The organism is Winogradskya consettensis (genome assembly GCF_018332715.1).
GTDB lineage: Bacteria > Actinomycetota > Actinomycetes > Mycobacteriales > Micromonosporaceae > Actinoplanes > Actinoplanes consettensis.
Genome location: NZ_BOQP01000025.1, coordinates 55,356 through 110,846, shown reverse-complemented (window position 1 = coordinate 110,846; position 55,491 = coordinate 55,356). Strand labels below are relative to the sequence as shown.

The following is a 55,491-nucleotide window of genomic DNA, read 5'->3' as shown; positions in this document are numbered from 1 at the left end:
GTCATGTTGATGGCCCGGTCCGCGCCGCCCGCGGGCAGCGTGAACGGGTCGGTCACCACGGGCCGCAGCACCACGACCGTCGTCGCGGTGTAGGTCGCCGGGATCACCAGGAGGTACAGGAGGACGGCCAGGGTGAGGCCCACGGTGACACCTGCCACCAGGCGCCAGCGGCGCAGCGGAATCCTGACGATGTCCGCAAAGCCGACGACCCGCTGCCGGCTGCCGGCTACGGAATCGGTCACATCCATGGTCGTCTCCTGGTAGAACGTGGTTCGGGGCCCGGCCTCACGGCCGGACCCCTTCGTGCGTGCTCTTTAGGACGTCGCGAAGAACAGGGTCGGGTTGTTCCACGTCGCCGCGGTGCTGGACGCCGCGAGCTGGGTGGAGTTGGCGCCGACCACGGCGGTGGCCGCTGCCGGATCGAATCCGACTGTACGCAGGGAGCCGCCGGTCGAGCCATAGACGATCTTCCCCGAGACCCACGTCAGGCCGCGCACCGTGTGCCAGTCGATACCCGAGGTGGGCAGCGTGTACGCGGTGTCGCCCACGATGTAGCCGTCCGGTGTCAGGTAGCGGTAGAACAGCGCGTTGTCCGTCGACGTCGTGTAGTACAACCGGCCCGCCAGGTAGAACGCGCCGGTCAGGCTCGCCGCCGGGAACCAGCTGTTGTAGCCGCTGCCGACCCACGGTGCCCCCGCGGCGCCGGCGCTGAACACCGAGATGTTGAGGACGCTACCGCTGGACGTCGAGCTGTCCGCCTTGGCCCAGACGAGCTTGTTGGACAGCGCGAACGCCGCCTTGGCCCCGGTGAGCTGCGGCTGGCTGCTGGTGGCCGGCGTCCCCAGGCCGGTGCCTGTGTACGCGACCTTCTTCACCGTCCCGGTGCTCGTACCGAGGTAGAGGTAACCGGTCGCGGTCTTCGGCGCGTCGAGCACGCCGATCGCGCGCCCGCCCGAGTCGGGGAAGTAGCCGAGCCGGCCGTGGTACTCGTTGCCGAGCCCGTCGGAGTCCTGACCGAGGAAGAGCCCGTTCGGTCCCTTCCAGAGCTCCCACACGATCGCGCCCCAGCTCACGCCGTCGGCCGGCAGTGCGTCGCCGGGCGACCGGGTCGGGTTCCAGGCGATCGGGCGGCCGTTCTGCTGGTCGAGCGCGGCCACGCCGTAGCGGTCGACACCGCCGTCGCCCTTGGCGTCCACGCCGTTCGCGTTGTTCTGCCAGCGGAAATGACCGGCGACGTAGACGACACCATCGGCGACCTCGAGCGAGGTGACCGAGTCACGGCCCGTGTAGGCGACCCAGGTGGCCTTGACGTTGGTGCCGCGGTCGGCCGTCTCCCAGCGGGCGGTGGCGTCGCAGTACGCGTCACCGCTGGCGCCGTCGGCCACGATTACGAAGAAGCTGCCGTCGTCGGAGAAGTCCACGTCACGGGCGTAGAACGGGAACGCGTCGCTGGCGCAGGCCGCCACGTAACGGTCGGTCACCCAGTTCGCCACTGTGGGCGTACCCGTCGAGGTGTCGATCATGACCACCTGGTTGCGGGCATTGCCGTTGACCGTCGTGAAGTTGCCGACCGCGACGACGGTCTTGCCGTCGGGCGCGACCGCGAGGCCCCAGACCAGCTCGCTGGAGTTCGGGTAGGGCCGGGCACCGCTCGCGTCGATCTGGAACGTGGTGTCGATCGCGCCGGTGGTGGCGTTCAGGCGGGCCAGCAGCGAGTGCTGCGTGCCGTTCACCCAGTGGAAGGCGCCCGCGATGTACAGGTTGTTGCCCTGCACGATCGCGCGGCGGACCGTGCCACCGTCACCGCGGCCGGCCCAGGAGGCAACTGTCGCGCCGCTGCCCGGGTCGAGCTCGACGAGGTTCTTGCGGGCGACACCGTTGACCGTGCCGAAGCTGCCACCGACGATGAGCTTGCTGTCGGGGCTGACCGCGAGCGTCTGCACCGCGCCGTCGAGCACCGGGGCGAACCCGGTCTGGATCGCGCCGGTGTTGATGTTGTACGCGATCAGGTTGTTCGCCGCCGACCAGCTGCTCGCACCCGCCGCCTTGACCCCGGTGAACGAGCCACCGGCGTAGACGATGTCGCCGATCTGCGCGAACGCGCGCATGCTCCCGTTCTGGGCGTGCGGCGTGTTGTCCGCCGGGTTCGCCGTGACCAGGGTCGCCGCCGCGGTCGGCGGGACGTACACGGCGCTCGCCGGCACAGCGGTGAGCCCGACCATCAGGCCTGCCACCACTGCGGGCACCAGCGCCCTGCGCTTCAGGGACACAAATCCTCCTCATCGGTACTGCTGTTCCACACGAACGGTGCTGCTCCGGGGGCGGCCCGCACCGTCCAAGCCGCTGCCGAGCGCAGATCCGCGAGGGTGACGTCCTCCGCCTCGCGGGCCACGACCAGCTTCCTGCTCTCCAACTCCTGCGCCATCTCGACCTGGTGGTCGTCGACGTGCTCGCCGTGCGCCTTGCGCCGCGGGACGTACAGCGCCCGCTTGCCGGCCTGCATGGCTGCCAGCGCCGACCCCACACCTGCGTGGGAGATGACGACGTCCGCCTCGGCGAGGGCGGTGCGCATCTCGGCCATCGGCACCTGCCGGCGGGCACCGGTGGGCATTGTGTCGACAACCGTCGCACCAACCTGCCAGAGGACCTCCCACTCCGGGGGTATCAGTCCCATCAGGTGGGTCAGCAGCCGCGGAAACGTGTAGCGCTCATGCGTGCCGAGCGTGACCACTACCTTGCGTACGGGTAATGGATCGGTCAGTGCCTCGGCCTCGAACGCGTCGAAGATGGACCCGCCGTAGCTCCATTCCCCGCCCGCCAGGTCCGGATACTGCGTGTAGAGACGCACTCCCGGCACCCGCGCGGCGAGCTTCCCCGTCAGCGACGGTCCCTGCGTGCGCGTGGCGCTCTCGATGTAGAAGCACTCGATGCCCATCGCCGACGCCGGCACGAAGAACGCCATGGCGACGCTGGCACCGGTGCTGATCACCCGCTCGTAGCGCTCGGCCTTGAGCATCCGGCGGGCGACCACCATGTCCTTGACCAGCCCGACCGCGTCACGGCTGGTGGCGGGCGGCACGAAGACCACGTCCTGACCTGCCAGCAGCGACCGGCTCTGCGGGCTGTCGAACGTCACCCAGCGGATGTCCCCGAGGTTCAGCCGCGGCGCCAGGTTGTGCAGCTCGGCGAGGTGACCGCCGGTCGACGCCACCAGCAGACTTCTAGTACGCACCGGAACCACGCATGACCGCCATCGCCGTTCGCATGAGGATCACCAGGTCGACCGTGAGCGACCAGTTCTCCACATATCGGATGTCCAACCGGATCGAGTCCTCCCATGACAGGTCGGAGCGCCCACTCACCTGCCACAACCCGGTCATCCCGGGCCGGACCACGAGCCGTCGCCGCATGTCGTCCGGATACTGCTCCACCTCGGCGGGCAGCGGCGGCCGCGGCCCGACCAGCGACATCTGCCCCAGCAGCACATTGATCAGCTGCGGCAGCTCGTCGAGCGAATAGCGCCGCAGGATCCGCCCGGCCCTGGTGACCCGGGGATCGTCGCGCATCTTGAAGAGCACGCCATCGCCCTCGGCGGCCTGACGCATCGCCGCCAGCCGGGCCTCAGCGTCCACGTGCATCGTCCGGAACTTGTTCATCCGGAACGTCTCGCCGCCCCGCCCGACCCGAACCTGCCGGAAGAAGACCGGCCCGCCGGTGTCCAGCTTGATCACCAGCGCGACGGCCAGGAAGACCGGCGCGAGCAGCACGAGCAGGCCCAGCGCGACCGCGACGTCGAAGACCGCCTTCACCAACCGCCGGCCGCCGGACAGCGTGGCATGCTCGATGTGCATCATCGGCAGCCCGTCGACCGGCCGCACGGTGATCCGGTCACCCGCCGTGTCCACCAGCGATGACGACACGATCAGGTCGATGTCGTCGCGCTCCAGCTCCCACGCCAGCCGGCGCAGCATCGGGCCGTCCAGCTCCGGGCAGGACAACACCATCACGGTGTCGGCCCCCGCAGCCGCGGCCGAGTTGGCGGCGGCACCGAGCCCGCCGTAGATCGGCACGTCAAGCGTCTTCCCGTCGGCGATCTGGTCGAGCGGCAGGCACGCGCCGATCACCTGGAACCCGTGGTGGTAGCGGCGATGCAGTTGCCCGGTCATCTTGGCCACCGCCGGGACGTGGCCGAGCACGAGCACCCGGTGCATGCAGGCACCACCGCGCCGGGCCCGCTGCAGGATCTTGCGCAGCGCGAACCGGCCGGACAGCGCCAGGAAGGTGGTCAGCACAAGAGCGATGAGCAGGTAGCCCCGGGCGATGTCGGTGTGGGCCACGTAGGACGCCAGCACGATGACCAGCGTCAGATGCACGCCGGCCCGTATGACCCGCTGATACTCCTCGCCACCGACGAACAGGACCCGGCGCTCATAGGCGTGGCTCAGCGCGAGCAACCCCACCCAGGCCGGCGGGATCAGCACGGACAGCACTATGTACCAGTCGGCATAGGCAGCGCCCTGGAAGCGGAGCACGAACGCGGCGAGCGTCGCGATGACCGCCGCTCCGAAGTCGACCAGCAGCAGCAGCTTGACGTAGCGCGCTTCCCACACCCAGCGATCGGCGTGGCCGCGCTCCCCGAGCTCCCTTTCGGTGAACCCCGAATACTGCGGCGTCCGCGGTATCTCCTGTGTCGCGACCTCGTCGGCCGCCGTTTCCGTCGTCGTCACGACGCCTCTGCCTCCGATGAGGCCCCACGCCCGCTCGGCAATTTCAAGCTGTCCACAGTCACGCACCCCACCTACAACCCTGGCGGTGAACGCTAGACGAAGATCGCGTATTTACCGAACCCGCGTTTCGCAATCTTTATCGGCGCCTATCACGAATCTCCGAAGGCCTTTGCCGTTTACCCTGATCCACTTCGGACAAAATAGCAGTCGAAGCAGACCCGAAGGAAGGCTCGCGCGGATGTCCGGTTTTCCACTCATACGCCCCGTCGAATTGTCCGGGTCGAGAACTTAGTGGTACCGAACGGTAGCACACGGACGGGCACTCCCCGGCCGCCGGTGGAGTTGTGATCTTCGATACGAAACGGCGCGGACCGACCACCGTCGCCACTGGACGCCAGGTCGCCTCTGCGTACTTGACAGTGTCCTATGTAGCCGTTCTCAGTTAGCGTCGAGTCAGCTCCCAGTTGGCTCCCAGCGACCATTTGGGAGCGCTTCCATGGCTGACTCCGCGTAACCGGCGGTCCGCTACAGATCATCGGGCCGACCTTTGTTCACCGTAGTGAAAAAAGATCGGCCCGATAGGATATCGACTAAAAGTTTAGCTATTGACCAGCCGCAATGCGAGTGCCGGGCACCGATCCACGGCCCGTTTTGCGTTCTTCTGGAGCGCCCGCGGGACGGCGGGTTCCACGGCCCCGTCCCGCGCCAGCGGATAACCCCACTCGTCCTCCACCAGGATCTCGCTCAGCAACTCGGCACAGAGCCCCCGCCCGTCACACGCCGTCCAGTCGATGTGGAGTCTGTTTTCGCTCATCGCGCCTCCTCCGCCACACAACGTCCGGCCAGGTGAGCCGCAACATCGGCGTCGAATGTGCGCATCGCGCTACGAATCATGCGCACACTGCCATCCGGATGCCGGCACGCACCCCGCCCGCTCACCAGCAGGCTCAACCGCTCAACCTCCCGCACAGCATCAACCTCCCGCCCCAGCCCAGCCCGCCCCCGCCGATGTGCAAGATCGGTAAGCGTCGTCGCCAGCCGCGGCAACCCGTTGACGCAAGGCCCGCACTGCCCGGCAACCTCCCCAGCGAGATACCCGGCGATCCGCGCGGTCTCCACGAGCCCACAGACCCCGACCGGCAGCGCCACCACGATCCCCGCCCCCGGCGAAGCCCCGTACGGCGCAAGCCCGGCCCGGCTCACAGCCAGCTCCGGAAGCGCCGGCACCCATCCACCGTGATACCCGCCGACCAGCACCGCCTGCAGCCGTTCAGCAGGCCCCCCAGCGGCATCCACCAGGTCCCCCAGCCGCACGCCGTACCCCGCCTCGACAACCCCGGGAACCCCCACCGCCCCACCAACAGTCGCAAGGAACGTCCCCGGCTCCTCGGCGGTGCCGGCCTCCCGGAACCAGTGCGGCCCGAACCGCGCGATCAACGCCAGATGAGCCAGCGTCTCCACGTTCTGCACCAGCGTCGGCGCACCCCCCACCCCGGCCTCGGTCACCCGCACCCGCTTGTCCGAAGGCACAGCAGCCCGCCCCGCAACGGCGTTGACAACCGCAGACTCCTCCCCCGCCACAAACCGCTCCGGCGCAACAACCACACTCACCGGCACAGGATCGAGCCCCGCCCCCCGCCGATCCCCCAACGCCGCCCGAACCCCCACCGCAGAAGCCGCCGCAACATACAAATAGGCCTGCCGAGCCCCCACTGCCCCCGCCACAATCTGCAACCCATCAAGAACCAGATGCGGTTGGTACGCCATCAGCGCCCGGTCCTTCCCACTGGCCGGCTCCCCCTCCGAGCCGTTCCCCACGACCACCGGAACACCGCTCGCCCCCAGCACCGCCTCCACCTTGCGCCAGGTCGGAAACCCCGCCCCACCCCGCCCGGTCAGCCCCGCATCCCGCAGCAACCCCACCAGCTGAACACCATCCAACCGCGGCGGCCGCGCATACCGAGCCAGGTGCGTATCAAGCCTCCCGTCAGTGGAACCAGCAAGCAGCCGCCGCCCCACACCCGGCAGAACATCCACAACAGTCATCAGAAGTCCTCCCTCTTGCCGGTCCCGTATTCGACCCGCCCGGACCCGACCAGACCGGATCCAAGGCCCTCGGCTTGAACCTCCCCGACGCGCCCTTGCCCAGCGCGCCCCTGCCCGACATGCGCCCGCCCCAGATGGACCTGCCCGGCCTGGACCGGCCCTGCCTGGACCGGCCCGGGGTGGGCCTGTCCTGCGTGAACCCGCCCCGCATGGACCTGACCCGCATGGACCTGACCCGCATGGACCTGCCCGTGGTTCTGGCCCGCATGGACCTGCCCGTGGTTCTGGCCCGCATGGACCTGCCCATGGTTCTCGCCCGCATGGACCTGCCCATGGTTCTCGCCCGCATGGACCTGCCCATGGTTCTCGCCCGCATGGACCTGCCCATGGTTCTCGCCCGCGTGAACCTGCCCATGGTTCTCGCCCGCGTGAAACTCCGCGGCCTGGACCTGCCCCGCCTGGGCCTGCCCGGGGTTTTGACCCGCGTGGACCTCCGTGGCCCGGACTTGCCTGGAGCGAGGCGGCCCGGAGCGAGGCGGCCCGAAGCGAGGTGGCCCGGCCTGGACGGCTCGGGTTGGGTCTGGGGTGGGTGATGGACCGGTGGTGGCGGCCGGGGTTGGGCGGCGGCGGGGGGCTCGGGTGGGGTGGGGGTTGAAGGCTGGGGTCAGGCGCCAGGTCAGGGCGGCGAGGACCAGGGCGACCGAGGTGGCGGTGACTGTGCGCAGCCACCAGGTGCTGCCGTCCGTGCCGGTTTGGAGGCCGTGGAGCACCGCGATGGGCCAGCAGAGGTAGGCGAGCCAGTGCACGGCACGCCAGGCGCGGGCGCCCAGTCGTTGGCGCAGGAGGCTGGTCACGATCAGCGCGATGATCAGGTCGAAGGCGAGGGTGCCCAGGCCCAGCCAGAACGGGCGGTAGGCGCCGGTGAAGGGCACGAAGAGGTCGAAGAAGCGCAGTTGGGCGTACGGGTCGAAGTAGAGGCTGACCACATGTCCGGCGAGGAAGACCACCGCGAGCAGCGCGGCGTTGCGGTGCAGGAGGTTGACGGCGAAGCGGGGCAGGCCGAACGCGGGCTGCCCGGAGCGCGCGCCGATGCCCAGGGCGACCACGATGGAGAGCAGGACGAGCGAGACCAGCCCGGTGCCGCGCCCGAAATACCAGAGGGCGTCGGTCATTCCGGCCACCCGCCCAGCCGCGTCTCGTCCAGGCCCGGGGTGACGAGCCTCGACGGGACATTCCCGAGCAGGTCGACCGCCCCGTGCCCGCGGACGATCGCGGCGGTGCTCAGTGTGTTGGCTCGCAGGCACGAGAATGCGGCGACGGAGACCGTACGCCAGACCGGGCTCACCGGAAGCCCGGTCCGCGGGTCGAGGATGTGGTGCAGCTGCTCGCCGGGACGGCCCCAGACGCGGCCGGCCGTGCTGGACGTGGCGAGGGCGGCGCCGGCTGGGAGCCGGATCACGCAGCTCGGGTCGCCGGGCCGGTCCTGCACGAGCACCCGCCATCCGCCGTCGGGCGCGGGCCCGGCGGTGGCGATGTCCCCGCCGAGAGCAACCATGACGCCGACCCCTAGCTGCACAGCCACCCGGGCAGCGGCCCTGTCCGCGGCGGCGGCTTTGGCAGTGGCGCCGAGGTCCAGCAGGACGCCGTCCGGCACGGTCAGCAACTCTCCGTCGAGCCGGACGCTGCGCCAGTCGGGCGTGGCGAAGACGCGGACGGCGGGGGCCACCTGCTGCCCGGTGATCGCAGCGAAGTCCCGGTCGTAGCCGAGCCCGCACAACGCCCCGCCGACGGTCGGGTCGACGTCCCCGCCGGTCTGCCGTGCGGCGGCCAGGGCGGCGCCAACGAGGTCGGCCAGCAGCGGGCTGACGGTCACGGGCAGCCCCCGGGACCGGCAGGCGTCGCGCAGCTCGGAGTCGGGCCGGAACCGGCTGCAGGCGGCGTCGACGGCGGCCAGCTCGGCGCGGACCAGGGCTGCGGCGTCCTCGACAGCGGCCGGGTCGGTGACCACGATGCGCGCGGTGGTGCCCCAGACGGACCACTGCGCGGTGTCGGCGCCGACCGGAAGCATCTCGATCAACGGCATCTCAGGAACCTCCCGACGTCGATTGCCCGGAGTCGCTGCCCCCGCTGGAAAGCTGCGGCGAGTTGCTGCTGGAGCTGTCACTGCTCGAACCGCTGGAGCTGCTGTCACTGCTCGAACTGTCACTGCTCGAACTGCTGCTGCCCGCAGAGTCGCTGCCCGAAGTGTCGGTGCTGCTAGAGCCGGTGCTGCTGGAGTCGGTGCTGTCGGTGGTCGTGGAGGAGTCCGTGCTGGTGGAAGTGCTGCTACTGGAGGTGGTCGCGGCATGGGCCGCCACCCCCGCTGCCAGCGTGCCGGCGATGCCGGCTGCCACGAGCGCTCCTGTGATCGCGGTAGTGCGGCGTAGTGCCTTGTCCCGGTCCATCGGATCGCCTCCCTCTTTGTTGACGACTCAACCAATGTGCGGGGGCAACCTCTCTCAGCCCTGTGGCCCTGCTGAGCGCTTCCTGTGGATGCTCGTCAGAGCATTCCGAGCTCCATGGCCCTGGTGACGGCGGCGGTGCGGTCGTCGACGCCCAATTTGTTGAAGGCCCGCAGCAGGTGCGTTTTGACCGTCGCCTCGGAGATGCCCAGCCCGCGGCCGATGTCGGAGTTGGTCGCCCCGCGGGCCACCAGCCGCAGCACCTCCGCTTCCCGGGCCGAGAGGCTCGGCACGGCAGGACTGCGAACCTGCCGCACCAGCGTGGAGGCAACGCTCGGCGCAAGCACCATCTCGCCCCGGGCGGCGGCCCGGACCGCCGTCGCCAGGTCGGCCGGGGTCGTGTCCTTCAGCAGGTAACCCCCGGCACCGGCCTCGATCGCGCGCAGGATGTCACGGTCCGACTCGTAGGTCGTGAGCACCAGCACCCGCACGCCCGGCACCCGCCCCAGAATCGCACCGGTCGCCTCGACCCCGTCTCCACCCGGCATCCGCAGATCCATCAGCACGATGTCGGGCCGCAGCTGCACGGCGAGGGCGACACCCTCGGCACCCGAAGAAGCTTCCCCGACCACGTTGAGGTCGGCCTCGATCTCCAACATCCCCCGCAGCCCGTGCCGGACCACGGGATGATCGTCCACCAGCAGGATCCGAATCATGCCGGGACCTCCAATTCGACGGTGGTGCCCTGGCCCGGGGCGCTCCGCACGGACAGCGTGCCCCCGGCCTGCTCGGCTCTGGACCGCATTCCGTTGAGACCGAACCCGGGAGACTCCCCGCCGGTGAACCCGCAACCGTTGTCGCGAACAGTCAGCCGGACCCGACCCACGGCATAGGCGAGCACCACCGTCACCTCGGTCGCCCCGGCATGCCGGCGGATGTTGGTGAGCGCTTCCTGCGTCGTCCGCAGCAGCACGACCTCGAGCGCGGTCGGCAGGTGGCGCGGCTCCCCGGTCGTGCGGAACGTCGCGGTGGCGGGGGTGCCGTTCGTCGCTGCCCGGGTGACCTGGCGGCGCAGCGCATCGGGCAGCGAGTCCGTGCCCAGGGCGGAAGGCGTCAGGGCCGCGACCAGGGCACGGGACTCGGCCAGGTTCTCCTTCGCCGTCTCGACGGCCAGTCGCAGCCGCTCGTCGGCAAGCTTCGGGTCGGCGGCCTGAAGCAACGTGATGATGCTGGTGAAGCCCTGGGCGAGCGTGTCGTGGATCTCGCCGGCCAGCCGGGTGCGCTCCGCGGCGACCCCGGCCTCGTGCGAGAGCCGGCCGACTTCGGCTCGGCTGCTCTCAAGCTCGGTGATGAGCTGGGCCCGTTCCTGGCTCTCTCCCATGACCCTGGTGATGAACAGTCCGAAGCCGGCGGAGACCACGGTGGTCATGACGAAGATCGGGCCGTACACCGTGACGAACTCGTAGTCCTGGCCGCCACGGACGTAGCCGGCAAGGATCGGTACGAGGTTGGCGGCGACCACGGCGATAATCGCCTTACGCAGCGTCAGGATCAGGAACAACATCGGGCAGACCGCGAACAGCACGTAGTTGACGGTCCCGACCACATACGAGCCGGCCGCGAAGGCGAGCACGATCGTCGCCGCATACCAGGCTGCTGCGCGCCCATCACGCACCACGCGACGCCCCCAGAGCCCGTAGAGACCGGCGATGGCCACGATCGCCAGCTCCGCGTAAGCAGTGTCGGGGCCTCGCTCGAAGGCCACCGTCACGCCCACGCCGACCAGCACCACCGCGAAGAAGAGGTCCCAGAATCCTTGAGGCATCAGTCGCGTCGGCTCGTCCAGCGGAACGTGGTCAGGCACAGCACCAATCCGACCACACACCAGGCACCGAGAACCAAGGCGATACGCCCGTGCTCCCAGGCACCCCCCGCTTCGAAAGTGGTGGCGGCGTCCGGCAGGAAGACCGAACGGAAGCCCTGAGCCATCCACTTGACCGGGAAGACCGACGCGAAGGTGATCATCCAGTCGGGCAGCTGGGTGATCGGGTGGATGAAGACACCGGAGAGGAACTGCAGGGCGACGACCGGAACGTTGAGCACCGCGCCGGCCGTGCGGGAATTGCGGACCAGGGCGCTGGCGGCGATGCCGAGCAGACCGCAGGACGTCACGCTCAGCACGAACAGCCACGCGAAGGTCACCCAGCGGCCCGCCTCGGACGGCAACGGCATGTCGAAGACGAGCACCCCGACCGCGAGCAGCACCACGACCTCCCCCGCGGTCAACGCGGCCACCAGGATCAGCTTGCCCAGGAAATAGGCGGTGGCGGTGACCGGTGTGCCACGCAGCCGCTTGAGCGTGCCGTCCTCCCGATCGGTCGCGATGCCGACGCCCATCGTGATGAACGAGGTCGAGATCACCCCGTAGGCGATCATGCTGGAGGTGAACACCTGGGCTGCGCTGAGCCCGGGCAGGTCGTAGCTGTCGGTGAAGATCGCCCCGAAGAGCAGCAGCAACATCGCGGGGAAGAAGAACGTGAAGATGAGCGAGGTCTTGTCCCGCATGAATTGCAGGAGCTCGATCCCGCCGCGCCGGACACCGATCGTCAGGGTGCTCACCGCGGGTGCGAGAGACGTCGTGGTCATCGAGCTTCTCCGATCAGGGCGAGATAGGTGTCCTCCAGCGTGGGACGGGTGACGGTCAGGCCGGTGAGATCGGCACCCTCCGCGACCAGCCGCATGATCAGGGCGACCGGGTCGGCCGCGTGCTCGCGGTGACCGCCGGACCAGCTCACCACGGCCTCCGCGGTGGCCCGGCCGCCGAGCGTCGCGGGCGTCCCCTCGGCCACGATGGCACCGTCGGCGATGACGGCGAGCCGATCGGCGAGCGCCTCGGCCTCGTCCAGATAGTGCGTGGTCAGCAGGATCGTGCTGCCCTCGGCGGAGAGCCTGCGGATGAGATGCCAGAACTGCCGCCGCGCCTCGGGGTCGAAGCCGGTGGTGGGCTCGTCGAGAAATACGATCTCGGGGCGCCCGACGATCCCGAGCGCGACGTCGAGCCGGCGGCGCTGGCCGCCGGAGAGAGTGCGGACCTTGGCCTTGGACTTGTCGGTGAGGCCGACGAGATCGATGACCTCGGCGGCCCCGCGGGGGTTGGGGTAGCAGCCGCCGATATGCCGCACGATCTCGTGCACGGTGAGGTCGGCGGCGTCGGATGTGGATTGCAGCACGATGCCGATGCGCGCCCGCCAGTGCCGGTCGGCGTGCCCTGGGTCGAGGCCGAGCACGGTGACCTCGCCGGAGGTGCGACGACGGTGCCCCTCGAGAATCTCGACGGTGGTGGTCTTGCCTGCGCCGTTGGGACCGAGCAGGGCGAACACTTCGCCGACCTCGACATCGAGGTCAAGGCCATCGACGGCGTGGTGGGATCCGTAGGTCTTCCGGAGGCCCCTGACATTTATCGCGGTCATGCCGTTGAGCCTGCCGGGCCGGGCCGTTTCGCGGGACGACCGAGTGACGGTCAACCACTGTCCACCGTTCGGTGGACAGCCGCGTGACTACTCCCAGCGGAACTTGCGCGCGGCCAGCGTCAGCGCGACGGCGGCCCAGAGCGTGAGGCTGAGCCAGATCGAGCCCGGCACCGCGGTACCGTCCGTGAGCGTGTCACGCAACGCCTGGGCGTGCGCGGCCAGCGGGAGCACGAAATATCCCGCCGTGCCCAGATCGGGAGCGGCGAACATGATGCCACCGGCGGCCAGCATCAGCACGTAGATCAACGTTGCCCCCGCGGTCACCGTCTCCGGGCGCAGCAAACTGGCGATGAGCAGGGCGAACCCGCAGTAGGCGGCGGTCGCCAGCACCGTGACCCCGACGGCGGGCAGCACGTGTGAGAAATCGGGACGCCAGCCGACGACCACGCCGACCAGCGCCAGCGCGAGGATCTGGATGCCGACCAGGCAGAGGATCGCCGCGGTCTTCGAGAAGAGCAGGCCGGGGCGGGTGAGCGGGGAGGCGCCGAGCCTTTTCAACACGCCGTAGCTGCGCTCATAGCCGGTCGTGATCGCCTGCCCCGTGAACGCGGTGGACATCACCGTCAGGGCGAGCACGCCGGGCACCACGTAGCCGAGCCTGTCGTCGGTGGGCACGTTGGTGGCCTCGGTGAGACCGGCGCCCAGCAGCACGAGCAGCGGCACGCCCATGGCCAGCACGACGGCTTCACCGCGGCGGGCGGTGAGCACGAGCTCCATGCGTACCTGACTCTTGAGGATGTCGCGCATCGGAGCGCGACCCGGCGACGGGGTGAAGGTTCCGGTTGTCATCGGGTCGCTCCCGCGGTCAGGGCCAGGTAGACGTCTTCGAGCGTGCGGCGGCGGGTGTTGACCGCGGTGACCTGAGCCCCGGCCCGCGCGAACCAGGCCAGCACCTCGGCGAGCGACTCCGTGTCGAGCGTGCCCGCGATCGCATACTCGCCGGGGCCGTCCTCCGTCACCTTGGCGTCGAGTTGCTCGGCGAGCGTCGCTATGGCGAGGCCGGGCTCAGCCCGCACCTGCAGGAGGTCGATGCCGGCAGCGGCCGTGAGCTCGGCGGGCGTGCCGGTTGCCGCGACGGTGCCGTTGTCCATGATGACCACGTGGTCGGCCAGACTTTCGGCCTCGTCGAGCAGGTGGGTGGTGAGCAGCACCGAGACGCCGTCGGCGCGCAGGCTGTCGACGAGCTCCCACGTGGTCTGCCGGGCGCCGACGTCCATGCCGGCCGTCGGCTCGTCGAGGAAGACCAGCTCGGGGCGGCCGACGAGCGCGACGGCAAGGGAGAGTCGCTGCTGCTCGCCGCCGGAGAGCCGGCGGAACCGGGTCTTGGCGAACTTCCGCAGGCCGAGGCGATCGAGCAGCATGTCCACGTCGAGCGGATCGGCTGCGTACGATGCGAAAAGCCGGAGGATCTCCCCTGCGGTGGCCCATGGATAGACGCCGCCCGACTGCAGCATGATGCCGAGCCGCGGCATGAGGTCGTCGTGATCGGCTATCGGATCGAGGCCGAGCACCCGCGCAGAACCGCCGTCCGGGCCGCGGAAACCTTCGCAGACCTGGAGCAGGCTTGTCTTTCCGGCGCCGTTGTTGCCGAGCAGGGCAAGGATCGAACCGCGCGGGACGGAAAGTGACACTCCGTCAACGGCTGTGACCTCGCCGTACTTGACGACGACGTCCCGCACCTCGACGGCGTTCTCAAGCATGCCCGAACTGTACTTGGCACTTCGCGGGGAACCCCCGGGGTGTGGCCCAGACCGCCGTTTGCCGGTATGCTCGGCCTTGGGAGCGCTCCCAAGCACCTGGCGACGCTCTTGGAAATGAGTCTGCGGGGGCAGGCCGCCGATCCGGCAACGGTTCCCCCCGGGACCTGCAACGTCACGCAGGTCACCGGGTCGGCGGCCTGACACTGCCCGCCTTGTAGGGTTTCCCGCCATGAGTCCGGTCAGTGCGGTGGAGATCTACACGGATGGCGCGTGCGTGCCCAACCCGGGACCCGGGGGCTGGGGTGCGGTGCTGCGTTGGGGCACCAGTGAGAAGGATCTCTGCGGCGGCGAAGCCGGCCAGACGACCAACAACCGCATGGAACTGATGGCCCCCATTCGCGCGCTGGAAAGCCTCAACCGCGCGCCTCTGACCGTGCTGCTCTACACGGACAGCATCTACGTGCGGGACGGCATCACGAAATGGCTGCCACGCTGGAAGGCCAACGGCTGGCAGACCTCGGCGAAGCAGCCGGTGAAGAACGTCGACCTCTGGCAGCTCCTCGACACGGCCGTGCGCCGTCATGACGTGCAGTGGCACTGGGTGAAGGGCCACGCCGGGCATCCCGAGAACGAGCGGGCCGACCGGCTGGCAGCTCGCGGCCTGCAGGAAGCCGTGGCCGCGGCCCGCGTCTGAAAATGTCGTACCCCCGGCCTAGCGTTCCCGGGCATGAGACACGGGGTGATTCTGCCCGGCGGGACCGGGCCCGAGCAGCTTGATCAAGCAATCCTGGCCGAACAGGCCGGGTGGGACGGCGTCTTCGTCTGGGAGGCGGCGTCCGGAGTGGACGCATGGAGCCTGCTCGCGGCCATGGCAGTGCGCACGAGCCGCATCCGGCTCGGCACGATCCTGACGCCACTGCCGTGGCGGCGCCCCTGGAAGGTCGCGAGTCAGGTCGTCACGGTCGACCAGCTCTCCGGCGGCCGCGCGATCCTGGGTGTCGGCGTGGGCGCGGTGACGACCGATCTGCCCCTGACCAGCGAGGTCACCGATCTGCGCGAGCGCGCCGCGATGCTCGATGACGGCATCGACCTGATCCGCACGTTATGGGCGGGAGGCACCAGCCACCACGGGCCGCACTACGACTACGAGGTCGAGCGTGACGACCTGGCCGAGGTGGGCAGACCGGTGCAGGAGCGGGTGCCGATCTGGGTCGTCGCGGCCTGGCCGCGACCAAAATCCCTGCGGCGCGCGCTGAGGTGCGACGGCGTCATCCCGCAGGGCCTCGAAACCCCCGATGATGTACGAGCTATGCGCGCCTGGTTCGCCGACCGCGGCGCGCCGCCGGGGCTGGAGATTCTCACCGAGGGCGAGACCCCGGCCGACGACCCGATCGCCGCGCGGGAGCAGGTCACGCCGTGGGCCGAGGCCGGCTGCACGTGGTGGATGGAGACACGCTGGGAGATGCCGCACCACGGCCCCGAGCGGATGAGGCAGATCCGGGAGCGGATCGCCGCGGGGCCACCGTCATGATCACGCCGTTCACGATCCGGGCGGGCGATGACGAGCTGGCCGATCTTCGCGAGCGGCTCCGGCGCACGAGATGGCCGGAGCCCGCCACCGTCGAGGGCCGGGCGCAAGGTGTCCCGTTGGAGCGAATGCGCAGCCTGTGCGCATATTGGGCCGATGGATACGACTGGCGGGCGACCGAGGCCCGGCTCAACGAGCTGCCGCAGTTCCGGACGGAGATCGACGGGCTCGGCATCCATTTCGTGCACGCGCCTTCGCCCGACCCGGACGCCACCCCGCTGATCCTGACGCACGGATGGCCCGGATCGATCGTCGAGTTCGCCCGGGTTGTCGCGCCGCTCACCAGGGACTTCCACGTGGTGTGCCCCTCCCTGCCGGGGTATGGCTTCAGCGACAAGCCGGCGACCACGGGCTGGACGGTCGAGCGCATCGCCCGCGCGTGGATCACCTTGATGACGCGGCTCGGCTACGACCGTTTCGGCGCTGCCGGGCACGACTGGGGGACGAGCATCAGCACCAGCATCGCCCAGCAGGCACCCGGGAGAGTCATCGGCCTGCACCTCGTCCCACCGCTGGTCGCACCGGATCCGGCGACGTCCGGCGAGCTCACCGCAGCCGAGCAAGCGGCGCTCGACGATCTGGAAACCGCCGGCCAGGACGGCGACGCCTACTCACTGCAACAGACAACCAGACCCCAGACCATCGGGTACGCCCTGACGGACTCCCCTGCCGCCCTGTGCGCGTGGATCGTGGAGAAGTTCGAGGCGTGGACCGACGGCGACCGGCTCACCGACGACGATCTGCTCGACAACCTCATGCTCTACTGGCTGCCGGGCACGGGTGCGTCCGCTGCCCGGCTCTACGCGGAGAGCTTCCGCGATGTCCAGGCACGGTTCCGGGTGGGCACCTCCGACGAGATAGCCGTGCCGACCGGCTGCACGATCTTCCCGAAGGAGAATCCCCGGCCGTCCCGGCGCTGGGCGCAGCGGCGTTTCACCGACATCCGCTACTGGAGCGAGCCCGAACGCGGCGGGCACTTCGCCGCGTTCGAGCAGCCGCAGCTTTTCGTCGAGGAGATCCGGGCATGCTTCCGCGCGCTCCGGTGATCTTCCGAGGACCCGTCTGGGCAGCGATCGTGGAGATCGTGGCGCGGCTGGCCGGGACGCTAAGTGCCCGGCCGGCCACGGAACGGGGGTCAGGAAGTCGCGGCGGGAGCGCCCGAAGGCGGGGTGCCACCGGGAGCGCCCCCACCTCCAGGAGCGCCGGACGGTGGGGTGCCTCCGGGGGCTCCGGACGGTGGGGTGCCACCGCCTCCGGGAGCTCCGGACGGCGGGGTGCCACCGCCTCCGCTGGGGGCGGCTCCGCCACCGGTCTCCTTGCCGGACGGGTCGACCGCGATCGAGAGGGTCGCCTTGTAGCCGGCGTCCACGCTTCCGGTGATGGCGGCGAGTTCGGTCGCTGCGGAGTCGTCGCCGAAGACGTTGTCCGTCGCCAGCGTCACCTGGCTCATGTTGGTGACGCTCCTGCTGTAACCGTCCGTCTTGTAGACGACGTCGGCGACGTCCTCGGGGATGGCGATCTGCGACGTCTTCACGATGGGGCCGTCGCCGCTCGTGGCATTCGCCACCGAGGAGTAGACCTCGAAGTGGATGTGCGGCCAGCGGCCCGAGTAGCACGCCGGGAAGATACTGGTGAACGTCACTGTGCCGGTGTCGTCCGTCTCTTGGATGCCGCGCAGGTAGTTCTGGTCGGTGATGCCCTGCGAGTAGAGCGAATAGTTGCCGTCCCGGTCGCAGTGCCAGGCGTAGACCGCCGCCCCGGTGACCGCGGCGCCGTTGAGATCCTTCACCACCAGGGAGAATTCGAGGGGCACTCCCTCCGCGGTCCCGCTCGCGTCGCCGAAGGAGGTGCGGATGTCCTTGCGCACGATGCCGTCGAGGGTGCGCACGTCCGGGCCGTTCGAGCCGTCCGCGGGGTAAGGGCCGGCCGTCTCGGACTCCACCTCGGTGACCGACCCGCTCGCAGCCGAGGAAGCAGACGAGGAAGCACCGGCGGTCGAGGTCGAGTCGTCGCCGCAGGCCGCGACCAGAGCCAGCGTTCCCATGCCGCCGAGCCCGGCGAGCAGCCGGCGCCGCGACATGGTCCGCAGGTCGAAGTACAGTCCCTTGTCGTGGACCCTTCGCACGTACGCGGCGTTGTCTTCTGGTTCCTGCATCGGTGTGGCCTCTCCTCAAACCTCGGGAACGGATGCGACAAGCAAAGCGACGACGACTGTGGGTGACCTGTGACGGTGTTGTGTAGCCCGGATGAGCGGGTAATCGTCCGGGTGAAACACCTTCCTCCGGCGCACGAGGGGTCCTAGGCTCGCCGCGTGCCGACCGATCTCTACATCTCCACCGACATCGAGGCGGACGGGCCGATCCCCGGTCCGTACTCGATGCTGTCCTTCGGCATGGCCGTCGCCGCGACGTTCGACGGGACAACGTTCAACCGGCTGGAGGGTGACACCTTCTATCGGGAGTTGCAGCCCATATCGCCCGATTTCATACCCGAGGCTCTCGCGGTGAGCGGGCTCGATCGGGCGGCACTCGCACGGACCGGCGCCGCCCCGGCCCTGGCGATGGCCGAAAACGTGGCGTGGCTGGCCGAGATGGCCGACAAGCACCAGGCCCGGCCGGTGTTCGTGGGCTACCCGCTTGGCTTCGACTGGATGTTCACGTACTGGTACCAGGTGCGTTTCACCGGCGGCTCCCCGTTCGGGCACTCGGCTCATCTCGACCTGAAGACCCTGTTCGCGCAGAAGGCCCATCGGCCGATCCGCGGCGTGGGCAAGCGTTCGATGCCGCGGCACCTCCTCGGCGACAGCCCGCACACCCATCACGCCCTCGACGACGCGGTCGAGCAGGCACAGCTGTTCTGCAACGTCTTCGAATGGGACGGCATTTAGTAAAGAGCTCTTGCGCAACATCTGTTAACCGTGCCATGGTGGGGTCATGGCACAGATCAAGGACGCCGCAGTGCTCAAGGCGGTCGCTCACCCCGTCCGTCGCAGACTGCTCGACGTGCTGCGCGTCGACGGGCCGTCGATGCCGAGCGTGCTGGCCCGCGTCACCGGCCAGGCCGTCGCCAATGTCAGCCACCACCTGCGGGTTCTCGCCGAGGCCGGGCTCATCGAAGAGGCCCCTGAGCTCGCTCGCAACCGCAAGGAGCACTGGTGGCGGATGCCGGACCGCAGCATCAGCTGGCAGCTCGCCGACTTCGCCGGTGACGCCGCCGACCTGGCCACCGCGGACGCCGCCATGGCGATGGGTCTGCAACGGCAGGTGGACCTGATCAAGACCTGGCTCGGTAGCCCCGCTTCGAGACAGGAACCGTGGACGTCGAGTGCCTTCTCCACCGATGGCTTCCTGAATCTCAGCCCGGCCGAGCTGGCCGAGCTGGGCGACGAGATCCAGCAGGTGATCAACCGCTTCGCCGGCCGCCCGCCGGCCGAGGATCGCGAACCGGTCTTCGTCATCGGCCGCGGCTTCCCGGGCCGGCCATGATCACGACGAGCGAGGACAAAGTAGAGAACAAGACAGCCGGCCAGGGCATACTCAAGGACTCGGCGTTCCGTCATCTTTGGGCGGGCATGACGGCCAGCAAGTTCGGCAGCTCGATCGCGAGCATCGCGACTCCACTGATCGCCGTGCAGGTGCTGGACGCGAGCGCCTTCCTGGTCAGCCTGCTGACCGCTGCGGTCTGGCTGCCGTGGCTGCTGATCGGGCTGCCGGCCGGCGCGTGGATCGACCGCATCGCGCGACGCCCGGTGATGCTGGTCAGCGACCTGCTCGCGGCGGTCGTGGTGATCAGCGTGCCGGTCGCCGCCTGGCTGGGCGTGCTGACCGTTGGACAACTCATCGCCGTGGAGATGCTGCTCGGTTGTGCGTCGGTGTTCTTCACCGTGGCGTGGACCGCGTATCTGCCGGCGATGTTCAACAAGGATCGGCTGGTCGGCGCGAACTCGATCCTGCAGGGGACGGAGTCGACGGCGCAGGTCGCGGGTCCGGCGCTGGGTGGCGTACTCATAGCAGCAGTGACAGCGGCCACCGCCCTGGTCGCCGATGCCGTCAGTTTTCTGGTCTCCGCCTTCTTCATCTGGCGGATCCGCAGGCCGGAGACCCGGCCGGAACGGCCTGAGCAGCGGGAGAGCATCCGCGAGGACATCGCGGCCGGGATCCGCTGGCTGGCCCGCGACCGCTTCCTGCGCAACCTCACGATCCACGGCGCGACGGCCAACCTGGTCCTGACCGGCATGAACGCGCTGCTCATCGTCTTTCTCGTCCGGGAGATCGGGCTCGGCACCACCGGGGTCGGCCTGCTGATGGCGATCACCGCGGTCGGTGGGGTCGGTGCCGCGGCCGCCGCTCCGGTTCTCGCTCGCAGGTTCGGCGCGGCGCGCACGATGGTCGGCTGCAAGACGCTTGCGGGGGTCGCCGCGACGCTGGTTCCCCTCACCCGGCCCGGCGCCGGACTGGCCATCTATGTCGTCGGCATGATCGCCATGGTGTTCGGGGTGGTCGCGGGGAACGTTCTCGCGGGCAGCTTCCGGCAGGCCTACTGCCCGCCCCACCTGCTCGCCCGGGTCGTGACCGGCATGCAGTTCGTCAACCTCGGCGCGATCCCGGTGGGGGCCGTTCTGGGCGGGGCGGTCGCGACCGCCTTCGGCGTCAGGACAGCAATCACGATCATGACCTTGGGGTACGCCGTGAGCGGACTGATCCTTCTCCTCGGCCCGTTCCGCGGCCGACGGGACCTGCCGGCGTCACCCGCTGACGTCACCCTCGCCGGCTGACCGTTTCGCCCGGGCGCGACGCTTGCCCTCGTGCATCGCCGCGACCCGGGCCACGGGGATCGTGTGCCCCTCCGCCACGAGCCCGGGGTCCAGAGGCTGTGGGCTGGGCATATCCTCGGCCCACGGGTCACTGTCGGCAAGAATGGCGGGCGCTGAGCGTACGGTGAAATCGGCGGGAGTGATCTCCGGAAGCCGGTCCCATCCGACCGGGAACGAGACCGGAAGTCCTGGCCGGACCCGCGGGCTGTAGGCAGCGACGACGCTCGCGCCACCGGAACGCGTCGCGTCGAGGAACACCTTGCCGTGCCGATCGTCGCGAATGAAAGCGGTCGTCGCCAGCTCGGGATCGAGACGTTCGGCGCGGACGGCCACCGCCCGCGTCGCCGCCGCGACATCAACGGTCTCCGCGGTGCCGTCGAGGGGGACGAAAATGTGCACGCCCTTGGAACCGCTCGTCTTCACCGCGCCGTCCAGGCCCACGTCGTTGAGCGCCCTGCGCACCAGCAGGGCAGCCGCGACCACCACGCCGAAGCCGCTGCCCTCGGGCGGGTCGAGATCCATGATCAGATGGGTCGGATGGTCACGGTCCGTCGCCGTCATCAACGTGGGGTGATATTCGATCGCTCGCTGATTACCGAACCACAGCAGCGTGCGCCGGTCGTTGCAGAGCGCGTAGAGGACCTCGCGGTGCGACGCCTCCGCCCAGACCTTGGTCCGCGGCACCCACTCCGGCGTGTATTTCGGCAGATTCTTCTGCATGAACTGGTCCTGGCCGCGCAGCAGCCGGATCACGGACAGCGGCCTGTCCCGCAGAACCGGGATGATCCGGTCGCGGACCGCGTCGAGGTAGTCGATCAGCTCGCGCTTGCTGACCCCGGCCTCAGGAAATAGCTCCTGGTCCAGGTTGGTCAGCGGTACGCCGTCGCGCTCTTCCTTCTCGGCAGCCATAGCCTCATCCTGCCTGCACCACGCTGATCGCGGGAACCACCATCGCCAGTGTCAGCACCGCGAAACACCCACCGGTGAAGTACAGACCGTTACGGGTGGCGATGGCCGCCCCGGTGAACGGCAGCACGACGGCGAGCAACGCGGCGAAGAGAAGAACGCCGTCCTCGCGTTGGGTGCCGAGCACACCCCAGCCGACCAGGAACGGCACGCTGACCAGCCACGCCAGGGTGACGACCGCGATGTGCAGGGCCGCCTGGGTGCGGCGGGCAGCCGCCTGACGGTCGGCGTGCACCTCCTCGGCGGTCCGGCGCGTCGTGGCCGGTCTCACCGGATCGGCAGGTCGTTCAACGGGCCGCTCTATCTCAAGCGTCACAAAAGCACCTTAAAGGAGTTCGCCGCGGTGCGCGGCGAAGTACGGTCAGCCACCTGGAAGCACGGTCAGCCACCTGGACAGGTGTTGGTGCCGCCGCTCATGGTCACGCAGCCCCGGGAATTGCCCCTGTCCGGCGTATTTCCCTGGTCGGGCCTGTTTCCCTGATCGGCCATGGCGGAAACCAGGCCCAGCACAACAATGGCGGCGGTGATCACGCCGTAGAACGCGGCGAGGACCGGCTTATTACCCCAGAGTGCGACGCCGGTAGCCAATGCGGGCAGCGCCACCAGCAGGACGACGGCCGTGTTCAACATCCACTGACCGTCGGCGCGGGGCTCCGTCCCACCGAAATTCAGACTTCGGAAGAAACCCATGATCCCGAGCACTGGCACCACCGTGATCCAGAGCAGGGTGATGAGGCCCACCCAGCGGCCGGCATTGTCCTTCGGCACCGCAAGCGCCGGGGCGTGCAGCCTCTCGTCCATCGGTCGAAAACTAGCCGCTGCAGGGGTCATGATCTGCAACGGTGCGGGCACAGTTCGGCTTTATTTAGGCTCTATCGAGGTGGACGTTCTCCGCTGCCGCGTGGGATCACCGTCGTCGAGATGGTCACTGTGCGTGCCGGGCCACGGAACCCACTGATGCGCTCGTGAGCGAGCCGCGCCGCTTCCCGGCCCATGGCAACCGAATCGTGCGCCACCACGGTCGTCCCGATCACATCGGCCAGGTCGAAGTCGTCAAAACCCACCAGCGCCGGCGGATCCGTGTGCCCCCGCAGCGCCCGCAGCGCCCCGGTCGTCAGCCGGTTGTTGGTGGTGAACACCGCAGTCGGGCGCGGCTCAAGCTCCAGCAGCTCCCGGACGGTCTCCTCGGCACGCCGCACATCATGCACATCGGTACGCAGGTACGGCTCCCACTCCTCGTTACCCGCCGCCTTCATCGCCGCCACGAAGCTGTCGATCCGCGCGCGCTGCGGCGCCATCCGCGCGAGATCGGCCACCAGCGCGATCCGCCGATGCCCACCCGCCAGCAGATGTTCCGCCGCCGCCCGCGCACCGCCGACGTTGTCGATCAGCACGGCGTCGGCCGTCGCCTCATCCGGCGGGCGGTCCAGGAACACGAAGGGCACTCCGCGATTACCCTCGATCGCCAGGTAATCGTGGTGCTCCCCGCTGGGCACCACGAGCAGGGCCCGCACCCGGCGCTGCAGGAACGCGTCGACCAGCGACTGCTCGAGCTCCGCGTCCTCGTCGTTGTTCGCCGTCACCAGCTGCAGGCCGTGCTGACGCAACTCGCGCTCGATCCCGCTGGCCACCGCGGAGTAGAACGGGTTCGTCAGATCCCCGCTGATCAGCCCGACCAGCGCGGAAGTAGCCCCGCGACGCAGCTCACGGGCGATGCCGTTGAGCCGGTAACCCAACCGGTCCGCGGCCTCACGAACCCGCCGCCCGGTCGCCTCGGCAACGTTCGGCTCGTCGTTCAACGCCCGGGAGGCGGTCTTCAGGCTGACGCCCGCCAGCGCGGCGACCTGCGTCAGCGTGGGCCGGCGCCCGGCCGCCGCGTCGAAGGACCCCTCGGCGGGCCGGGATGCGGACATGGTGCTCCGGATTCTGCAGCGATGGTTATTGGCACAGGGACAGCAGTATGACATCGATGTCTGCCGTCCCCTATGGCACTGCGAACGAATCCAGCCGATCGGCGTATCTGAAACCTCCCCCGGGTGCGTGACCCTCCTCTCGGGTTCAAACCTTGACCCTCCCCTAAGGGGAGACGGGAGGCTGTCCCCATCGGTTCTTCACGAGGGGCGGTTGCACATGGAGCTGGTGACCATCGGGGCCTTCGCGCGGGCAGCGCGGTTGTCACCGAAAGCGCTGCGTCTCTACGACGAGCTCGGCCTGCTCCCACCGGCAGCCGTCGACGCGGACACCGGCTACCGCTACTACGACCCGGCCCAGCTCGACCGCGCCCGCCTGGTGGCCTGGCTCCGCCGCCTCGACATGCCCCTCGCCCGGATCCGCTCCGTCTGCTCCCTGCCCGCAGCCGAGGCCGCCGCGGCAATCGCCACGTTCATGGCCGAAGCCGAAGCCGAGCTGGCCGCCCGATCCCGCCTCGCGACGTTCCTCACCGACTACCTCACCGGCAAAGGAGCCCCCATGCCCGACACCAACCCCACCCTCGGCCTGCGCTTCGCCACCGGCTGCGAGATCGGCAAGGTCCGCGAAACCAACCAGGACTTCGCGTACGCAGCAAGCACGCTCCTCGCCGTAGCCGACGGAGCCGGTCCCCACGGTGCCGAAGCATCCGTCCTCGCCGTCAACGCCCTCCGCACCGTGCCCACGGCAGAGCTCTCCCTCGAAGCCCTCACCGCCGCGCTCCACGAAGCCGACGCGACGATCCGGGACCTTCCCGGCGACGAGACCCGCCCGATCACCACCCTGACCGCCCTGATCTGGTCGGGCACCAGAATCGCGGTGGCCCACATCGGCGACACCCGCGCCTACCTGCTCCGATCCGGACACCTCTCCCGATTCACCGACGACCACAGCTACGCCCAGCACCTGGTCGACACCGGCAACCTCCCACCCGGCGACCTGCTCAACCACCCCCGACGAGCGCTCCTGATGCGCGCGCTCGGCTCGAGCGGCGAAGCAGACCTCTCCCTGCGAACAGCCCTACCCGGTGACCGCTACCTCCTCTGCACCGACGGCCTCTGGACCACAGTCCCCCGCCCCGACCTGCAGACATACCTGGAAACCGACTCCCCCCAGCAAGCAGTCGACAACCTCCTGTCCGCAGCCCACGAAGCAGGCGCCCCCGACAACATCGCCTGCGTAGTAGCCGACGTGGTCCCCGCATGACCCACCCGATCCCGCCACGAATGGCTGACCCACCCGTTCCGCCCCGGATGGCTGACCCCGGCGTTCGGCGTCGTGGAATGTCGGCTTTGGGCCTTGGAGGAACGGCGGTGTGGCTGGCGGCTCCTGTGCGGCAGAGTGAACGGCATGGTTCTCCGGTGGAGTCTTATCGGTGCGCCGTCGAGCGCGGGAGCCCGGACGCCTGGTGTGGACCGGGCACCGGGGGCGTTGCGGGCAGGCGGGTTGCTGGCCGCGTTCGACGACCGGGGCATCTCCGTGCACGATCTCGGCGACCTGCCCGACTTTCGGTGGCGCCCCGATCCGAGCCGACCGAACGCACAGAATGCCGGCGCCGTGCTCCGAATGGCGTCCGACCTGGCCGGAGTGGTGGCAACCGCGCCAGGAATGCCATTGGTGCTGGGCGGCGACAGCACGGCGACGTGGGGGCTGGTCGCGGGAACGGGCAGCCCGGCGTTGGTCTACATCGACGGCACACCGGGCTTGCACACTCCGGAGACGCGGCCGGTCGGCAACCTCAGCTCGATGGTCCTGGCACACCTGCTGGGCCTGCCGGGCTGCGATCTCACGCTGGCCGCGTTCGCGTCGGTGCCGCCTCGCCGGGTGGTTCTCTACGGCGAGGACCTGCCGGTGGACGACCCCCAGCTCAGGGTCGCCGACCGGCTCCGGCTGTCCCGGATATCCGCCAACGAGGTCCACGCAGGGCCGGCCAAATCGGCGGCCCGGGCCCGCTTCGCCGTCGAGGACGCCGCCGAACATTTCGTGGTCCACGTCGCCGCGGACGTCCTGGCATTTGCCCGGGCACCCTACGCGGACGAGCCACAACCGGGTGGTCTGAGCCTGCAGGAACTGACCGGAACCCTCGCCGTCCTGACCGCCAGCCCCCAGTTCACCGGCCTCGCCCTGACCAACGTCAACCCGGACCACGTCCCGGACGAACCGGGCCTCGCTCCCCTCATCGAAGCCCTCACCGCCGGCCTCGCCTGACCAGACAATGGCCCGCCATCACTCCCCTCCTCGGCCGACGTCCGGCGCTTCCAGAGGTCCGGCGCTCCGGACTGCCGGGGCTCCCAGAGGTCCGGCGCTCTCAGACGGCCGGGCTCGCAGACGGCCGGGGCGCGGGCCGACCGCCCAGGCTGGATGGCTGGTCTGCGCGGCGGCTCACGAGGGCGGGGCGGGGTGGTTAGACCAGGTCTTTCCAGAAGGCGACCGTGGGGCGGGCTCCGGTCGGCGGGTCCTGCAGGCCTTCGAATTCGCGGCGGAGGTAGGCCTTCAGGTCGGCGCCGTAGACGATGACGTCCGTCTGCATCACGGACAGGACCGGGTGGCCGGCGGTTCCCCTGCCCGCGGGGAGGTAGCGGTGGGAGTAGAGCGGGATCAGGCGTGGGGCGGTTACCAGGAAGCTTTTGGCTACGGGGACGGCGTTGACCGGTTGGGGACCCCAGCCTTCGTACCAGAAGCCGTTGGAGGCTACGTCGAAGAGGACTCCTTCGACGGGGGCAGCCAGGCGGTCGCGGAGTTGGGTGCGGTCGCCGTGGCGCCAGTCGGGCCAGCCTCGGCCGGTGGGGAGGCCTGCGGCGAGGAAGGCTCGGTGGTCGTCGGCGAAGGAGAAGGCGAATTCCTTCTCGACGGCGGCGAGTTCGTTTTCGGTCAGGCCCGGCTCGATGGTGAAGCGGGCGTAGGAGGCGAGCAGCGCGGCGGGAGTTTCCACGTCGGTCACCCGCTCACCTTAGGGCGGCTGCACCTTTTGGAGTAGGGCGTACTCCTGGGGAGTCGGGGCGAGTGACAACTGCTGGTGGATGTGCCGGCCGCTCCTCACGGCCATTGTCGAGAGATGAGAAAGGACCAGGAAGGGAGCAGGGGGATGCGGCAGCGGGGACAGGTGTGGGTGGCGGCCGGGGTGACGTTGGTGGGGGTGCCGGCGGGGCTTGCGCTGACCGGAGGAAATGTGGATTCGGCGATCACGGGGGCGCTGGCCGTCTTCCTTGCGGGGGTGGTGCTGGCGGTTCGGCGGTGGCCGGTGAGCGCTTTGCTCGTGTCGGTCTGGGCGGTGCTGGCTTTCCGGGCTGCGGATCTGGTGGGGGCCGGGTGGGTGTGGCCGGCGACTGCCGCCTTTGTCGGAGCCATGGTGGATGGGCGGCAGCGGTGGGCGATCGCTGTCGGAGCGTTGGCGCTCTGGTGGGGGTTTGTGTGGGACTACTTCGTGCAGATGAACACGTTCGAATTCGCTGTGGGGCGGGTTGGCGCGGAGGCGTTATGGCTGGCGGCGGTGCTGGCGGTGACGCACGCGTATCTGAGCACCCGGCGGTGGCAGGAGGAGGTGGCCGCGCGGTTGCGGCAGTCGTTGACGGAGCAGGAGCTTGACGCCCGGCGGCGGCGGGCTGAGGAGCGGGTTGATGTTGCCCGGGATCTGCATGACGCTGTGTCGCACACGCTGGCTGTGGTCGGGGTGCATCTGAATGTGGCGCTGGACGCCTTCGACGATGAGCCGGAGGAGGCTCGGGACGCGGTCCGGCTGGCTCAGGATGTGCGGGGGCGCGCGATGACCGACCTGAAAGCGCTGGTGGACGTGCTGCGACGAGATCCGGGGACCAGCGAGCCGGCGTACGGGCTGGAGAGTCTGGAGGGGTTGACCGGGCAGGTCAGTGCGGCGGGGGTTCGGGTGCGGCTGGTGGAGGTCGGTGAGCGCGCCGATGTGCCTGCCCCGGTGGCGACCGCGGTGCACCGCGTTGTGCAGGAGTCGCTGACGAACACCGTGCGGCATGCGGGCGCGGAAGAGGCCACCGTGACCCTGCACTACGCGCCGGAGTCGGTCACTGTGGAGATCGTGGATGACGGCGGTGGAGGCCTGACCGGGAGTGAGGGGCACGGGATCATGGGGATGCGGGAGCGGGTGGCCGCGCTCGGCGGCACCCTTGTTGCGGGTGATGGGCCGGACGGTGGCTTTCGGGTGCGCGCTTCGATACCGGTCACCGTCTGATGACGATCAGCGTGCTCCTCGCCGACGACCAGCATCTGGTGCGGGCCGGTTTCCGCAGCCTGCTGAAGCGGGACAAGGAGATCACGGTCGTCGGCGAGGCCGCCAGCGGAGACGAGGCGGTGCGTACGGCCCGGGAGTTGAAGCCTGACGTCGTGCTGATGGATATCCGGATGCCGGGGCTGGACGGCATCGAGGCCACCCGGCGCATCGTGGCCGACCCGGGACTTGTCCAGACCCGGGTGGTCATCCTCACGACCTTCGAGACCGACGAGTACGTGTTTGCCGCGCTGGCCGCGGGGGCCAGCGGGTTCCTGACCAAGGAGGTCGACCCGGAGGGGCTGCGACATGCGGTGCGAGTGGTGGCGGCCGGGGAGGCGTTGCTCTCCCCCAGCGTGACCCGCCGGGTAGTGGCCCGGTTCGCCCACCGCCCAGCCGGCCTGCAGAAGAACCAGCCGGGCACCCCGCAGGGCCGGCCCGGCACGCAAGGCCAGCCCGGCACGCAAGGCCAGCCCGGCACGCAAGGCCAGCCCGGCACGCAAGGCCAGCCCGGCACGCAAGGCCAGCCCGGCACGCAAGGCCAGCCGGCGAGAATGAACTGCCTGACCGTGCGGGAGCTGGAGGTGGTGCGGCTGGTCGCGTCGGGGTTGTCGAACGACGAGGTGGCCCGGGAGCTGGTGATCAGTCCGTTGACGGCCAAGACGCACATCACGCGGGCGATCGCCAAGGTGGGCGTCCGGGACCGGGTGCAGCTGGTGATCCTGGCTTACGAGGAAGGGTTGGTCTGACATCGATGTCATAGAAGTCTTGCGGATAGATGTACTTACGGATGACGATGTGTCGCGGATGTTTCGGCAGTTCTCGTTCTGCGACAAGGAGACGGCATGCATCGGCCACGATGGAGTGTCGCAATGTTATCGGTGAGTCTCGTGGCGGCAGCGGCCGCCGCAACACCCGGCGCCGCTGCCCAGGCCGCGGCGGCTACGGCGTTCGCGTCCTCGTTCGAGACCGCGGATCCCCAGCCCACCTGGATCGACACGGTGGACGGTGAGCGTGCCGGCGGCGTCGACGGCACCATCGACGCCGGGATGCCGGGTAGCCTGCGCGACCACGTCACCGCTATCACCGCGAATGCCCAGCCGAACAGCAACGAGGGCGTCGGCAACCTCAACGACGGCAACGCCGAGTCGAAATGGCTGGTGGACACGCCGGCCAGCTGGGCGCAGTACGTGCTCGACGCCCCGGCGACGGTGACGAAGTACGCCCTCACCTCCGCCAACGACGCCCCCGAGCGCGACCCGCGCGACTGGACCCTGGAGGGTTCGGCGGACGGCAGCACCTGGACCACCGTCGACACCCGCAGCGGGGAGTCGTTCGACGACCGTTTCCAGACGAAGACCTACACGGTGGCGACGCCGGGATCGTTCGCGATCTACCGGCTCAGCATCACCGGGCACCCGTCGGGCAACCTGACCCAGCTCGCGGATCTCGAGCTCGCCGACGACAACACCAGCGCTCCCCCGGCCGGGCCGATGCAGAGCCGGATCGGTGGCGGGCCCTCCAGCTCCCCGACCGCGAAGGCGAACGCGGGCTACACCGGGCTCAAGGCGTTGCAGATCGCCGGGCGGCAGATCGCGGAGGGTCGCGGCTACTCGTACAACAAGGTCTTCGACGTGAATGTGCCGGTCACCGCCGACACCGAGCTGTCGTACCTCGTGCTGCCCGAGTTCAACCGGCAGGATGCGAGCAACCCGGCGACGTACACCGCGGTCGACCTGGCGTTCACCGACGGCACGTACCTGTCGCAGCTGGGTGCGCTCGACCAGAACGGCTTCGAGCTGAGCCCGTCGGGGCAGGGTGCGTCGAAGTCGCTCTACACGTCTCAGTGGAACAAGCGGGCCAGCCGGATCGGCTCGGTCGCGAAGGGCAAGACGATCGACCGGATCCTGGTCGGTTATGACAAGCCCAGCGGTCCGACCACCTTCAAGGCGTGGTTCGACGACATCGCGCTGCGCGACGTGCCGGCCGCCAAGCCCAAGGACCACCTCTCCGAGTACGTCGAGACGCGCCGGGGCACACAGTCCTCGGGTGACTACTCGCGGGGCAACAACTTCCCGGCCACGGCGGTGCCGCACGGTTTCAACTTCTGGACCCCGGTGACCAACGCCGGATCCACCAGCTGGCTGTACGAGTACCACCGGCAGAACAACGCCGCGAACCGCCCGACCCTGCAGGCGTTCGCCGCGAGCCACGAGCCCAGCCCGTGGATGGGTGACCGGCAGACGTTCCAGGTCATGCCGTCGGCCGCCACGGGTACGCCCGACGCGAACCGCACGAACCGGGCCCTTGCGTACGGGCACGAGAACGAAATCGCCAAGCCCTACTACTACGGCGTGACGTTCGACAACGGCATCAAGACGGAGATCGCGCCGACGGATCACGCGGCGTTGTTCCAGTTCACGTTCACCGGTGACAGCGGAAACCTGATCTTCGACAACGTGAACGAGAAGACCGGGCTGACCATCGACGCCGCGAACAATGCGGTGAGTGGCTACTCGGACGTCGCCAGCGGGCTCTCCAACGGCGCGACCCGGATGTTCATGTACGCGACGATCGACTCCCCGATCACCGCGAGCGGCATGCTGCCCACCGGCAACCGGCCGAGCACCGGCTACGTCAAGGTCGACACCGCGCAGTCCAAGACGGTGACGATGCGGATCGCGACGTCGCTGCTCAGCGTCGCGCAGGCCAAGCACAACCTGGAGCTCGAGGTCGGTGCGGGCACCACGCTCGCCTCGGTCCGGGACCAGGCGCAGGCTGCCTGGGACGCGAAGATGCACACGATCGAGGTCGAGGGTGCCAGCGAGGACCAGCTGACGACGCTCTACTCGAACCTCTACCGGCTGTTCCTCTACCCGAACTCGGCGTACGAGAACACCGGCACCGCGGCGGCCCCGGTCATCAAGCACGCCGTGCAGTCCACGGTGACGGCCCCGGCGAGCACCCCGACCGAGACCGGTGCGGCGATCAAGGACGGCAAGGTCTACGTCAACAACGGGTTCTGGGACACCTACCGGACGACCTGGCCGGCGTACTCGCTGTTCACGCCGGACGAGGCCACCGATCTGGTGAACGGGTTCGTCCAGCAGTACAAGGACGGCGGCTGGATCTCGCGGTGGTCGTCGCCGGGCTACGCGAACCTCATGGTGGGTACGAGCTCTGACGTCGCGTTTGCGGATGCGTACCTGAAGGGCGTACCCGGCATCGATGTCGAATCGGCCTACCAGGCCGCCATCAAGAACGCGACCGTGGCCCCGCCCAACCAGAATGTCGGCCGTAAGGCCCTGGATTCCTCGATCTTCAAGGGATACACACCGAGCGACGCGACCGGTGAGGCCCTGTCGTGGGCGATGGACGGCTACATCAACGACTACGGCATCGCCAACATGGCCGACTCGCTGGCCAAGAAGGGCGGCCCGAAGGCGGCGGAGTACAAGGAGCAGGCGGAGTACTTCCGCAACCGCGCCCTGAACTACGTGAACATGTTCGACCCGTCGGTCGACTTCTTCCAGGGCAAGTCGACTGCCGGAACCTGGCGCAACCCGCCGGCGACGTACGACCCGCGGGTCTGGGGTTACGACTACACCGAGACCAACGGCTGGAACATGGCGTTCCACGCGCCGCAGGACGGCCAGGGCCTCGCGAACCTCTACGGCGGCAAGGACGAGCTGGCGAAGAAGCTGGACACGTTCTTCTCGACGCCGGAGACGGCGAAGTTCGTCGGCTCGTACGGCGGCACGATCCACGAGATGCTCGAGGCGCGTGACGTGCGGATGGGTCAGTGGGGCTTCAGCAATCAGCCCTCACACCACATCCCCTACATGTACGACTACGCGGGCCAGCCGTCGAAGGCGCAGAAGATCGTGCGTGAGGCGCTGTCCCGGCTCTACCTCGGCAGCGAGATCGGCCAGGGCTACCCGGGCGACGAGGACAACGGCGAGATGAGCGCGTGGGGCATCTTCAGCTCACTCGGCTTCTACCCGCTGCAGATGGGCAGCCCGGCGTACGCGATCGGGTCGCCGCTGTTCTCCAAGGCCACGGTCAACCTGCCGAACGGCAAGAAGATCGTGATCAACGCACCGCAGAACAGCAGCAAGAACGTCTACGTGCAGTCGTTGAAGGTCAACGGGAAGTCGTACAACTCGACGTCCCTGCCGCACAGCCTGCTGGCGAACGGCGCGACGCTGGACTTCAAGATGGGCGCCTCGCCGTCGACGTGGGGCACCGGTAAGGATGCGGCACCGCCGTCGATCACGACCGGTGACGCCGTGCCGAACCCGCTGCGCGACCTGACCGGCCCGGGCAAGGGCACCGCATCGGAGCCGACCCTGGTGGACGACACCTCCACCACCCGGGTTGTCTTCCCGACCGCGACGCCGACGTTCACCTACCAGTTCGCCAGCGGCGCGGAGCAGGCCGACTACTACACCCTCACCTCGGGTGCGGTGGCCGGCGACCCGAAGTCGTGGAAGCTGTCCGGCACGTACGACGGGACGACCTGGACGACGATCGACGAGCGCAAGGACCAGACGTTCGACTGGCGCCTGCAGACCAAGCCGTTCAAGATCGCCAAGCCCGGCCGGTACGCGCAGTACAAGCTCGAGGTCACCGCGAACACCGGTGAGGCAGCCACCACGCTCGCCGAGGTCGAACTGCTCGGCAAGCCGGCCCCGGCCTGCACCACCACGATCGCCGACAAGACGGTCGGCGCGATCTCGGTCAAGTCCGGCGTCACCTGCGTCACCGCCGGCGCGACGGTGACCTGGGCGATCTCGGTGACCAACGGTGCTTCGCTCTACGTCACCGGCTCGACGCTGCGCGCGGCGATCACGGCGACCGGCGCGGGCACGGTCTCGATCCTGCACTCGACGGTCACCGGTCCGGTCACCGCGACCGCGTCCGGCCCGGTCCAGCTCGAGGCCTCCAGCGTCAAGGGCCCGGTCACCCTGCTGGGCAACAAGAGCCAGACCGTTGTCGCCGCTGACACCATCAACGGCGCCCTGACCTGCTCGGCGAACCAGCCGGCGCCGGTCAACAACGGCCTGCCCACTACGGGCAGCGGCCTGCGCCTGGGCCAGTGCTCGAAGCTGTAAAAAGGTAATCGAACGCCGCGGTCCCGCACGTCGGGGCCGCGGCGTTCTACTGTTCGGACATGTCCGATGAGAATCTGTGGAATGCCGTCGTGGCGGCCGACCTCTGCACGCTGGCGACGATCAAGAAGGACGGACGCCCGCAACTCTCCGACGTCAACTACACGGCCGACCCGGCGACCAGGATCCTGCGCATCTCCACCCGCGGCACCCTGGCCAAGGTCCACAACCTGCGCCGCGACCCCCGCGGCTCGATCCGCGTAGGCCCGGCCGCCGGCGGCTACGTGGCAGCCGACGTCACGGCATCGTTCTCCGCCCCCGCCGCCGACGAGAACGACGCGACGGTCGAGGAACTGATCGAGATCTACCGCCTGATCGCCAAGAAGGACCACCCCGACTGGGCCGACTACCGCCGCGCCATGGTCGAGGACGGCCGCCTGGTCCTCAGCCTCACGATCGAGAAGCTCTACGGCTGGGTCATGGGCTGAGAAGACGCTGTGCGCGGCACAGCGCGGCCACAGGAGGCCGGCACCGCCTCGCCGGACGGCCAGTCCCTGATCGGCACCCGGCTCGGCTTCAGCGTCGCCGACAACGGCCGGCACGACACGGTCGGCTTCACCGGCGTCCAGGGCACCGCGGAGCTGCCGAAATGCATGGCCCCCGCGGCGTTCTTCGAGGTCCGCGACGGCGATTACCGGGTCACCGACGCGAACCACTGGGGATGACCGACTCAGTGGGGGTTGAGCAGAGCTGACAGGGCGTCCGGGCGGTCGAGCGGGACGATGTGCCCGCAGTTGTCGAGCAGTTCGCCGAGCAGGTTGTCGGTGACGGGTTTGAGCTGCCGGTGCAGCCGCTCCCCCACCACGTTCCCGCCGATGGCGAGCGTCGGCACGCGGAGCCGCCCGGCCGCCCGGATCAGCTCCGCGTTGTGCGCCATCTCCCGATAGAACCCGAACCCGGCGTCCAGCCGCTCCTGCCCGCTGTAGGCACGCACAAAAGCCTCCTTCAGCAAAGGATCGGTGACGCTGCGCAGGAACCAGCCCAGATATTCCTCCTCCCGGCCGGCCAGCACGGTCGAGGGCAACGAGGGCACCGCGTGGAAGCCGAACCACCACGGCGGGGTCTCGAACCCGCCCGGCAGCCCGGGCAGCGTGCCCTCCATCAGCACCAGCCGCGTCACCCGCTCGGGATGCCGTGCCGCCAGCAGGAACGCGGTCGGCACCGAGGCGTCGATCGCCGCGATCTCCGCCCGGTCCAGCCCCAGCGCATCCAGCAGCCCGAGCACGTCCTCCGCCAGGGTCGCCACGTCGAAGCCGTCGTCGGCCGGTGCGCTGTCCCCGAGCCCGCGCAGGTCCGGCGCGATTACCGTACGGCCCGGCAGGTCGAGCGTCTCCCAGACCCGCCGGGTGTGCGGCCACCCGTGGAGCAGGACGATCGGCGGCCCCGAGCCGCGTACGGTCGTCTCCAGTTCTGTCCCGTTCGTCGCGACGCGCACAGCAGGACCCTCTCCCCGGTTACCATTGGTTACCTGGTCAATCTTGGAGATCAGCCCACTGCGGATCAAGAACGCACCTCACGGGTACGAGGTAACCGCGCGGTAACCGGCAGTCTCGTCAGACAAGGCCCTGCACCCACATCGAGTACCAGGTGTGAAAGGTGCTTTCGGGCCACATGCCCTGGTCGGAGCCGCGGGAGTCGAACCAGATCCGACCGCGCGCCGGGCCGGTGACGACAAGACGGTAGAAGGCACCGGAGCCGTACTCCCCGACGACCATCGAACCGGCGACCCAGCGATCGTCGAAGTAGTCGTCCTCGCTGAGCGTGCGGTCGTTCCACTCCTCGGTGTGCGGGAACGGCGCCGACAGGTCATCCCCCTCACCGCGGACGCTGGGGACGTGGCCGAGCGGAAACTGCCCGAGTGGGAAGAGCCCGTGATGGGGACCCGCCCCGCCGTTGCCCACCTCGAGGAGGAAGGTGCGGTAGTCCTCGGGCAGCGTGATGCCGTGCCGGCCCTCGAAGACCGCGACCTGCGAATCGGTGAGCGGCGGCCCGAGCAGATAGCCGTTGCGCATGCCATGGAAGCGTTCGAGGGCGGGGTCGGCCGCGTGGGCGGCGGCGAGGCGGGCGCGGATCTCCGCGGGGTTCCAGGTCATCGCGGCGGCAGTGCGGCGCGCAGGAGCTCGTGCAGGCTGTCCGTGCAGCGCAGCAGCATGTGGGCGACCTCGTCGAACATCTCGGGGTTGCGGCGGCCGTTCTCCTGCCACAGTCCACGCAGCACCGATTGGCTGATGGCGAGCTGGGTGGCCGCGCCCTCCACGATGCCGATGAGGTCTTCGCGGTAGGCGGGCGGCGCGAAGACGACAGCTCCGCGCGCCGCCCGCAGGGGCTCACCGGGGGTGGCGAAGACCGCCGCCGCGTCGCCGCCCGCGCGGTCCGCGCCGATCCAGGCGAGCAGGTGCTCGAGCTCGGTCGCGGCCACCGTCATGCGGCCGATCGCGGCGAGGGTCTCCACCGGCAGGGTCTGCATGGCCAAGACCTTATCGCCGCAAACCCGGTGAATCGAACCGGCCGACGCCCGTGTGACGACCGGGCCCGCCGGGGCCCGGCCTCAGTCGTCGGACAGGCCTTGAGCCTGCGTCCACGAGTGCCGGCCGATGACGCGGACGGACTCCAGGGCGTGCAGCTGACCGTCGGCGGCGAGCAGCCGGTCGTGGGCGTCCTCCGGAAGGTGGACGGTCGAGCCGGTCGCCAGCGGCAGGATGTGGATCGTCAGCTCCGCGCCGGGGTGGTAGCCCGCGTCGCGCAGGTTGACGAGCCAGCGGGCGCCGTCCCAGAAGCGGTCGGTGGCCGTGCGGCCGTCGACGCGCAGTTCGGCGATGTCGCCCGCCCAGGTGATCTCGATCAGGGCGTCGAGGGCGGCGTCCGCGGCCCAGTCCGGCAGGTCGACGCGGTGGACGGCGGCGAGCTCGTCGAAGACGTCCTGCGTGGGTGCCGACTGACGGCCGTCATGCTTTCCGTACGCGACCGGCACGGCATTGCCCGCGGGACGGATCTCCGTGATGCCGGCGTCCCCGATCCCGGTGATGAACGGGCCGTCCGGGGGTGCCAGGGGCAGGTCGGTGAACGTGCGAGCGGCCGGGTCGTAGACGTGCACGGTCGGGGTGGCCGCCGAGCGGGCGCTCACCACGCCGTCCGGGCCCCAGGTCAGCTCGTCGGCGCTGAGCAGCAACCTGCGCCCGCCGTCCTCGCAGACCCACGCGATCCGCGCGGTCGACGCGTCGAGGACGAGCACGTCCAGCGACGGGGTGACGCTGACCGGGCTGAGACCGGGGGTCAGCGTGCGGACCTCGCCGCCGATCGAGATTTCCACCTCGATGCCCTCGGCCGCGGTCAGCACCAGGGTCGGGACGTCACCCGGGAGCACGGTGAGCGCCGAGGCGGTCGCGTAGTCGAGGCCGTATTGGCGCAACGGCCACCTGGCGAGCGTACCCACCGAAATGTCCGTAGGCCGGGACGGCAGCAGCAGGGTGGTGTCGTCGCCGAGGGTGACCTCGAACTGAGCGTTCCTGTAGGTCGGCAGGGGCACGTGTGGCTGGTGCCAGGAGACGAACAGGAAGCCGCTGTCGCCGTCGGAGCGCAACGCCCAGCGCAGGGTGCCGGTGTCCTCGACGCCGTTCGGGCGCACGTCGGGCAGGCTCGACGGCATCTCGGCCAGCGCGGATCCGAACGCGGCGAGGAACGCGTGCTGGCGGCGCAGTTCGGCGTAGCTGTCCGACGCGACACCGGACTCGCCGAGCGGGGCGTGGAAGTCGTAGCCCAGCCGCTGCATGTCGTTCGGGTAGCCGGTTGCGTGGGACTCCTGGACGCCTTTGTCGCTCGGCGGGTTCGTGCCGCCCGCGTACATGTAATAGCCCTGCCAGGCCGAGCCGTTGCCGATCTTGCAGTGGGCGACGGTCGCGACGTCGAGCCCGGACGGGCGCGGGCGGCGGTGGTAGGCCGTGCCCATGCCGCCGGCGAGTTCGCAGGTGGCGGGTGGGAAGAGTGCCGACGGGGTGCGCGGGCCACCCGCCGCGGCGTCGATGTTCTGGGCGCGGCGCACGTCGGCGCCGATGCCCGGGTCGTCCCAGACGTGCGAGAAGAAGTAGTGGTCGCGAAACGTCGGGTCCCAGGGGGCGTCCGAGTCGACCCAGAAGCCGTCGCCGTACCCGCCGTAGAGCGGCAGGACCTCCTCGGCGGGCAGGTCGGCGCCGCCCCACGCGGTGGCGGTCCAGAGCGGTGCGCTCATCCCGGCCTCGCGGGCCAGGCGCTTGAGCGTGACGAGGTGTTCCGGCTGGTCGTAGAGCTCGTTCTCGAGCTGGATGCCGAGCACCGGGCCGTCGGGCGAGCAGCGGCCGCCGAGGTTGCCGGCCAGCTGACCGAACCACTCACGGACCAGGTCCAGGTACGCGGGATCGTCGGTCCGGTGGCGTACCGGCGCCTCCTGGACCCAGTCGGGGAATCCGCCGTTGCGGCTCTCCGCGTGCACCCACGGGCCGATCCGCAGAATGACGTCCAGGCCGGCCTCGACGCAGGCGTCGACGAACGCCCCCACGTCGAGATTGCCGTCGAAGCGGGGCTCGCCGCGGTGCTCGACGTGGTGCAGCCAGAACACGTAGCTCGCCACCACGGTCACGCCGCCGGCGCGCATCTGCCGCAGCCGCTCGGCCCAGCGCTCGCGCGGAACCCGGCTGTAGTGCAGCTCGCCGGAGATCGGCACGACCGGCACACCGTCACGGATGAGGTAGCGGTTGGTCAGTTCGACACCGGGGCGTACGTCCTGCTCGTTGCTCATCGCCGGCCGCGTCAGCGGGTCGGACCAGTCCTGATGCCGGACGGACAAAAGCTGGGGCCGCGATGGGTGATCGGTCGCCAACGAAGGGTCCCTCCGCTTGGGGCCTGTAACCGGTCACAGGCGCGTGGTCGGAAGATACACCCCGTTAACCGGGTTGACGCAAGGTCTTGACATGGCCGTAAACGAGCATCACTGTAACCGGTCACAGGCACTTCGCCGGACGTCCTTCTCCGGTGGGGGTTGCTTTCCGATCGAGGAGGATCGATGAAAAAGGCACTCGTCGGCGTATTCGCCGCATCCCTTCTGCTCCTGGCGTCCGGCTGCAGCGGCAGCGACGACTCCGACACCGGCTCCGATGCCGGTGGCAAGGTCGACCTGACGTACTGGACCTGGACCCCGAACATGGACAAGGTCGTCGAGACCTGGAACGCCGCCAACCCGAACATCCACGTGACCGTGAACAAGCAGGACGGCGGCGACCCCGCCGTCACCAAGCTGCTCACGGCGATCAAGGCCGGCAGCGGCGCACCGGACGTCATGCAGGCCGAGTACCAGAAGGTTCCGACCCTGGTCTCGGCGGACGCGCTCGCCGACATCAAGGACGAGGCCGGCTCGCTCAAGGACAAGTTCCCCGAGTCGAACTGGAACTCGGTCACCCTCGGCGGCGACTCCGTCTACGCGGTGCCGCAGGACAACGCCCCGCTGATGTTCTTCTACCGCAAGGACGTCTTCGACAAGCTGAAGATCGCGGCCCCGAAGACCTGGGACGACTACGCGGCGGCGGCCAAGAAGATCCACGCCGCGAACGCGAAGCAGTACCTCGGCACGTTCTCCGCGACCGACGCCGGGCTGTTCACCGGTCTCGCCCAGCAGGCCGGCGCCTCCTGGTGGGGCATCAACGGCGACACCTGGTCGGTCAACATCAACGACGCCGCGACGCAGAAGGTCGCCGGCTACTGGGGTGGCCTCGTGCAGGAGGGCTCGATCCTCAACACCCCGATGTACACCCCGGAGTGGAACGCGGCGCTCAACGACGGCACGCAGGTCGGCTGGGTCAGCGCGGTCTGGGCGCCGGGCGTGCTCGAGGGCAACGCCGCCAGCACCAAGGGCAAGTGGGCCGCCGCGCCGATGCCGCAGTGGGACACCGCCGCGCCCAAGACCGGCAACTGGGGTGGTTCCGCGACCGCGGTGACGACCCAGAGCAAGCACCCGAAGCAGGCCGCCCAGTTCATCCAGTGGCTGAACACCGACCCGGCCGCGATCAAGCTGCTGGCGAGCACGGCGAACGTCTACCCCGCGACGATCGACTCGTCCGCGGCGCTGACCAGCCCGCCGGCGTTCTTCGCGGACCAGGCGGACTTCTACACGCTCGCCTCCGACGCCGCGAAGATCGGTAACCCGTTCACCTACGGCCCGAACGTCAACGTCGCGTACAGCGCCTTCAACGACGCGTTCGGCAAGGCCGCCGAGTCCAAGCAGAGCGCGCAGTTCACCGCCGCCCTGGCCACGATGCAGACGCAGACCGTCGACGACATGAAGAACTCCGGCTTCAAGGTCGCCGGATGACCACGGTGCCTGCGATCGAGCAGCCCGCCACGGAGAGGTCCGCCGCCGTTCCCACGGCGGCGGGCCGCCCCCGGCGCCGCAGCCACAGTCGGCGCGCGGGCACCCCGTACGCGTTCCTCGCCCCCGCCATCGTGCTGTTCGTGGCGTTCCTGGGCGCACCCATCGTCTACGCCGCGTACCTGAGCCTGCGCAAGGTCAAGGTCTCCGGCCTGGGCCTCGGCTCCGGCTCGCGCACCGAGATCTGGGCCGGCCTGAGCAACTACGCCCGTTCGCTGACCGACCCGGAGTTCCTGCCCAGCGTCGGCCGGATCGGGGCGTACGGGCTGATCGTCGTCCCCGTCATGCTCGGGCTCGCGCTGCTCTTCGCGCTGCTGCTCGATGCGGGCCGGACGAAGGTCGGCGGCTTCACGCGTACCGCCATCTTCCTGCCCTATGCCGTGCCCGCCGTCGTGGCGTCCCTGCTCTGGGGGTTTCTCTACCTGCCCCGGGTCAGCCCGATCAACGACGTCCTCGAGGGCATCGGCGTCGGCTCCCCGAACCTGCTCGGCTCGTCGTGGATCCTCTACGCGGTCGCCAACATCGCGGTCTGGGGCGGCACCGGATTCAACATGATCGTGCTCTACACCGCGCTCAAGGCGATCCCCCAGGACATGTACGAGGCGGCCCGGCTCGACGGCGCCACGGAGGTCCAGATCGCCTGGCGCATCAAGATCCCGATCATCGCTCCCTCGATGGTGATGACGTTCGTCTTCTCGCTGATCGCGACGCTGCAGGTCTTCGCCGAGCCGATGACGCTGCGCCCGCTCAGCAACACCATCTCGTCCACGTGGACCCCGCTGATGAAGGTCTACCGGGACGCCTTCACGCGGGACGACATCTACTCGGCGGCGGCCACCTCGGTGATCATCGCCCTCGCGACGTTCGCGCTCTCCTTCGGCTTCCTGAAGCTCGTCGGGTCGCGCGCCTTCCGGCAGGAGGACTGATGGCGGTTCTGGTAAAAAAGCGCAGCTCCACCGCCACCATCCTGCTGCTCCTCGGCGCGCTGTACTGCCTCGCGCCCGTGCTGTGGGTGCTGGTCGCCGCGAGCAAGAGCTCCACCGAGCTGTTCTCGACGTTCACGTTCGCCCCGAGCACGCACCTGTTCGACAACATCGCGGACCTGTCGAACTACCGCGACGGCCTCTACTGGCGCTGGATGGCGAACACCGCGCTCTACGCCGGTGTCGGCGCGCTCGCGTCCACGTTCGTGTCGGCCATGGCGGGCTTCGCGCTCGCGAAGTTCCAGTTCCCCGGCAAGAGCGTCGTGTTCAACATGGTCCTCGCCGGTGTGCTCGTGCCGGGTGTCATCCTGGCGATCCCGCAGTACCTGCTGCTGGCCAAGGTCGGGATGACGAATTCCTACTGGTCCGTGCTGCTGCCGAGCATCATCAGCCCGTACGGCATCTATCTCGCCCGCATCTTCGCCGCCGCGGCCATCCCCAACGAGGTCCTCGAGGCCTCCCGGGTGGACGGCGCCGGCGACTGGCGCACGTTCGTCACGGTGGTGCTGCCCATGATGCGCTCCGGGCTGGTGACGGTGTTCCTGTTCCAGTTCGTCGCCGTGTGGAACAACTTCATGCTGCCGTACATCATGCTCGGGAACGACAAGTTGTTCCCGATCACGGTCGGGCTCAGCGGCCTGCTCAACCAGGGCGCGCAGCAGCCGTCGATGTACACCTCGGTGGTGACCGGGGCGCTGCTGTCGATCGTGCCGCTCATCGCGCTCTTCCTCGCCCTGCAGCGTTACTGGCAGGTCGACCTGGCGTCCGGCGCGGTCAAGGGCTGAGGGGCAGGAGGTGACCTCTATGATTCCTGGCGTGCGCAAGCGACCCACCATTCGCGACGTCGCTCGCGAGGCCGGGGTCTCCTATGCCACCGTCTCCCGGGTCCTCAACGGCCGCGAGTGGGTCAGTCCCGAAGCCGTCAAGGCGGTCACCGACGCCATCGCCCGCACCGGCTACACCGCCAACCAGCATGCCCGCTCGCTGGCCACCGGCCGCTCCGGCTCGATCGCGTTCCTGCTGACCGAGCCGCAGCACCTGCTCTTCCGGGACCCGAACTTCGCGGTCCTGCTGCGCGGGGTGGCCCAGGCGATGTCCGCGCACGAGCTGACCCTGATCCTGATGATCGCGGCGACCCCGGAGGAACGCACCCGCGCGGTGACGTACCTCAACGGCGGCCACGTCGACGGGGTCCTGCTGGTCTCGCCGCACTCCGGTGACCCGCTGCTCGGTCAGCTCGTGCAGGCCAACGTGCCGATCGTGGCGTGCGGCAAGGTGCTCGGGCACGAGACGACGATCAGCTCGGTCGCCGCCGACGAATGGGCCGGCGCCCGGTCCGCGGTGGAGCACCTGCTCGCTGCGGGCTGCCGGCGCATCGCCCACATCGCCGGGCCGGAGGACACCTCCGGCGGCGTCGACCGGCTCCGCGGCTACGCCGACGCGCTGACCTCGCACGGGATCACGGTCGACACGGCGTACATCGCGCACGGTGACTGGAGCCACGAGAGCGGCGCCGCGGCCATGCGGGAGCTGCTCGACCGGGTGCCCGACCTGGACGGCATCTTCGCCGCCTCCGACGCCATGGCCGCCGGGACGCTGCCCGTGCTGCGCGAGGCCGGCCGCGACGTCCCCGGTGACGTCCGCATCGTCGGCTTCGACGACTCCGGGCTCGCCGCCACGCTGCACCCGCCGCTGAGCACGGTCCGCAACCCGCTGGACCGGATCAGCGAGGAGATGGTCCGGCTCCTCACCGACCTCATCGCCGGGCGTACGCCGCTGTCGATCACGGTCCCCACCTCGCTCATGCTCCGCGAGTCCTCCCCCTCCTGATCTTTCTCTCCTTCTCCACGGCTACACCCGGCGTCTCCACCGACGCCGTCTGTATATTCCCCTGCCGGAAGGATCCACGATGCACGGAAGCATCCGGGCAGCGATCGCCGCCATCGGCGCCGCAGCCCTCGTCCTCACCGCCGCTCCCACACCCCCGGCCTCCGCGGCCACGACGCTCACCATGCTCGGCGCCGACGTGTCGTCGCTGCAGCGCAGCCTCGACCTCGGTGCCAAGTACTACAACGCCGCCGGCACAGCGGCGGACCCGCTCGACATCCTCAAGTCGGCCGGCGCGAACTACGGCCGCCTGCGGATCTGGAACAACCCCGCCAGCGGCTACAACAACAAGGCCAAGGTGCTCCAGCAGGCCAAGACGCTGAAGGCGAAAGGCCTGAAGCTGCTCATCGACTTCCACTACTCCGACACGTGGGCCGACCCGGGCAAGCAGTACAAGCCGGCGGCGTGGAACTCCCACACCCTCGCCCAGCTGCAGACCGACGTCTACAACTACACGTACGACATCTGCACCAGCCTCAAGGCCCAGGGCACCACGCCGGACTCCGTGCAGATCGGCAACGAGATCAACGTCGGCATGCTCTGGCCCCAGGGGCAGGTCACCAACAACAACTTCGCCCCGCTGGCGAGCCTGCTCAAACAGGGCTACAACGCGACGAAGGCCTGCAACAGCGCCACCCAGGTCATGATCCACGTCGCGGACGCCGACAGCATGGCCAACGCCCGCTGGTTCTTCGACGGCATCAAGGCGCAGGGTGTCAGCTGGGACATCAGCGCTCTCTCGTACTACTGCATGTGGCACGGCACGCTCGCCAACCTCTACAACGTCATCGCCGACGTCAAGTCCCGCTACGGCAAGCCCGTGGTGATCGCCGAAACGGCGTACCAGTTCACCACCGCCGACGCGGACAGTGAGAAGAACTCCATCCCCGGCACCGTCCTCTGCGACAACATCCCGGCCACTTTCGCCGGCCAGGCCCAGCAGTTCACCTACGTCCAGAACACCGCCCGCAACGCGGGAGCCATCGGCGTCTTCTACTGGGAACCCACCTGGTACGCCGTCAAGGGCAACGGCTGGGACCCCGCCAACATCAACGGTACGGGTGACGGCTGGGACAACATGGCCACGTTCGACTGGACCGGCCACGTGAACCCGAACATCCGCTGGACCCCGTAACGCGATTTCCTGGGAGGGCGGGCGCGCGCCGCCCGTCCTCCTAGGATGTTTGCGATGGAACGCACCTGGACGACCGGAACCGCCACCGGGCACCCGCCCGTCGTCCTGGTGCACGGCGGCCCGGGATTGTGGGACTACCTGCAGCCGGTCGCCGCGCTGCTCGAACCGGTCACGCTCGTTCACCGCTACGACCAGCCGTGGGACGGCCCGCACACCATCGCGCGGTACGTCGCCGATCTGGAGGAGCTGCGCCGCCGCTGGGGACACGAACGCTGGATCGTCGCGGGCCATTCATTCGGAGCAACCCTGGCTTTCGCGTACGCCGTTCAGCATCCCGAACGCGCCGCCGCGCTGGGGTACCTCAGCGGGCTGGGGGTCGGCGACTGGCGTACCGGATATCGGCGGGCGTGGCGTGCCCGGATCTCCGCAGCGCAGGCCGAACGGCTCGCCCGGCTGGAGGAGATGACCCGTACCCGGGACGAAGAAGTCGAGTTCCGGACACTCTGCTGGTTCACCGACCACGCCGACCCCGTGCAAGGCTGGAAATGGGCTGCTCAAGACGCCCAGCACGACGCGGCCATCAACTTCGAGGCGAACGCGCAGCTCACCGCCGAGACGTCAGCGTGGTCAGAGGCGCAGGTGCTGGGCTGGGCGGGCGAGCTGACGATGCCCGCCTGGTTCGTGCACGGCGATCGGGATCCGCGTCCGCTCCGGCCGGTCGAGCGGCTCGCCGCAGGCGTGCCCCATGGCCGTCTGATCGTGATCGAGGGAGCCGGCCACCAACCTTGGCGCGAGCGGCCCGTCGCGTTCGGAGAGACGCTGCGCCGCCTGGTTGTGGGGGGAATCCCCCAGGAAAAGACGGGTGTCAACCGGATCCCACCCGGACCGCCGTTTGCCTAGCGTCATCTTCCGTGAGCACCACTGACGGAAGGAGCCCAGGATGATCGAGGCCGAGAACCTCACCAGACGATATGGCCGGACGGTCGCGGTCGATGCGCTCAGCTTCGACGTGCGGCCAGGCGGCGTCACCGGTTTCCTCGGCCCCAACGGGTCGGGCAAGTCCACCACGATGCGGCTGATCCTCGGGCTGGATCAGCCGGACGGCGGCCGGGTGCGGATCGGCGGGCGCCGTTACCGCGAGCTGCGCTGGCCGCTGCGCGAGGTCGGCGCCATGCTCGAGGCGAAGGCGTTCCACCCGGGTCGCAGCGCCCGCAGTCATCTGGCCGCGCTGGCGGCCGGCAACGCGATTCCGCGTACCAGGGTCGACGAGGTCCTCGACCTGGTCGGACTGACCAGCGCGGCCGGTCGGCGGGCCGGGAAGTTCTCCCTCGGGATGGGGCAGCGTCTGGGCGTCGCCGCGGCGCTGCTGGGTGATCCGGCGGTGCTGCTGCTTGACGAGCCGGTCAACGGGCTTGATCCCGAGGGGGTCCGGTGGATCCGCAACCTGCTCACGTCGCTCGCGGCGGAGGGCCGCACGGTGTTCGTCTCCAGCCACCTGATCAGCGAGATGGCCGTGACCGCCGAGCGGCTGGTGGTGATCGGCCGGGGCCGGTTGCTCGCGAACACCACCGTCGCCGAGTTGTCGGCCGGGGCGGCATCGCTGGAAGCAGCCTTCTTCCGGCTGACGGGCGATTCGGTCGAGTACGCAGCGAAGGAGACAACGTCATGACCAGCATCGCGGCGGCCCGGATGGAATGGATCAAGCTACGCAGCCTGCGCTCCACGTGGTGGACCCTGGCCGTCACGGTCGCCGGGACCGTCGGCATAGGTCTCGCCGTGGGCCTGAACAGCAAGAACGCCACCGCCGACCTGACCAACAACGCCCTGGCCGGCGTGGTTCCCGGTCTGCTGCTGACGGGTGTGCTCGGCGTCCTGACCATGACCGGCGAATACAGCTCGGGCACGATCCGGGCCACGCTGGCCGTCGTCCCACGCCGGGGCGTGGTCCTGGCAGCGAAGGCTGCGGTGTTCGGGGCCGTGACCCTGATCGTCGGGGAGGCCGCGGCGTTCACCGCGTTCTTCGCGGCGTCGACCACGGTGCGCCACGGCATCACGGCACCCACTCCGGGCGATCCCGGGGTGCTGCGGGCGATCGTGCTGTCCGGGGCCGCGTTCTGCCTGATCGGGCTGCTCGGGCTGGGATTGGGTGCGATCGTCCGGCACAGCGCGGCCGCGGTCGGAGTGCTGGTCGCCGGGGTGTACGTGGTCGTGCAGGTCATCGGGTTCTTCGCGCACAGCGCCGCGGCGTACATGCCGATCCTGATCCTGGAGAATTCCCTCAGCACGACCAGGCCGGTGACCTGTGGGGAGTCCTGTCCGGACTTTCTGTCGGCCTGGGCGGGGCTCGGCATGCTCTCGCTGTACGCCGTGATCGCGCTGGTCGCCGGCGGATGGCTGCTGGCCCGGCGGAACGCGTAGGCGGAGGATGATGGGCATGGGCATCGGGATGCACGCGTTCACCCGGCGGGCAGGCGCCGAGTTGGTGTTCTGCCTCGCCGGGCTGCCGTTCATCGTGCTCAATCCGCTGGTGCTGCTCGTTCTCGCGGTGGACCTGAGCTGGCTGGTGACCAGCGGTGCGCGAGGCAACCCGTCCCCGGTCGACATGGCAATCGGTGTTGTCTGCCTGGGACTGCTGCTGGTGCTGCTGGTGTCTACGCCGGCCGCCCGGCGGCTCGGTTCGCTGCAGCGGAGGCTCGCGACCCGGCTGCTCGGGACGCGGGTGGGGGAACCACTTTTCGATCCGGGCCCGCGCGACAAGGCAGGCTGGCGGGTCATGGCCTACCAGCTGGCCAAGCTGCCGGCCGGCCTGCTGGAGCTCTACGCCGCGTCCCTCTGGGTCTACGGGCTGATCAACCTCAGCTACCCGCTGCTGTGGGGAGCGTTCCGCAACCACGAGCCGGGAGCGCAACTGAGCCCGTTGCCGGTCTTCACGCCACTCGGCTGGTTCGGGGAGGGCACGTTCCACGTCGCGACACTGCCCGGCACGTTCGCCGCGGCATCGGCGGGAGCGGCGATGCTGCTGGCAGCCCCGTGGGCCACCCGGGCCGTCACATCCGTCGACGCCTGGCTGATCCGCGGCCTGCTCGGGCCCGGGCGGCTGGCGCAGCGGGTGCACGACCTGGAGCAAAGCCGGGCGCTCGCCGTCGACGACTCCGCCGCCCTGCTGCGCCGGCTCGAGCGGGACCTGCACGACGGCGCGCAGATACGGCTGGCCACACTCGCCATGAACCTCGGCATGGCCCGGGAGAAGCTCGGCCACCACGGCGAGGTCCCGGATGCCGAGGCCGCCCGCGAGCTGGTCGACGCGGCGCTTCGGGGAGCCAAGGACGCGCTCGGCGAGCTGCGCGGCCTGGTCCGCGGGATCCACCCGCCGGTGCTCGACAACGGGCTGGCCGACGCCCTCACCACGCTGGTCGCCGACAGTGCGATCCCCGTCGAGCTGGCGGTCGGCATCCCGGTCCGGCCCACCCCCGCGATCGAGACCATCGCCTACTTCTGCGCCGCCGAGCTGCTCGCCAACGCGGCGAAACACAGCTACGCCACCACGATCACCCTCCGGGCGGCCGTCCACCGGGACGTGCTGCGACTCAGCGTCGGCGACGACGGCACCGGCGGCGCCGACCCCGCCGGCGGCAGCGGCCTGTCCGGGCTCACGCAGCGGGTCGCCGTGGTGGACGGCGAGCTCACGATCGCGAGCCCACCCGGCGGCCCGACAACCGTCACCGTCGCACTCCCGCTACGCGCATGACGGTCCGGGTGGTGATCGCCGAGGACGCGGCGCTGTTCCGGGCAGGCCTCACCAGGCTGATCGAGGACCACGGCCACGAGGTGTGCGCCGCCGTCGGCGACGGCGAGACACTGCTGGCCGCGGTGGCCGAGCACCAGCCCGACGTCGTGGTGGCCGACATCCGCATGCCCCCGACCCACACCGACGAGGGCCTGCGCGCCGCACTCGAGATCCGCCGACGCCACCCCCGCACCGGCGTGCTGGTGCTCTCGCAGTACATCGAGACCAGGTACACAGCCCGCCTCCTGGAAGGCAACGCGGCCGGCGCCGGCTACCTCCTGAAGGAACGGGTCGCCGACGTAGCCGACTTCACCGACGCCCTGACCCGCGTCGCCGCGGGCGGCACAGCCCTCGACCCCGACGTCATCGCCCAACTCCTCCGCGTCAGCCGCCACGCCGCCGGCATCGCCGCCCTCACCACCCGCGAACGCCACGTCCTCTCCCTGATGGCCGAGGGCCGCTCCAACGCTGGCATCGCCGACGCCCTCGTGGTCACCGGCGGCACGGTGGAAAAACACGTCGCCAGCATCTTCGACAAACTAGGCCTCCCCCAAACCGAAGCCGACAACCGCCGCGTCCTCGCGGTCCTGCGCCACCTGAGCTCATGAGTCGTCACGGGTCTACCAGCGCCGCGCCAACCTCGAGGCCGGCGTCACCCGGATTCTGGTGGTCTATCTGGACGCCGAGAGCGACGACAGCATCTGGTCGGCCACCTGCTTCGTCATCCGCAAGGGCTACCGCCGCCACGGCGTGATTACGTCCCTGGCCGAAGCGGCTGTGGTTTACGAGCGGTGAGCCGCCCCAGCCTCACCGCTCGGTCATGCGGATCAACGTCCTCTAACCAAGCCGTCCCCGCCGATCGGAAATCCGACAGCGGTATTTCTGGCTGTAGATCAGGAAGAACATATAAGACCAGCCAATTCCTCATAGCGACTACCGATATGACGGAAGTTGAGCGAGCACCACCGGAGATTGCAAACCTTGGCATGCCCACTTCAGCCACTTAGGGTGTTCAAGCATTCACTTTGAGCGATGCATGCGGGAACGGTGGTGTCGTGTGACGGGAAATACCCATAGGCCGAACTGTGCCAATGCTCAAAATCCCGGTTGTGTTTGCTCCGGCTGCGGCGGAGCTCTGCACGGCTGGCAAGGATGGACCGAACTGGCTTATGGCACCAGCCAGAGCCGCGACAACCGTAGGCACCGGATCGAACTCAAGATCGAGAAGAATCGAACCGGAACGCTGCGCTTCAACGCGCACAACCGGCAAACTTTCATCGATCTCGCGCGCCTGGATGTCACCGATCACCTGTCGAGGACAGGCGGTGAAACCCCGGATGGCAACCGGCCGCCACAAAGGATTGACATCGCAGGACCGATGGCACGCTCCTCCGACAGGGGAAGGCTTTCGGCGCTGGCGCAGACGATCCTGGAAGACAGTTGGGAAGAAGTTGAGGCGGAAATCGACCGCCAGGTCAAAAACAAACAGACCGCGCGGGATGCCAAACGGCATCTGGCCGACCATACATGGTGCGGTCTATTGATAGCCCTCATACGCTGGATAGAGAAGATCGATGATGCCGTCCAGCTTCTCGCCGATAAAGGGGAGCAGTTTGTCAAGAACGTCCTCACGCAACACCTGTCAGGCCTTTCCAAGGACTTGGCCGACGCAGTCACCGGGATCGTCGTGGACAGTGCCTGGTCGGCGCTCGCCAAGCTGCTCGAAGCCCACTTTCCCCTACTGGGCGAGGACACCCTGCGAGTACTACGGATGCTCGCGCTCTTCGCCTGCCCCGCTGTCGATCGGCATCCGGAGGTCTACGAGCATGCCGCCAAACCCTTGATGAGTGACGGACTGAAGGTGGTCTCCGATGAGATCAAGACTCAGGTCACCTCGTTCTTCACGGCATGGTGGCGACGGCAGAGCGCTTCGGCCTCCGGCTGAGATCCCCGCTTCGGGGGTTCCCACGCTCAGGTGAGGGTGCCGGCCATGAGGTCGGCGAAGGCGGCTGCGGCTGGGGGTGAGGTGAAGAGGCGGTCGAGGCGGGCTTTGGCCAGTTTTCGGCGGAAGGGGTCGGCGGTGATGTCGTGGACCATTTCGGTGTACCAGCGGGAGAATTCCTGGTAGTTCCAGGTGCGCTGGAGGCACACATCGGAGTAGGCGTGCAGGGCGCTTTCGTCCTGGTCGTGCACGACGGTGGTGATGGCTCGGGCGAGGGTGGCGGCGTCGGAGAGGGCGAGGTTCATGCCTTTGGCGCCCATGGGGGTGATGATGTGGGCGGCGTCGCCTACCAGGTGAAGGCGGGCGTAGGTCATGGGTTCGGCTACGTAGCTGCGCATTTCGACGATCTCGCGGGCCGTGAAGGTGGCGCTGGGCAGGGAGTTGTCGCCGAGGCGGAGGCGGAGTTGCTGCCAGGCGTACTCGTCGGGCCATGATCGGGGGTCTTCTTCGCCGGGACGGTATTGCAGGTAGAAGCGGCTGGCCTGTGGGCCTCGTGCGAACTGGGCCGCGAAGCCGTGCGGGCTGATGCCCATGAGGGGGTAGCGCGGGGCGGGGGCGTCGGCCAGCATCGTGTACCACCCGATGCCGTGGTCGAACGTGTATTCGGTGAGGACGCCCGCGGGGATGCTCGTGCGGCTGATGCCGTGGAAACCGTCGCAGCCCGCCACGTAGGTACAACGCAGCTCGTGCGAGACGCCGGCCATGTCGCGGTAGGTCACCACAGGGGTGTCGAGGTCGTGGAGGGCGATGTCGAGCGCCTCGAAACGCAGCACCTCCTCGGGCAGCGTCGCGATGAGGCGGCGGACCAGGAGTTGCTGCGGGACGAGGTGGCTCGGGCGGTCGCCGGCGAGCGCGGGGACGTCGAGGAACCGGGGCTCACCGTCGTAGCGGATCTCGAGTTTCGTCTCGACCGGGGCGCCCGCGAGGACCTGGTCGGCGAGGCCGGATTCGGCGAAGATACGGCCCGCGTGGTTGTCCAGGATGCCCGCCCGCTGTCGATTCTCCACGTACGCCCGGGAGCGCAGCTCGAGCACCACACAGTCGACGCCGTCGCGGCGCAGCAGGTTGGCGAGGGTCAGGCCGGCCGGCCCCGCACCGATGATGGCGACGGTGGTGGATTCCATGCGGCTCCCTTGTGGAGGGTGGGCCTCATTATCGCGCGGAATCCGAGCGGCGTGGTGCCCGTACGCTGGTGGAAGTATTTGCTGAAGTTGGTGGCGCTGGTGAAGCCGAGCCGGGCGGCCACCTGGGCCGCGGTGTGGTCGCTGTGGGCGAGCAGCCGTTTGGCTTCCAGCACGACCCGCCGGTCGATGAAGTCCTTGGCGTTGAGGCCGGCGGCGGCCTGCGTGGCCCGCGAGACTGTGCGAGTGGAGTAGCCAAGCCTGCGCGCATAGTCATCCAACCGCCGCGTCCTGGCGAAGTCCCGCTCGACGGCCTGCTGGAACCGCGTGAACACATCCGTCCGCTCCGGGTGGACCGTGCCGTGCGAGAGCCGCAGCACGAGCGCGCAGAGCAGGTGCCGCAGGATCGCCTCACGCACACCCACCGGCCACGACTGTGCGAACGTGCCGGCCAGCCCTCCGTCCTCCCCCGCGTCGTACAGCACCGGGGCGTGCGGATCGTTGAGCCGGGCCTGCGCGGCGGTGGCGGAATCCAGGAAGTCGGCCTCGAACAGGATCAGCGTGCCGTCGGCGCCGCGCAGGTCACCCCACTGCTGCACCTGGCCGGGGCGGACCCAGAGCCAGGTGCCGGGGGTGACGGCGTACCCGGTGAAGTCAACGGTGTGCCAGAGCGTGCCGCGGCTCGGGGTGAGCAGGTGATGGAACGCGGGCCGATGAGCCTCCCCCAGCGTGACGTGACCGCGCGCGTGCAGCTCGCCGAGGGTCATCACCTCGACCCCGGCCGGGCTGCCCGCGGGTGGCGCGAACCCGACCTCCGGGATGGCGTCTTGTCGCTTCTTGACCATCACGAGTCACCACCGTACCTGTTCCAGCCCGGTTTGCCGCCGTAGCGTGGACGTAATGTGAGCATCACGAGATCCTGCGCCTCCTGGGCTGCGACACCCCCTCCGGCAACCCACGCGAGCTTCTGAGAGCAGTGCTGACCGTACGACCGCCAGGTCCCCTTCCCCCACGGGTAGCACCCCTGCCGGACGACCTCCGGGCCCGCACCCGATCTACCAGCGGCTTCAACACCCCCACCGTCCCACCCGCCCTGACCGGCCGCTCCCTGAGCATCGCCGCCGACGCCAACGAGGTCCTCCTGCCATGCCCCAGCCCGTAGCCATCACAGGCGCAACCGGCCAACTCGGCGGCCGCGTAGCCCGCCGCCTCGCCGCCGCCGACATCCCCCAGACCCTGCTCGTCCGAGACCCGTCCCGCGCGCCGCAACTGCCCGGCTGCACGGTCCTCCCCGCCGCCTTCACCGACCACGACGCGGTGGTCGCCGCCCTCACCGGCGTACCCACGGCCCTGATGGTCTCGGCCTCCGAAACCCCGGACCGCGTCGCCCAGCACCAAGCCTTCATCGACGCCGCCGCGGCAGCAGGGGTCCAGCACCTGGTTTACATCTCGTTCTTCGGCGCCGCCCCCGACGCCACCTTCACCCTGGCCCGCGACCACTGGGCCACCGAGCAACACATCCGAGCCAGCGGCATGCGGTTCACGTTCCTGCGAGACAACCTCTATGCCGACTTCATGCCCGCCCTGGCCGGCCCGGACGGCGTGATCCGCGGCCCGGCGGGCACCGGCAGCGCGGCGATGGTCGCCCAGGACGACATCGCCGATGCCGCCGCAGCGGTCCTCACCAGCCCGGCCGCCCACGCCGGCCGCACCTACAACCTCACCGGCCCGGACGACGTCAGCCTCGCCGACGTGGCAGCCCTGCTCGGCCCGGGCTTCACCTACCACCCCGAGACGGTCGAGGAGGCCTACCATTCCCGCGCGATCTACAACGCGCCATCCTGGCAGCTCGACGCCTGGGTCTCCACGTACACGGCGATCGCGGACGGCTCCCTCGCCGGCCCCACCACCGACATCGCCACCCTCACCGGCCACCCTCCGACGCCGCTGAAGGAAGTCCTCAACCGCGCCGCCTGATGTCCGTGATCTGGCCGATGTGTGACATGGCTGCGCCCGGATTTCTGTTTACCGACATCCCATGATTGACGCATGACGCGTTGTCACATGTAAGCTCCCACCGGGGCAGCGGATCGGCAAAGTGCGGGGAGGTCGCATCCATAATGGACGTCTGCCATGAGCACCCCACGATCGTATGGCAGCATCCCGCCAGCTGGCCGGCGCATCCGGTCGGCCTCCTGGCGAACCTCCCCGAGCCGGCTACGAGGGAAGCCGGCAGCAGCAGCAGCTTCGTACCGGCCCGGCAGTTCCAGAATCCTGGTCACTATGGCCTGGGACCGCGACCACCTGGTGCGACTGGACGCCGATTTTCAGGCAGGCGCAACAACAGGGTCGTGCGGTCGGAACGCGATATCGAGCTCAGCCTCCAACGCAGCCGCCAACCGTGCCAGCAGCGGCACAGTCGGCGTGGCACCTCCGGCCTCGAGCCTCGAAAGCTGCGGCTGCGTCATGCCGGCTCGGGCGGCAAGCTCGGCCTGGGTCAGCCCAAGCTCCGAACGCCGATCAAACACCATCTGCCCGAGCAACAGTGCCGCACGGGCCTCCTCGTAAGCCACGGCATGCTCATCAGCACCGGTCCGCTCCCAGCGAACATGACGTGTCGTCATCGTCGAGTCCCCCCGTCGTGCCTCAATGCCATTTCCGTTCATACACCTCAGTTGCGGGAGCATGGACGCTGTGGCCAGCCTCGCACGCTCGCTGCGCTGCGACCGCCCGCGCGACTTCGGTTCGTTCGACCTGCCGAGTCTTACGGAACACGGTCAACAGCACCACCCTCAGCCCGGATCCCAACCAGTCTCTGATCCGAACAGCCGAGCGATCAAGAGCGCTGCATGGCTGGGTCTCTGAGCGTGGAACCGAGCGCCCGCGCGTGATCGAAAGAGCCGGCGAGCCCAAACTGTCACACCCCGCTAGTACCTTTATCGAGAAGGTGTTCGCGACCAACCGGAGGAGGGTTCTCGATGACTGCTAGCACGACAACGGGACCGGTCAGCCTCCCAACCCGGGTGACACCAACTCCACGGCGGCTCGCGGTCGCGTGGCAGCATCCTGACAGTCGATCCATCCAGCCGGTCGGCCTCCTGTCAACCTCAGGGAATCGCTATGACTTCACCTACGTCCAGAATGCTCGAGAATTAGCCGGGTTCATTCCCTTCATAGGATTCCCCGAACTCGATCGCATGTATTCGTCAAGCCGCCTTTTCCCACTTTTCTCCCAGCGGGTCATGGATCCTCGGCGACCGGATTACGCGCCGTTCGTACGAATGCTGGACCTGTCCCCCGAGGCCACACCGTGGGAACAGCTGACCCGCTCAGAAGGACGTCGGTCGGGCGACACGATCGTCCTCTTTCCCGAACCTGTCATCGAGGGCGACGGCGTCAGCAGTTGCAGCTTCTTCGTCCACGGCATAAGGCACATGATGAAAGTTCGTCCCGAGCTGGAGAGTCAGCTCGACGGACTGACGCGCGGAGCCGGCCTCGCACTGGTCGACGAGCCCGGCAATCCCGCCAACCCCAAAGCCCTGTTGACCACGACGGCAGACCGCCGCCACCCGCTCGGCTGGGTTCCCGACGTACTGCTCGACTTTGTCCATGCGGTCAGAGATTCAGGCAGCTACGAGCTCGTCGTCCGGCAGGTCAACAACTCTGATGTTCCGATTCACCAACGTCTCCTGGTCCGGCTCGCAGGCAGAACCCCCGCAGGTTTCATCACCTTCGAGGGTGCGCGGTGGAGGCCACTGGCGAGGTTCTAGAGGTCCTGCCAGACGTGCGGTTCTTGGCAGGCGTGCCATCCGTACGGCGGGGTTTGTTCGGCCGGGACCGAACGGTGTCGAACCTACCGTGTGCTGATGAGTGACGATGGTCGGGACGCCGCGCAGGGCCTTGAGTATTCCGTGGCGCATGCGCTGCGGGTGGCGGAGACCTGGACGGCGTGGGACGGGAAGCCGATTGCCGTCGAGGATCGGATCTACACGCCGCACAAGGCGATCCGCCGCATCACCGACCATCTCGTGGATCACCTGGCGGAGCTTGAAGCACGCGTCGCCGGGCAGGCGCCGCTGGCCGACCACTGGCATGCCTCCGCGATCACCACCCCGGCCGACCTCGCGCCCTTCACCAGCGAGGACCTCGACGAGGCCCGCAGCCGCCTGACCCGGCTTGCGCAGATCTGGTCAGTGCGGTTGCGGGCCCTCGACGATGAGCGGCTCGACCGGGTGGAGGGCGACGCCTGGACGCTCAGACAGGTTGCCTTCCACCTCGACGACACCTACTACGCGGACGCGGTCGGTGACCTCAGCCGAGGGTGAGGGCGTAGAGGTTGAGGCGGGGGTCGTTCGGGAGGGTGATCGAGCGGATCTGCTTGCCGGTGGTGAGGGGCAGGGTGGCGGCGAAGAGGCTGATCGGGGGTGCGTCGATGCCTGTGCCGGCCTTGATGCGGTGGGGTAGTGACAACACCTGGGTGGTGCCCGGGGCTGCTGTGCCGCACCAGTCGGCGATGGTGACCGTTGCCGCGGAGGTGGTGCCGTCCGTGTATCCGATGGTCAGGGCCGCTGTCACCGGGCCGTTGTAGGCAGTTGCCACAACGCTCGCCGTGGAATACGAGCCCGAGGGGAGCAGCAGGGATTGGCCCTTGGCCGAGACGAAGTTCGCGGACGTGCCCGTGGGGTCAGGTGCCTGGTAGGTGACGTTGTTCCAGGTCACGGGACCGGCGGGCGGCAGGAGGTCGGCGTCGTAGGACCAGCCTCCGCCGTCGAAGTTGCCCTGCGCCGGTTCGGCCACTGTGGCCGTACCGTCGAGGTCCGGGGTGAGGGCGACCTGGCACTTGGTGTCACCCACGCAGGTGGCCGGGGTGACGGCTGAGATCGTGGCCGTTCGGGTCACCGTGGGAGTGCCGGGAGCGCTCACCGAAACCGATATGGGGTACGCCCCCACCGGCGTTCCCGCGGGCGCCGAAACAGTCACGGTGTAGGTCCGGTC

Annotated in this window: 56 protein-coding genes and 1 pseudogene (2 of these 57 running past the window's edge); 29 read left to right on the top strand and 28 right to left on the bottom strand. The window is 69.1% G+C overall.

Annotated features, from left to right (window positions below):
- From Aco04nite_RS23600 to Aco04nite_RS23565, 8 genes are all read right to left on the bottom strand, one after another.
- Nucleotides 1-248: the beginning of a hypothetical protein gene (locus tag Aco04nite_RS23600; protein WP_212999428.1), read on the bottom strand. Its footprint begins 1,381 nt before the window's first position; 248 of the gene's 1,629 nt are visible here — the first part of the coding sequence; it begins with the start codon at nt 246-248; its stop codon lies beyond the left edge, outside the window.
- Nucleotides 249-314: 66 nt separating this feature from the next.
- Nucleotides 315-2,222 (bottom strand): delta-60 repeat domain-containing protein, encoded by a 1,908-nt coding sequence (locus tag Aco04nite_RS23595; protein WP_212999474.1) that lies wholly within the window; start codon nt 2,220-2,222, stop codon nt 315-317.
- A gap of 38 nt (nt 2,223-2,260) precedes the next feature.
- Nucleotides 2,261-3,232: a glycosyltransferase gene (locus Aco04nite_RS23590; RefSeq protein ID WP_212999427.1), complete on the bottom strand. Its 972-nt coding sequence runs from the start codon at nt 3,230-3,232 to the stop codon at nt 2,261-2,263.
- Complete coding sequence (locus tag Aco04nite_RS23585; RefSeq protein ID WP_244876233.1) at nt 3,222-4,727, bottom strand: sugar transferase; 1,506 nt, start codon at nt 4,725-4,727, stop codon at nt 3,222-3,224. Before Aco04nite_RS23585 ends, Aco04nite_RS23590 begins: the two co-directional genes overlap by 11 nt.
- 598 nt (nt 4,728-5,325) lie before the next feature.
- On the bottom strand, nt 5,326-5,541 hold the full coding sequence (locus Aco04nite_RS23580) for a ferredoxin (protein WP_212999426.1): 216 nt from the start codon (nt 5,539-5,541) through the stop codon (nt 5,326-5,328).
- Nucleotides 5,538-6,773: an NADH-ubiquinone oxidoreductase-F iron-sulfur binding region domain-containing protein gene (locus tag Aco04nite_RS23575; RefSeq protein ID WP_244876232.1), complete on the bottom strand. Its 1,236-nt coding sequence runs from the start codon at nt 6,771-6,773 to the stop codon at nt 5,538-5,540. The genes Aco04nite_RS23580 and Aco04nite_RS23575 overlap by 4 nt, the downstream gene beginning before the upstream one ends.
- Nucleotides 6,773-7,945 (bottom strand): ferric reductase-like transmembrane domain-containing protein, encoded by a 1,173-nt coding sequence (locus Aco04nite_RS23570; RefSeq protein ID WP_244876231.1) that lies wholly within the window; start codon nt 7,943-7,945, stop codon nt 6,773-6,775. Before Aco04nite_RS23570 ends, Aco04nite_RS23575 begins: the two co-directional genes overlap by 1 nt.
- Nucleotides 7,942-8,856, bottom strand: a complete 915-nt coding sequence (locus Aco04nite_RS23565) for an FAD:protein FMN transferase (protein WP_212999423.1) — start codon at nt 8,854-8,856, stop codon at nt 7,942-7,944. The genes Aco04nite_RS23570 and Aco04nite_RS23565 overlap by 4 nt, the downstream gene beginning before the upstream one ends.
- A gap of 62 nt (nt 8,857-8,918) precedes the next feature.
- On the opposite strand from Aco04nite_RS23565, the gene Aco04nite_RS23560 reads away from it, so the two are divergent.
- Nucleotides 8,919-9,344, top strand: a complete 426-nt coding sequence (locus Aco04nite_RS23560) for a hypothetical protein (protein ID WP_212999422.1) — start codon at nt 8,919-8,921, stop codon at nt 9,342-9,344.
- Here Aco04nite_RS23560 and Aco04nite_RS23555 read toward each other — a convergent pair.
- The 6 genes from Aco04nite_RS23555 to Aco04nite_RS23530 form a co-directional block, all read right to left on the bottom strand.
- The gene (locus Aco04nite_RS23555) at nt 9,313-9,930 is read right to left on the bottom strand and encodes a response regulator (protein ID WP_212999421.1); all 618 of its coding nucleotides are present in this window, start codon (nt 9,928-9,930) and stop codon (nt 9,313-9,315) included. The genes Aco04nite_RS23560 and Aco04nite_RS23555 overlap by 32 nt on opposite strands.
- The gene (locus Aco04nite_RS23550) at nt 9,927-11,078 is read right to left on the bottom strand and encodes a sensor histidine kinase (RefSeq protein ID WP_244876230.1); all 1,152 of its coding nucleotides are present in this window, start codon (nt 11,076-11,078) and stop codon (nt 9,927-9,929) included. The genes Aco04nite_RS23555 and Aco04nite_RS23550 overlap by 4 nt, the downstream gene beginning before the upstream one ends.
- Entirely contained in the window at nt 11,039-11,860 is an 822-nt protein-coding gene (locus Aco04nite_RS23545; protein WP_203839110.1) for an ABC transporter permease, read from the bottom strand. The genes Aco04nite_RS23550 and Aco04nite_RS23545 overlap by 40 nt, the downstream gene beginning before the upstream one ends.
- Nucleotides 11,857-12,684: an ABC transporter ATP-binding protein gene (locus Aco04nite_RS23540; RefSeq protein ID WP_212999420.1), complete on the bottom strand. Its 828-nt coding sequence runs from the start codon at nt 12,682-12,684 to the stop codon at nt 11,857-11,859. Before Aco04nite_RS23540 ends, Aco04nite_RS23545 begins: the two co-directional genes overlap by 4 nt.
- Nucleotides 12,685-12,771: 87 nt before the next feature.
- The gene (locus Aco04nite_RS23535) at nt 12,772-13,533 is read right to left on the bottom strand and encodes an ABC transporter permease (protein ID WP_212999419.1); all 762 of its coding nucleotides are present in this window, start codon (nt 13,531-13,533) and stop codon (nt 12,772-12,774) included.
- Nucleotides 13,530-14,444, bottom strand: a complete 915-nt coding sequence (locus Aco04nite_RS23530) for an ABC transporter ATP-binding protein (protein ID WP_212999418.1) — start codon at nt 14,442-14,444, stop codon at nt 13,530-13,532. The genes Aco04nite_RS23535 and Aco04nite_RS23530 overlap by 4 nt, the downstream gene beginning before the upstream one ends.
- Before the next feature lie 229 nt (nt 14,445-14,673).
- Between Aco04nite_RS23530 and rnhA the strand changes: the two genes are divergently transcribed.
- Genes rnhA through Aco04nite_RS23515 form a run of 3 tightly spaced genes read left to right on the top strand, consistent with a single transcriptional unit; the run spans nt 14,674 to nt 17,078 of the window.
- A complete protein-coding gene (gene rnhA / locus Aco04nite_RS23525) occupies nt 14,674-15,138 on the top strand; it encodes a ribonuclease HI (RefSeq protein WP_212999417.1) in 465 nt (154 codons plus the stop codon).
- A 33-nt stretch (nt 15,139-15,171) separates the two neighbouring features.
- Nucleotides 15,172-15,975 carry an LLM class flavin-dependent oxidoreductase gene (locus Aco04nite_RS23520; protein WP_212999416.1) on the top strand — a complete coding sequence of 268 codons (804 nt, stop codon included), beginning with the start codon at nt 15,172-15,174 and terminating at the stop codon, nt 15,973-15,975.
- Nucleotides 15,972-17,078: an epoxide hydrolase family protein gene (locus Aco04nite_RS23515; RefSeq protein WP_212999415.1), complete on the top strand. Its 1,107-nt coding sequence runs from the start codon at nt 15,972-15,974 to the stop codon at nt 17,076-17,078. The genes Aco04nite_RS23520 and Aco04nite_RS23515 overlap by 4 nt, the downstream gene beginning before the upstream one ends.
- Nucleotides 17,079-17,167: 89 nt before the next feature.
- Here the strand turns inward: Aco04nite_RS23515 and Aco04nite_RS23510 are convergent, their stop codons facing one another.
- Complete coding sequence (locus Aco04nite_RS23510) at nt 17,168-18,187, bottom strand: dioxygenase family protein (protein ID WP_212999414.1); 1,020 nt, start codon at nt 18,185-18,187, stop codon at nt 17,168-17,170.
- 156 nt (nt 18,188-18,343) lie between these two features.
- Here Aco04nite_RS23510 and Aco04nite_RS23505 point away from each other — a divergent pair, with 156 nt between their 5' ends.
- The 3 genes from Aco04nite_RS23505 to Aco04nite_RS23495 are packed head-to-tail and all read left to right on the top strand — an operon-like array spanning nt 18,344 to nt 20,806.
- Nucleotides 18,344-18,919 (top strand): 3'-5' exonuclease family protein, encoded by a 576-nt coding sequence (locus tag Aco04nite_RS23505; protein ID WP_212999413.1) that lies wholly within the window; start codon nt 18,344-18,346, stop codon nt 18,917-18,919.
- Nucleotides 18,920-18,965: 46 nt separating this feature from the next.
- Complete coding sequence (locus Aco04nite_RS23500) at nt 18,966-19,517, top strand: winged helix-turn-helix domain-containing protein (RefSeq protein ID WP_212999412.1); 552 nt, start codon at nt 18,966-18,968, stop codon at nt 19,515-19,517.
- Nucleotides 19,514-20,806 (top strand): MFS transporter, encoded by a 1,293-nt coding sequence (locus Aco04nite_RS23495; protein ID WP_212999411.1) that lies wholly within the window; start codon nt 19,514-19,516, stop codon nt 20,804-20,806. The genes Aco04nite_RS23500 and Aco04nite_RS23495 overlap by 4 nt, the downstream gene beginning before the upstream one ends.
- On the opposite strand, the gene Aco04nite_RS23490 is transcribed toward Aco04nite_RS23495, so the two are convergent.
- The 4 genes from Aco04nite_RS23490 to Aco04nite_RS23475 all read right to left on the bottom strand — a co-directional run bounded on the left by Aco04nite_RS23490 (nt 20,777) and on the right by Aco04nite_RS23475 (nt 23,724).
- Nucleotides 20,777-21,754, bottom strand: a complete 978-nt coding sequence (locus Aco04nite_RS23490) for a DNA polymerase domain-containing protein (RefSeq protein WP_212999410.1) — start codon at nt 21,752-21,754, stop codon at nt 20,777-20,779. The two genes, Aco04nite_RS23495 and Aco04nite_RS23490, sit on opposite strands and share 30 nt — an antisense overlap.
- A 4-nt stretch (nt 21,755-21,758) precedes the next feature.
- Nucleotides 21,759-22,127 (bottom strand): hypothetical protein, encoded by a 369-nt coding sequence (locus Aco04nite_RS23485; RefSeq protein ID WP_212999409.1) that lies wholly within the window; start codon nt 22,125-22,127, stop codon nt 21,759-21,761.
- A 65-nt stretch (nt 22,128-22,192) separates the two neighbouring features.
- Nucleotides 22,193-22,612: a hypothetical protein gene (locus tag Aco04nite_RS23480; protein ID WP_212999408.1), complete on the bottom strand. Its 420-nt coding sequence runs from the start codon at nt 22,610-22,612 to the stop codon at nt 22,193-22,195.
- Nucleotides 22,613-22,683: 71 nt separating this feature from the next.
- The gene (locus Aco04nite_RS23475; RefSeq protein ID WP_212999407.1) at nt 22,684-23,724 is read right to left on the bottom strand and encodes a LacI family DNA-binding transcriptional regulator; all 1,041 of its coding nucleotides are present in this window, start codon (nt 23,722-23,724) and stop codon (nt 22,684-22,686) included.
- Between the two features lie 217 nt (nt 23,725-23,941).
- Here Aco04nite_RS23475 and Aco04nite_RS23470 point away from each other — a divergent pair, with 217 nt between their 5' ends.
- The gene (locus Aco04nite_RS23470) at nt 23,942-24,985 is read left to right on the top strand and encodes a MerR family transcriptional regulator (protein WP_212999406.1); all 1,044 of its coding nucleotides are present in this window, start codon (nt 23,942-23,944) and stop codon (nt 24,983-24,985) included.
- Between the two features lie 144 nt (nt 24,986-25,129).
- Nucleotides 25,130-25,987, top strand: coding sequence for an arginase family protein (locus Aco04nite_RS23465; RefSeq protein WP_212999405.1), 858 nt, complete (start codon nt 25,130-25,132; stop codon nt 25,985-25,987).
- A gap of 196 nt (nt 25,988-26,183) precedes the next feature.
- Here Aco04nite_RS23465 and Aco04nite_RS23460 read toward each other — a convergent pair whose 3' ends face one another.
- The gene (locus tag Aco04nite_RS23460) at nt 26,184-26,720 is read right to left on the bottom strand and encodes a hypothetical protein (RefSeq protein WP_244876229.1); all 537 of its coding nucleotides are present in this window, start codon (nt 26,718-26,720) and stop codon (nt 26,184-26,186) included.
- Nucleotides 26,721-26,864: 144 nt separating this feature from the next.
- Here Aco04nite_RS23460 and Aco04nite_RS23455 point away from each other — a divergent pair, with 144 nt between their 5' ends.
- The 5 genes from Aco04nite_RS23455 to Aco04nite_RS23435 all read left to right on the top strand — a co-directional run bounded on the left by Aco04nite_RS23455 (nt 26,865) and on the right by Aco04nite_RS23435 (nt 33,852).
- Nucleotides 26,865-27,980 carry a sensor histidine kinase gene (locus Aco04nite_RS23455; protein WP_212999404.1) on the top strand — a complete coding sequence of 372 codons (1,116 nt, stop codon included), beginning with the start codon at nt 26,865-26,867 and terminating at the stop codon, nt 27,978-27,980.
- On the top strand, nt 27,980-28,765 hold the full coding sequence (locus Aco04nite_RS23450; RefSeq protein WP_212999403.1) for a response regulator: 786 nt from the start codon (nt 27,980-27,982) through the stop codon (nt 28,763-28,765). Before Aco04nite_RS23455 ends, Aco04nite_RS23450 begins: the two co-directional genes overlap by 1 nt.
- A gap of 123 nt (nt 28,766-28,888) precedes the next feature.
- The gene (locus tag Aco04nite_RS23445) at nt 28,889-33,130 is read left to right on the top strand and encodes a GH92 family glycosyl hydrolase (RefSeq protein ID WP_212999402.1); all 4,242 of its coding nucleotides are present in this window, start codon (nt 28,889-28,891) and stop codon (nt 33,128-33,130) included.
- Nucleotides 33,131-33,189: 59 nt separating this feature from the next.
- Nucleotides 33,190-33,615: a TIGR03618 family F420-dependent PPOX class oxidoreductase gene (locus Aco04nite_RS23440; protein ID WP_212999401.1), complete on the top strand. Its 426-nt coding sequence runs from the start codon at nt 33,190-33,192 to the stop codon at nt 33,613-33,615.
- 9 nt (nt 33,616-33,624) lie between these two features.
- Nucleotides 33,625-33,852, top strand: a complete 228-nt coding sequence (locus tag Aco04nite_RS23435) for a hypothetical protein (protein ID WP_212999400.1) — start codon at nt 33,625-33,627, stop codon at nt 33,850-33,852.
- Nucleotides 33,853-33,857: 5 nt separating this feature from the next.
- Here the strand turns inward: Aco04nite_RS23435 and Aco04nite_RS23430 are convergent, their stop codons facing one another.
- The 4 genes from Aco04nite_RS23430 to Aco04nite_RS23415 form a co-directional block, all read right to left on the bottom strand.
- A complete protein-coding gene (locus Aco04nite_RS23430; RefSeq protein WP_212999399.1) occupies nt 33,858-34,622 on the bottom strand; it encodes an alpha/beta fold hydrolase in 765 nt (254 codons plus the stop codon).
- A gap of 118 nt (nt 34,623-34,740) precedes the next feature.
- The gene (locus tag Aco04nite_RS23425) at nt 34,741-35,280 is read right to left on the bottom strand and encodes an SMI1/KNR4 family protein (protein WP_212999398.1); all 540 of its coding nucleotides are present in this window, start codon (nt 35,278-35,280) and stop codon (nt 34,741-34,743) included.
- Nucleotides 35,277-35,654, bottom strand: a complete 378-nt coding sequence (locus Aco04nite_RS23420; protein ID WP_203839142.1) for a hypothetical protein — start codon at nt 35,652-35,654, stop codon at nt 35,277-35,279. The genes Aco04nite_RS23425 and Aco04nite_RS23420 overlap by 4 nt, the downstream gene beginning before the upstream one ends.
- 81 nt (nt 35,655-35,735) lie before the next feature.
- On the bottom strand, nt 35,736-37,958 hold the full coding sequence (locus Aco04nite_RS23415) for a beta-galactosidase (RefSeq protein WP_212999397.1): 2,223 nt from the start codon (nt 37,956-37,958) through the stop codon (nt 35,736-35,738).
- Nucleotides 37,959-38,222: 264 nt separating this feature from the next.
- Here Aco04nite_RS23415 and Aco04nite_RS23410 point away from each other — a divergent pair, with 264 nt between their 5' ends.
- The 12 genes and pseudogenes from Aco04nite_RS23410 (at nt 38,223) to Aco04nite_RS23360 (ending at nt 49,318) form a co-directional block, all read left to right on the top strand.
- Nucleotides 38,223-39,524, top strand: a complete 1,302-nt coding sequence (locus tag Aco04nite_RS23410; protein WP_212999396.1) for an ABC transporter substrate-binding protein — start codon at nt 38,223-38,225, stop codon at nt 39,522-39,524.
- Nucleotides 39,521-40,507, top strand: coding sequence for a carbohydrate ABC transporter permease (locus Aco04nite_RS23405; protein WP_212999395.1), 987 nt, complete (start codon nt 39,521-39,523; stop codon nt 40,505-40,507). Before Aco04nite_RS23410 ends, Aco04nite_RS23405 begins: the two co-directional genes overlap by 4 nt.
- Entirely contained in the window at nt 40,507-41,349 is an 843-nt protein-coding gene (locus tag Aco04nite_RS23400) for a carbohydrate ABC transporter permease (protein WP_203839146.1), read from the top strand. The genes Aco04nite_RS23405 and Aco04nite_RS23400 overlap by 1 nt, the downstream gene beginning before the upstream one ends.
- A gap of 31 nt (nt 41,350-41,380) precedes the next feature.
- The gene (locus Aco04nite_RS23395) at nt 41,381-42,394 is read left to right on the top strand and encodes a LacI family DNA-binding transcriptional regulator (protein WP_244876228.1); all 1,014 of its coding nucleotides are present in this window, start codon (nt 41,381-41,383) and stop codon (nt 42,392-42,394) included.
- A 79-nt stretch (nt 42,395-42,473) separates the two neighbouring features.
- Nucleotides 42,474-43,586 carry a glycoside hydrolase family 53 protein gene (locus Aco04nite_RS23390; protein ID WP_212999393.1) on the top strand — a complete coding sequence of 371 codons (1,113 nt, stop codon included), beginning with the start codon at nt 42,474-42,476 and terminating at the stop codon, nt 43,584-43,586.
- A gap of 54 nt (nt 43,587-43,640) precedes the next feature.
- Entirely contained in the window at nt 43,641-44,486 is an 846-nt protein-coding gene (locus Aco04nite_RS23385; protein ID WP_212999392.1) for an alpha/beta fold hydrolase, read from the top strand.
- Nucleotides 44,487-44,526: 40 nt separating this feature from the next.
- A pseudogene (locus Aco04nite_RS23380) lies at nt 44,527-45,165 on the top strand (ATP-binding cassette domain-containing protein); the annotation flags it as partial.
- Nucleotides 45,166-45,251: 86 nt separating this feature from the next.
- A complete protein-coding gene (locus Aco04nite_RS23375; protein WP_212999390.1) occupies nt 45,252-46,004 on the top strand; it encodes an ABC transporter permease subunit in 753 nt (250 codons plus the stop codon).
- A gap of 16 nt (nt 46,005-46,020) precedes the next feature.
- Nucleotides 46,021-47,334, top strand: a complete 1,314-nt coding sequence (locus Aco04nite_RS23370; RefSeq protein WP_212999389.1) for a sensor histidine kinase — start codon at nt 46,021-46,023, stop codon at nt 47,332-47,334.
- Nucleotides 47,331-47,981, top strand: coding sequence for a response regulator transcription factor (locus Aco04nite_RS23365; RefSeq protein WP_212999388.1), 651 nt, complete (start codon nt 47,331-47,333; stop codon nt 47,979-47,981). Before Aco04nite_RS23370 ends, Aco04nite_RS23365 begins: the two co-directional genes overlap by 4 nt.
- 58 nt (nt 47,982-48,039) lie before the next feature.
- Complete coding sequence (locus Aco04nite_RS49680) at nt 48,040-48,168, top strand: hypothetical protein (RefSeq protein WP_280519371.1); 129 nt, start codon at nt 48,040-48,042, stop codon at nt 48,166-48,168.
- A 262-nt stretch (nt 48,169-48,430) separates the two neighbouring features.
- On the top strand, nt 48,431-49,318 hold the full coding sequence (locus Aco04nite_RS23360) for a hypothetical protein (protein WP_212999387.1): 888 nt from the start codon (nt 48,431-48,433) through the stop codon (nt 49,316-49,318).
- Between the two features lie 26 nt (nt 49,319-49,344).
- On the opposite strand, the gene Aco04nite_RS23355 is transcribed toward Aco04nite_RS23360, so the two are convergent.
- The gene (locus Aco04nite_RS23355) at nt 49,345-50,499 is read right to left on the bottom strand and encodes a 4-hydroxybenzoate 3-monooxygenase (protein ID WP_212999386.1); all 1,155 of its coding nucleotides are present in this window, start codon (nt 50,497-50,499) and stop codon (nt 49,345-49,347) included.
- A complete protein-coding gene (locus Aco04nite_RS23350) occupies nt 50,451-51,341 on the bottom strand; it encodes a helix-turn-helix domain-containing protein (protein WP_212999470.1) in 891 nt (296 codons plus the stop codon). Before Aco04nite_RS23350 ends, Aco04nite_RS23355 begins: the two co-directional genes overlap by 49 nt.
- 301 nt (nt 51,342-51,642) lie before the next feature.
- Here Aco04nite_RS23350 and Aco04nite_RS23345 point away from each other — a divergent pair, with 301 nt between their 5' ends.
- Nucleotides 51,643-52,473 (top strand): SDR family oxidoreductase, encoded by an 831-nt coding sequence (locus tag Aco04nite_RS23345; RefSeq protein ID WP_212999385.1) that lies wholly within the window; start codon nt 51,643-51,645, stop codon nt 52,471-52,473.
- 350 nt (nt 52,474-52,823) lie between these two features.
- Here the strand turns inward: Aco04nite_RS23345 and Aco04nite_RS23340 are convergent, their stop codons facing one another.
- Entirely contained in the window at nt 52,824-53,120 is a 297-nt protein-coding gene (locus Aco04nite_RS23340; protein WP_212999384.1) for a helix-turn-helix domain-containing protein, read from the bottom strand.
- A gap of 354 nt (nt 53,121-53,474) precedes the next feature.
- Here Aco04nite_RS23340 and Aco04nite_RS23335 point away from each other — a divergent pair, with 354 nt between their 5' ends.
- On the top strand, nt 53,475-54,266 hold the full coding sequence (locus Aco04nite_RS23335) for a hypothetical protein (RefSeq protein WP_212999383.1): 792 nt from the start codon (nt 53,475-53,477) through the stop codon (nt 54,264-54,266).
- Nucleotides 54,267-54,362: 96 nt separating this feature from the next.
- Nucleotides 54,363-54,821 (top strand): DinB family protein, encoded by a 459-nt coding sequence (locus tag Aco04nite_RS23330; protein WP_244876227.1) that lies wholly within the window; start codon nt 54,363-54,365, stop codon nt 54,819-54,821.
- Here the strand turns inward: Aco04nite_RS23330 and Aco04nite_RS23325 are convergent.
- Nucleotides 54,808-55,491, bottom strand: partial view of a GH92 family glycosyl hydrolase gene (locus Aco04nite_RS23325; RefSeq protein ID WP_212999382.1) — the final stretch only. The gene runs 2,547 nt beyond the window's last position; 684 of the gene's 3,231 nt are visible here — the last part of the coding sequence; its start codon lies off the right edge, out of view; the stop codon is at nt 54,808-54,810. The two genes, Aco04nite_RS23330 and Aco04nite_RS23325, sit on opposite strands and share 14 nt — an antisense overlap.

Coding starts and splice junctions, on each gene's coding strand:
- Aco04nite_RS23480 (WP_212999408.1), bottom strand. CDS start 22,612: ATGGACGAGAGGCTGCACGCCCCGGCGCTTGCGGTGCCGAAGGACAAT.
- Aco04nite_RS23455 (WP_212999404.1), top strand. CDS start 26,865: ATGCGGCAGCGGGGACAGGTGTGGGTGGCGGCCGGGGTGACGTTGGTG.
- Aco04nite_RS23445 (WP_212999402.1), top strand. CDS start 28,889: ATGTTATCGGTGAGTCTCGTGGCGGCAGCGGCCGCCGCAACACCCGGC.
- Aco04nite_RS23575 (WP_244876232.1), bottom strand. CDS start 6,773: ATGACTGTTGTGGATGTTCTGCCGGGTGTGGGGCGGCGGCTGCTTGCT.
- Aco04nite_RS23500 (WP_212999412.1), top strand. CDS start 18,966: ATGGCACAGATCAAGGACGCCGCAGTGCTCAAGGCGGTCGCTCACCCC.
- Aco04nite_RS23555 (WP_212999421.1), bottom strand. CDS start 9,930: ATGATTCGGATCCTGCTGGTGGACGATCATCCCGTGGTCCGGCACGGG.
- Aco04nite_RS23330 (WP_244876227.1), top strand. CDS start 54,363: ATGAGTGACGATGGTCGGGACGCCGCGCAGGGCCTTGAGTATTCCGTG.
- Aco04nite_RS23350 (WP_212999470.1), bottom strand. CDS start 51,341: ATGGTCAAGAAGCGACAAGACGCCATCCCGGAGGTCGGGTTCGCGCCA.
- Aco04nite_RS23410 (WP_212999396.1), top strand. CDS start 38,223: ATGAAAAAGGCACTCGTCGGCGTATTCGCCGCATCCCTTCTGCTCCTG.
- Aco04nite_RS23415 (WP_212999397.1), bottom strand. CDS start 37,958: ATGAGCAACGAGCAGGACGTACGCCCCGGTGTCGAACTGACCAACCGC.
- Aco04nite_RS23580 (WP_212999426.1), bottom strand. CDS start 5,541: ATGAGCGAAAACAGACTCCACATCGACTGGACGGCGTGTGACGGGCGG.
- Aco04nite_RS23375 (WP_212999390.1), top strand. CDS start 45,252: ATGACCAGCATCGCGGCGGCCCGGATGGAATGGATCAAGCTACGCAGC.
- Aco04nite_RS23335 (WP_212999383.1), top strand. CDS start 53,475: ATGACTGCTAGCACGACAACGGGACCGGTCAGCCTCCCAACCCGGGTG.
- Aco04nite_RS23535 (WP_212999419.1), bottom strand. CDS start 13,533: ATGACAACCGGAACCTTCACCCCGTCGCCGGGTCGCGCTCCGATGCGC.
- Aco04nite_RS23565 (WP_212999423.1), bottom strand. CDS start 8,856: ATGCCGTTGATCGAGATGCTTCCGGTCGGCGCCGACACCGCGCAGTGG.
- rnhA (WP_212999417.1), top strand. CDS start 14,674: ATGAGTCCGGTCAGTGCGGTGGAGATCTACACGGATGGCGCGTGCGTG.
- Aco04nite_RS23345 (WP_212999385.1), top strand. CDS start 51,643: ATGCCCCAGCCCGTAGCCATCACAGGCGCAACCGGCCAACTCGGCGGC.
- Aco04nite_RS23365 (WP_212999388.1), top strand. CDS start 47,331: ATGACGGTCCGGGTGGTGATCGCCGAGGACGCGGCGCTGTTCCGGGCA.
- Aco04nite_RS23465 (WP_212999405.1), top strand. CDS start 25,130: ATGGTTCTCCGGTGGAGTCTTATCGGTGCGCCGTCGAGCGCGGGAGCC.
- Aco04nite_RS23470 (WP_212999406.1), top strand. CDS start 23,942: ATGGAGCTGGTGACCATCGGGGCCTTCGCGCGGGCAGCGCGGTTGTCA.
- Aco04nite_RS23510 (WP_212999414.1), bottom strand. CDS start 18,187: ATGCAGGAACCAGAAGACAACGCCGCGTACGTGCGAAGGGTCCACGAC.
- Aco04nite_RS23420 (WP_203839142.1), bottom strand. CDS start 35,654: ATGCAGACCCTGCCGGTGGAGACCCTCGCCGCGATCGGCCGCATGACG.
- Aco04nite_RS23450 (WP_212999403.1), top strand. CDS start 27,980: ATGACGATCAGCGTGCTCCTCGCCGACGACCAGCATCTGGTGCGGGCC.
- Aco04nite_RS23495 (WP_212999411.1), top strand. CDS start 19,514: ATGATCACGACGAGCGAGGACAAAGTAGAGAACAAGACAGCCGGCCAG.
- Aco04nite_RS23475 (WP_212999407.1), bottom strand. CDS start 23,724: ATGTCCGCATCCCGGCCCGCCGAGGGGTCCTTCGACGCGGCGGCCGGG.
- Aco04nite_RS23570 (WP_244876231.1), bottom strand. CDS start 7,945: ATGACCGACGCCCTCTGGTATTTCGGGCGCGGCACCGGGCTGGTCTCG.
- Aco04nite_RS23400 (WP_203839146.1), top strand. CDS start 40,507: ATGGCGGTTCTGGTAAAAAAGCGCAGCTCCACCGCCACCATCCTGCTG.
- Aco04nite_RS23340 (WP_212999384.1), bottom strand. CDS start 53,120: ATGACGACACGTCATGTTCGCTGGGAGCGGACCGGTGCTGATGAGCAT.
- Aco04nite_RS23405 (WP_212999395.1), top strand. CDS start 39,521: ATGACCACGGTGCCTGCGATCGAGCAGCCCGCCACGGAGAGGTCCGCC.
- Aco04nite_RS23530 (WP_212999418.1), bottom strand. CDS start 14,444: ATGCTTGAGAACGCCGTCGAGGTGCGGGACGTCGTCGTCAAGTACGGC.
- Aco04nite_RS23595 (WP_212999474.1), bottom strand. CDS start 2,222: ATGGTCGGGCTCACCGCTGTGCCGGCGAGCGCCGTGTACGTCCCGCCG.
- Aco04nite_RS23390 (WP_212999393.1), top strand. CDS start 42,474: ATGCACGGAAGCATCCGGGCAGCGATCGCCGCCATCGGCGCCGCAGCC.
- Aco04nite_RS23355 (WP_212999386.1), bottom strand. CDS start 50,499: ATGGAATCCACCACCGTCGCCATCATCGGTGCGGGGCCGGCCGGCCTG.
- Aco04nite_RS23385 (WP_212999392.1), top strand. CDS start 43,641: ATGGAACGCACCTGGACGACCGGAACCGCCACCGGGCACCCGCCCGTC.
- Aco04nite_RS23425 (WP_212999398.1), bottom strand. CDS start 35,280: ATGACCTGGAACCCCGCGGAGATCCGCGCCCGCCTCGCCGCCGCCCAC.
- Aco04nite_RS23440 (WP_212999401.1), top strand. CDS start 33,190: ATGTCCGATGAGAATCTGTGGAATGCCGTCGTGGCGGCCGACCTCTGC.
- Aco04nite_RS23490 (WP_212999410.1), bottom strand. CDS start 21,754: ATGGCTGCCGAGAAGGAAGAGCGCGACGGCGTACCGCTGACCAACCTG.
- Aco04nite_RS23545 (WP_203839110.1), bottom strand. CDS start 11,860: ATGACCACGACGTCTCTCGCACCCGCGGTGAGCACCCTGACGATCGGT.
- Aco04nite_RS23370 (WP_212999389.1), top strand. CDS start 46,021: ATGGGCATCGGGATGCACGCGTTCACCCGGCGGGCAGGCGCCGAGTTG.
- Aco04nite_RS23520 (WP_212999416.1), top strand. CDS start 15,172: ATGAGACACGGGGTGATTCTGCCCGGCGGGACCGGGCCCGAGCAGCTT.
- Aco04nite_RS23540 (WP_212999420.1), bottom strand. CDS start 12,684: ATGACCGCGATAAATGTCAGGGGCCTCCGGAAGACCTACGGATCCCAC.
- Aco04nite_RS23515 (WP_212999415.1), top strand. CDS start 15,972: ATGATCACGCCGTTCACGATCCGGGCGGGCGATGACGAGCTGGCCGAT.